The organism is Amycolatopsis dongchuanensis (assembly GCF_039542405.1).
GTDB lineage: Bacteria > Actinomycetota > Actinomycetes > Mycobacteriales > Pseudonocardiaceae > Amycolatopsis_E > Amycolatopsis_E sacchari.
The window spans coordinates 1-54,374 of the sequence record NZ_BAABIB010000002.1 but is presented as its reverse complement, the minus strand read 5'-3'; the positions used below and the strand labels follow the sequence as shown (position 1 = coordinate 54,374).

At 70.8% G+C, this 54,374-nt stretch carries 47 protein-coding genes, 2 pseudogenes and 1 riboswitch; of the genes and pseudogenes, 34 read left to right on the top strand and 15 right to left on the bottom strand.

What is annotated here, in order from left to right:
- Window positions 1-62: 62 nt before the first annotated feature.
- The 3 genes from ABFX51_RS00260 to ABFX51_RS00250 form a co-directional block, all read right to left on the bottom strand.
- On the bottom strand, window positions 63-1,211 hold the full coding sequence (locus tag ABFX51_RS00260; protein WP_091513683.1) for a Fic family protein: 1,149 nt from the start codon (window positions 1,209-1,211) through the stop codon (window positions 63-65).
- Window positions 1,212-1,769: 558 nt separating this feature from the next.
- Complete coding sequence (locus ABFX51_RS00255; RefSeq protein WP_346051273.1) at window positions 1,770-2,003, bottom strand: hypothetical protein; 234 nt, start codon at window positions 2,001-2,003, stop codon at window positions 1,770-1,772.
- A gap of 63 nt (window positions 2,004-2,066) precedes the next feature.
- Entirely contained in the window at window positions 2,067-2,357 is a 291-nt protein-coding gene (locus ABFX51_RS00250; protein WP_091513687.1) for a 4a-hydroxytetrahydrobiopterin dehydratase, read from the bottom strand.
- 32 nt (window positions 2,358-2,389) lie between these two features.
- Window positions 2,390-2,503: riboswitch (TPP riboswitch) on the top strand.
- A gap of 22 nt (window positions 2,504-2,525) precedes the next feature.
- On the opposite strand from ABFX51_RS00250, the gene ABFX51_RS00245 reads away from it, so the two are divergent.
- The 4 genes from ABFX51_RS00245 to ABFX51_RS00230 are packed head-to-tail and all read left to right on the top strand — an operon-like array spanning window position 2,526 to window position 7,001.
- Entirely contained in the window at window positions 2,526-3,575 is a 1,050-nt protein-coding gene (locus ABFX51_RS00245) for a thiamine ABC transporter substrate-binding protein (RefSeq protein WP_346051272.1), read from the top strand.
- Complete coding sequence (locus ABFX51_RS00240; protein ID WP_346051271.1) at window positions 3,572-5,167, top strand: ABC transporter permease; 1,596 nt, start codon at window positions 3,572-3,574, stop codon at window positions 5,165-5,167. Before ABFX51_RS00245 ends, ABFX51_RS00240 begins: the two co-directional genes overlap by 4 nt.
- The gene (locus ABFX51_RS00235) at window positions 5,167-6,186 is read left to right on the top strand and encodes an ABC transporter ATP-binding protein (RefSeq protein ID WP_346051269.1); all 1,020 of its coding nucleotides are present in this window, start codon (window positions 5,167-5,169) and stop codon (window positions 6,184-6,186) included. Before ABFX51_RS00240 ends, ABFX51_RS00235 begins: the two co-directional genes overlap by 1 nt.
- Window positions 6,183-7,001 (top strand): inositol monophosphatase family protein, encoded by an 819-nt coding sequence (locus ABFX51_RS00230; protein WP_091513696.1) that lies wholly within the window; start codon window positions 6,183-6,185, stop codon window positions 6,999-7,001. The genes ABFX51_RS00235 and ABFX51_RS00230 overlap by 4 nt, the downstream gene beginning before the upstream one ends.
- Here ABFX51_RS00230 and ABFX51_RS00225 read toward each other — a convergent pair.
- The 3 genes from ABFX51_RS00225 to ABFX51_RS00215 are packed head-to-tail and all read right to left on the bottom strand — an operon-like array spanning window position 6,982 to window position 9,877.
- Window positions 6,982-7,836, bottom strand: coding sequence for an ABC transporter permease subunit (locus ABFX51_RS00225; RefSeq protein ID WP_091513698.1), 855 nt, complete (start codon window positions 7,834-7,836; stop codon window positions 6,982-6,984). The genes ABFX51_RS00230 and ABFX51_RS00225 overlap by 20 nt on opposite strands.
- On the bottom strand, window positions 7,833-8,843 hold the full coding sequence (locus ABFX51_RS00220; RefSeq protein WP_091513700.1) for an ABC transporter ATP-binding protein: 1,011 nt from the start codon (window positions 8,841-8,843) through the stop codon (window positions 7,833-7,835). Before ABFX51_RS00220 ends, ABFX51_RS00225 begins: the two co-directional genes overlap by 4 nt.
- Window positions 8,840-9,877, bottom strand: a complete 1,038-nt coding sequence (locus ABFX51_RS00215; protein ID WP_091513703.1) for a LolA family protein — start codon at window positions 9,875-9,877, stop codon at window positions 8,840-8,842. The genes ABFX51_RS00220 and ABFX51_RS00215 overlap by 4 nt, the downstream gene beginning before the upstream one ends.
- A gap of 146 nt (window positions 9,878-10,023) precedes the next feature.
- Here ABFX51_RS00215 and ABFX51_RS00210 point away from each other — a divergent pair, with 146 nt between their 5' ends.
- The 3 genes from ABFX51_RS00210 to ABFX51_RS00200 are packed head-to-tail and all read left to right on the top strand — an operon-like array spanning window position 10,024 to window position 12,433.
- Window positions 10,024-10,728, top strand: coding sequence for a response regulator transcription factor (locus ABFX51_RS00210; protein WP_177228904.1), 705 nt, complete (start codon window positions 10,024-10,026; stop codon window positions 10,726-10,728).
- Window positions 10,729-10,742: 14 nt separating this feature from the next.
- Window positions 10,743-12,041 carry an ATP-binding protein gene (locus ABFX51_RS00205; RefSeq protein WP_346051277.1) on the top strand — a complete coding sequence of 433 codons (1,299 nt, stop codon included), beginning with the start codon at window positions 10,743-10,745 and terminating at the stop codon, window positions 12,039-12,041.
- Window positions 12,038-12,433, top strand: a complete 396-nt coding sequence (locus ABFX51_RS00200; protein ID WP_091513709.1) for a (deoxy)nucleoside triphosphate pyrophosphohydrolase — start codon at window positions 12,038-12,040, stop codon at window positions 12,431-12,433. The genes ABFX51_RS00205 and ABFX51_RS00200 overlap by 4 nt, the downstream gene beginning before the upstream one ends.
- A gap of 21 nt (window positions 12,434-12,454) precedes the next feature.
- Here the strand turns inward: ABFX51_RS00200 and trpS are convergent, their stop codons facing one another.
- On the bottom strand, window positions 12,455-13,417 hold the full coding sequence (gene trpS, locus ABFX51_RS00195; protein ID WP_091513712.1) for a tryptophan--tRNA ligase: 963 nt from the start codon (window positions 13,415-13,417) through the stop codon (window positions 12,455-12,457).
- 258 nt (window positions 13,418-13,675) lie between these two features.
- Between trpS and ABFX51_RS00190 the strand changes: the two genes are divergently transcribed.
- Complete coding sequence (locus ABFX51_RS00190) at window positions 13,676-13,975, top strand: YciI family protein (RefSeq protein WP_091513714.1); 300 nt, start codon at window positions 13,676-13,678, stop codon at window positions 13,973-13,975.
- Here the strand turns inward: ABFX51_RS00190 and ABFX51_RS00185 are convergent.
- A complete protein-coding gene (locus tag ABFX51_RS00185; RefSeq protein ID WP_177228905.1) occupies window positions 13,972-14,115 on the bottom strand; it encodes a hypothetical protein in 144 nt (47 codons plus the stop codon). The genes ABFX51_RS00190 and ABFX51_RS00185 overlap by 4 nt on opposite strands.
- A 148-nt stretch (window positions 14,116-14,263) precedes the next feature.
- Here ABFX51_RS00185 and typA point away from each other — a divergent pair, with 148 nt between their 5' ends.
- From typA to ABFX51_RS00160, 5 genes are all read left to right on the top strand, one after another.
- Complete coding sequence (gene typA, locus ABFX51_RS00180) at window positions 14,264-16,162, top strand: translational GTPase TypA (RefSeq protein WP_091513716.1); 1,899 nt, start codon at window positions 14,264-14,266, stop codon at window positions 16,160-16,162.
- Window positions 16,163-16,312: 150 nt separating this feature from the next.
- Window positions 16,313-18,040, top strand: coding sequence for an ABC transporter family substrate-binding protein (locus ABFX51_RS00175; RefSeq protein WP_177228906.1), 1,728 nt, complete (start codon window positions 16,313-16,315; stop codon window positions 18,038-18,040).
- Between the two features lie 192 nt (window positions 18,041-18,232).
- Complete coding sequence (locus ABFX51_RS00170) at window positions 18,233-20,023, top strand: ABC transporter family substrate-binding protein (RefSeq protein WP_091513719.1); 1,791 nt, start codon at window positions 18,233-18,235, stop codon at window positions 20,021-20,023.
- A gap of 169 nt (window positions 20,024-20,192) precedes the next feature.
- On the top strand, window positions 20,193-21,209 hold the full coding sequence (locus ABFX51_RS00165) for an ABC transporter permease (protein ID WP_091513720.1): 1,017 nt from the start codon (window positions 20,193-20,195) through the stop codon (window positions 21,207-21,209).
- A gap of 1 nt (window position 21,210) precedes the next feature.
- Window positions 21,211-22,140 (top strand): ABC transporter permease, encoded by a 930-nt coding sequence (locus tag ABFX51_RS00160; RefSeq protein ID WP_346051263.1) that lies wholly within the window; start codon window positions 21,211-21,213, stop codon window positions 22,138-22,140.
- Window positions 22,141-22,842: 702 nt separating this feature from the next.
- On the opposite strand, the gene ABFX51_RS00155 is transcribed toward ABFX51_RS00160, so the two are convergent.
- On the bottom strand, window positions 22,843-24,603 hold the full coding sequence (locus ABFX51_RS00155; RefSeq protein WP_091513723.1) for an ABC transporter ATP-binding protein: 1,761 nt from the start codon (window positions 24,601-24,603) through the stop codon (window positions 22,843-22,845).
- Window positions 24,604-24,713: 110 nt separating this feature from the next.
- On the opposite strand from ABFX51_RS00155, the gene mshB reads away from it, so the two are divergent.
- The 3 genes from mshB to ABFX51_RS00140 are packed head-to-tail and all read left to right on the top strand — an operon-like array spanning window position 24,714 to window position 26,519.
- Complete coding sequence (gene mshB, locus ABFX51_RS00150; protein WP_091513725.1) at window positions 24,714-25,463, top strand: N-acetyl-1-D-myo-inositol-2-amino-2-deoxy-alpha-D-glucopyranoside deacetylase; 750 nt, start codon at window positions 24,714-24,716, stop codon at window positions 25,461-25,463.
- On the top strand, window positions 25,460-25,822 hold the full coding sequence (locus tag ABFX51_RS00145; protein ID WP_091513727.1) for a hypothetical protein: 363 nt from the start codon (window positions 25,460-25,462) through the stop codon (window positions 25,820-25,822). Before mshB ends, ABFX51_RS00145 begins: the two co-directional genes overlap by 4 nt.
- 1 nt (window position 25,823) lies before the next feature.
- Window positions 25,824-26,519, top strand: a complete 696-nt coding sequence (locus ABFX51_RS00140; RefSeq protein WP_091513728.1) for a hypothetical protein — start codon at window positions 25,824-25,826, stop codon at window positions 26,517-26,519.
- Here the strand turns inward: ABFX51_RS00140 and ABFX51_RS00135 are convergent.
- Entirely contained in the window at window positions 26,500-27,279 is a 780-nt protein-coding gene (locus ABFX51_RS00135) for a site-2 protease family protein (RefSeq protein WP_091513824.1), read from the bottom strand. The two genes, ABFX51_RS00140 and ABFX51_RS00135, sit on opposite strands and share 20 nt — an antisense overlap.
- Before the next feature lie 248 nt (window positions 27,280-27,527).
- Here ABFX51_RS00135 and ABFX51_RS00130 point away from each other — a divergent pair, with 248 nt between their 5' ends.
- The 3 genes and pseudogenes from ABFX51_RS00130 (at window position 27,528) to ABFX51_RS00120 (ending at window position 30,417) form a co-directional block, all read left to right on the top strand.
- Complete coding sequence (locus tag ABFX51_RS00130; protein ID WP_428832423.1) at window positions 27,528-27,812, top strand: WhiB family transcriptional regulator; 285 nt, start codon at window positions 27,528-27,530, stop codon at window positions 27,810-27,812.
- 189 nt (window positions 27,813-28,001) lie between these two features.
- Window positions 28,002-29,882 (top strand): annotated as a pseudogene (locus ABFX51_RS00125) (glycosyl transferase); the annotation flags it as partial.
- Between the two features lie 16 nt (window positions 29,883-29,898).
- Window positions 29,899-30,417 carry a P-loop nucleotide/nucleoside kinase family protein gene (locus ABFX51_RS00120; protein ID WP_091513827.1) on the top strand — a complete coding sequence of 173 codons (519 nt, stop codon included), beginning with the start codon at window positions 29,899-29,901 and terminating at the stop codon, window positions 30,415-30,417.
- A 5-nt stretch (window positions 30,418-30,422) separates the two neighbouring features.
- Here ABFX51_RS00120 and ABFX51_RS00115 read toward each other — a convergent pair whose 3' ends face one another.
- Complete coding sequence (locus ABFX51_RS00115) at window positions 30,423-30,887, bottom strand: metallopeptidase family protein (protein WP_091513736.1); 465 nt, start codon at window positions 30,885-30,887, stop codon at window positions 30,423-30,425.
- A gap of 73 nt (window positions 30,888-30,960) precedes the next feature.
- On the opposite strand from ABFX51_RS00115, the gene ABFX51_RS00110 reads away from it, so the two are divergent.
- From ABFX51_RS00110 to manA, 5 genes are read left to right on the top strand one after another with little or no spacing between them, the layout of a single operon-like run.
- On the top strand, window positions 30,961-31,320 hold the full coding sequence (locus ABFX51_RS00110; RefSeq protein WP_091513828.1) for a DUF3499 domain-containing protein: 360 nt from the start codon (window positions 30,961-30,963) through the stop codon (window positions 31,318-31,320).
- A 56-nt stretch (window positions 31,321-31,376) separates the two neighbouring features.
- The gene (locus ABFX51_RS00105; protein WP_091513738.1) at window positions 31,377-32,732 is read left to right on the top strand and encodes a phosphomannomutase/phosphoglucomutase; all 1,356 of its coding nucleotides are present in this window, start codon (window positions 31,377-31,379) and stop codon (window positions 32,730-32,732) included.
- A gap of 28 nt (window positions 32,733-32,760) precedes the next feature.
- Window positions 32,761-32,967, top strand: coding sequence for a Trm112 family protein (locus tag ABFX51_RS00100; protein WP_091513741.1), 207 nt, complete (start codon window positions 32,761-32,763; stop codon window positions 32,965-32,967).
- Window positions 32,957-34,045: an SIS domain-containing protein gene (locus tag ABFX51_RS00095; RefSeq protein WP_177228907.1), complete on the top strand. Its 1,089-nt coding sequence runs from the start codon at window positions 32,957-32,959 to the stop codon at window positions 34,043-34,045. The genes ABFX51_RS00100 and ABFX51_RS00095 overlap by 11 nt, the downstream gene beginning before the upstream one ends.
- A 60-nt stretch (window positions 34,046-34,105) precedes the next feature.
- Window positions 34,106-35,326 (top strand): mannose-6-phosphate isomerase, class I, encoded by a 1,221-nt coding sequence (gene manA / locus ABFX51_RS00090; protein WP_091513742.1) that lies wholly within the window; start codon window positions 34,106-34,108, stop codon window positions 35,324-35,326.
- Here the strand turns inward: manA and ABFX51_RS00085 are convergent, their stop codons facing one another.
- Entirely contained in the window at window positions 35,327-35,797 is a 471-nt protein-coding gene (locus tag ABFX51_RS00085) for an Lrp/AsnC family transcriptional regulator (RefSeq protein ID WP_177228908.1), read from the bottom strand.
- A 71-nt stretch (window positions 35,798-35,868) separates the two neighbouring features.
- Between ABFX51_RS00085 and ABFX51_RS00080 the strand changes: the two genes are divergently transcribed.
- The 3 genes from ABFX51_RS00080 to ABFX51_RS00070 all read left to right on the top strand — a co-directional run bounded on the left by ABFX51_RS00080 (window position 35,869) and on the right by ABFX51_RS00070 (window position 39,403).
- Window positions 35,869-36,549: a DUF2000 domain-containing protein gene (locus tag ABFX51_RS00080; protein WP_245783301.1), complete on the top strand. Its 681-nt coding sequence runs from the start codon at window positions 35,869-35,871 to the stop codon at window positions 36,547-36,549.
- Window positions 36,550-36,814: 265 nt separating this feature from the next.
- Entirely contained in the window at window positions 36,815-37,729 is a 915-nt protein-coding gene (locus tag ABFX51_RS00075) for a cation diffusion facilitator family transporter (protein ID WP_091513745.1), read from the top strand.
- A gap of 168 nt (window positions 37,730-37,897) precedes the next feature.
- Window positions 37,898-39,403 (top strand): amino acid permease, encoded by a 1,506-nt coding sequence (locus tag ABFX51_RS00070; RefSeq protein ID WP_346051256.1) that lies wholly within the window; start codon window positions 37,898-37,900, stop codon window positions 39,401-39,403.
- Here ABFX51_RS00070 and ABFX51_RS00065 read toward each other — a convergent pair.
- Both ABFX51_RS00065 and ABFX51_RS00060 read right to left on the bottom strand, forming a co-directional pair.
- On the bottom strand, window positions 39,383-40,252 hold the full coding sequence (locus tag ABFX51_RS00065; RefSeq protein WP_143249960.1) for an LLM class flavin-dependent oxidoreductase: 870 nt from the start codon (window positions 40,250-40,252) through the stop codon (window positions 39,383-39,385). The two genes, ABFX51_RS00070 and ABFX51_RS00065, sit on opposite strands and share 21 nt — an antisense overlap.
- Window positions 40,253-40,265: 13 nt before the next feature.
- On the bottom strand, window positions 40,266-42,560 hold the full coding sequence (locus tag ABFX51_RS00060; RefSeq protein ID WP_346051275.1) for a hypothetical protein: 2,295 nt from the start codon (window positions 42,558-42,560) through the stop codon (window positions 40,266-40,268).
- Between the two features lie 92 nt (window positions 42,561-42,652).
- On the opposite strand from ABFX51_RS00060, the gene ahcY reads away from it, so the two are divergent.
- The 5 genes and pseudogenes from ahcY to ABFX51_RS00035 all read left to right on the top strand — a co-directional run bounded on the left by ahcY (window position 42,653) and on the right by ABFX51_RS00035 (window position 49,001).
- On the top strand, window positions 42,653-44,125 hold the full coding sequence (ahcY, locus tag ABFX51_RS00055) for an adenosylhomocysteinase (protein WP_091513753.1): 1,473 nt from the start codon (window positions 42,653-42,655) through the stop codon (window positions 44,123-44,125).
- 34 nt (window positions 44,126-44,159) lie between these two features.
- Window positions 44,160-44,807, top strand: a complete 648-nt coding sequence (locus tag ABFX51_RS00050; RefSeq protein WP_346051253.1) for a dTMP kinase — start codon at window positions 44,160-44,162, stop codon at window positions 44,805-44,807.
- A 72-nt stretch (window positions 44,808-44,879) separates the two neighbouring features.
- Entirely contained in the window at window positions 44,880-45,557 is a 678-nt protein-coding gene (gene mtrA / locus ABFX51_RS00045; protein WP_145935852.1) for an MtrAB system response regulator MtrA, read from the top strand.
- A 7-nt stretch (window positions 45,558-45,564) separates the two neighbouring features.
- Window positions 45,565-47,259 (top strand): annotated as a pseudogene (gene mtrB, locus ABFX51_RS00040) (MtrAB system histidine kinase MtrB).
- Window positions 47,256-49,001, top strand: coding sequence for an LpqB family beta-propeller domain-containing protein (locus tag ABFX51_RS00035; RefSeq protein ID WP_346051251.1), 1,746 nt, complete (start codon window positions 47,256-47,258; stop codon window positions 48,999-49,001). Before mtrB ends, ABFX51_RS00035 begins: the two are co-directional and overlap by 4 nt.
- A gap of 688 nt (window positions 49,002-49,689) precedes the next feature.
- On the opposite strand, the gene ABFX51_RS00030 is transcribed toward ABFX51_RS00035, so the two are convergent.
- The gene (locus ABFX51_RS00030) at window positions 49,690-50,379 is read right to left on the bottom strand and encodes a ComF family protein (protein WP_346051249.1); all 690 of its coding nucleotides are present in this window, start codon (window positions 50,377-50,379) and stop codon (window positions 49,690-49,692) included.
- Between the two features lie 489 nt (window positions 50,380-50,868).
- Between ABFX51_RS00030 and hpf the strand changes: the two genes are divergently transcribed.
- Window positions 50,869-51,546 (top strand): ribosome hibernation-promoting factor, HPF/YfiA family, encoded by a 678-nt coding sequence (gene hpf, locus ABFX51_RS00025; protein ID WP_091513764.1) that lies wholly within the window; start codon window positions 50,869-50,871, stop codon window positions 51,544-51,546.
- Between the two features lie 170 nt (window positions 51,547-51,716).
- Window positions 51,717-54,374 (top strand): preprotein translocase subunit SecA (secA, locus tag ABFX51_RS00020; protein WP_346051247.1); only part of this gene is annotated, 2,658 nt, incomplete at its 3' end.

The following is a 54,374-nucleotide window of genomic DNA, read 5'->3' as shown; positions in this document are numbered from 1 at the left end:
TGCGCAGCCGCGCGTGGATTCCAACGATGCCGGGCGGATCGTTGGAGGTTGCGCACGATGGCTTAGCCGACGATCTGATATATGTCTTCGGCAAGCCAGAAAATTCGACCACCTCGGCCGACGCTACCTATTTTTCTGAGAATACCCTTTTCCTCTATTGAGGTCAGTAGATTTCTTGCCCCTTGATTTGTGATGCCTAGATTGGTCTCAACCCGTTTCACGGTGACGAACGGGTTCGAGAACAAGAGATCGACCACCTCGACTGCTCGGCTTTTGGTCCCCGCGAGCATCGATCGGTACGATTCTCGAAGCTCAACCAGTCTCCCTGCTCGCTCTTCGGCGTCAGTTGCTTGACGATATACCGCAGTCAGGAAGAACTGAATCCATTCCTGGACTTCCCCTCGCTCGCGAACGGCTTGCAATCGGTCGTAGTACTCCTGCCTGTTGGTCTCCATGTATGCGCTGACATACAGTAGAGGTAGCTCAAGAACTTTCTTCTCGATAAGGAGAAGTGTTATTAGGAGCCTTCCAATGCGCCCATTTCCATCCAAAAAGGGGTGAATCGTCTCAAATTGGTAGTGCATCAAAGCGCATTTGATCAGAATTGGGAGCTTGTCGTCTTCATGTACGAAGTTTTCCCAGTCCTTCAGGTGATCTCCGAGTAGTTCTGGCAGTGGTGGCACAAAGACCGCCGTGTCGGGCGAGTCTGTGGGGGACCCGATCCAAACTGGGCTGGTTCGCAGTTCGCCCGGCCGCTTTTCTTGGCCTCGAACGCCAGACAGTAGAATGGCGTGAATTTCCCGAATCAATCGAGTGGATATCGGCAGCGATTCGAGGAGCCTAATGCCCTCGTTCAATGCTCTCTGGTAGTTGAAAACCTCAGCAATGTCATCGCTTTCGGTCGGCTCCACTGCTGCTTCAGCCTGAAGCACGTCTGAAAGCGAAGCTTCTGTTCCCTCGATTCGCGAGCTGGCCACAGCTTCTCGCCTTTGATAGGGCTGTACCAAGATGCCAGGGTTACTCAATAGTCGACCTACGCCAGAGAGTCGTCCAAGTGCCGCGTCGGCCCTCGATAGTGCCAAGACGGTGTCAAGCGACAGATCGAGATAGCGTGGCAGGTCGGCAGGCTCGAAGTACCAGAAGGCCCACTTGTCGCCGGGCTTCTTAACTGGTCGACCGAACTCGGGGGCGACAAAGCGAGCTGGATCCATGGATGCAGGGTACAACGGAAGTGCCCTCTTTGTTGGAGTTGCCCCGGCTGCACCTCCGTGGATGATTGACCCGTTCGTGAGGACGACTCACGAGCGAGGGCAAACCGCCATCGTCGCCGACATGCTCCTGCGAGTCTCGGCCCAAGGCAAAAGTCAGCGACATCACTCGGGCGCGCTCACCCCTGTTCGTCAGCCGTTCGTCAGGACAGCCATCGAGCACGGCAAACGACCACCATCGACGAGCGAGGAACACCCAGGTCAGGCCGCTAACCCGGGCGTTCCCGCAGGTCGCGATTTGTTCCGCTTCAACGTCTGAACCGGGCCGCCCCAAAAAAGAAGCCCTCCCCGCGCGCACGGGGAGGGCTCCGGAGAAGCGCTCAGCCGGCGAGGCCGAGCAGGATGACGGCCAGCAGGGTGACCGTCGTGGCGATCGCGGTGACCCAGGTGCGCTGGGCCGAGGACAGGGTGCGGTTCATGGCGATCCTGAGGGGCTGGTGCGGACGTTCCGCGCGTGGAAGCGCCTTGATCAAGACCACCGTTAACACCCTGTGACGCAAATCACTCCGTAGAGTGTCTGCTGCGGGCGGTGTACCAGAACACCGCACCCGCAGCCCCGAGCATCAACACGAACGCCAGCGACCCGACGACGACCGCGCGCGTCTCGCCCGTCGACTGGACCGGGGCGCTCTCCTGCTGCTGACGGGTGCCGGCCTCGGCCGCCTGCGCGACCCCGCCGAACAGCACCGCGAACACCACCGCCAACCCTGCAACCTTGACAAGGATCTTCGACATCGTGCGTTCCCTCCACTCCGGCAACGCACGAGGTCACTGCGGATGTTGCCGCGGTAGCGAAGATCACAGCGCGTCGACGACCCCGTCGATCTCGGCGGCGAGCGAGACGTCCTTCTCGGTCAGCCCGCCCGCGGAGTGGGTGCTGAGCCGGAACGTCACCGTGCGCCAGCGGATGTCCATGTCGGGGTGGTGGTCGACGCTCTCCGCGATCTCGGCGACCCGGTTGACCACCTGGATCGCCTGCGGGAAGCTGCCGAGCTCGGCCGTGCGCTCGAGCGCGTCCCCCTCCCGCTTCCAGTGCGGCAGCCGCGTCAGCGCGTCGGCGATCTGGTCGTCGGTCAGTAGCTCTGCCATGTCTCCATGGTGGTCCCGCGCCCGGTACGCTGCACGGTTGCCACGGGAGTCCGGGACCAGACCGGGCTGAGAGGCGGGTGCGAACCCGCGACCGTCCGAACTTGATTCCGGATAACGCCGGCGCAAGGAGGCCTGATCCCCTCCTGCCGGTGAGCACAAGGAGGGGCCATGAGAGGCAAGTGGAGCGCGGCGGTCGTGCTCGGCCTGACCGCCGTACTCACCACCGGCTGCACGCTGGTGGGCGGCGGCTCGAACGACGACGCCGGCGCGACCGTCACGCTCGTCACGCACGATTCGTTCGCCGCCCCGCAGCAGGTGCTCGACGCGTTCCAGCAGCAGACCGGCATCAAGATCGCCGTGCTGAAGAAGGGTGACGCCGGCGCGCTCACGAACTCGCTCGTGCTGACGAAGGCGAACCCGATCGGCGACGTCGCGTACGGCATCGACTCGACCTTCGCCTCGCGGGCGCTCAGCGAGGGCATCTTCGAGTCGTACACGAGCCCCGAGGCCGATCGTGGGCCGCAGCGCTACGCGGTCGACAGCGAGCACCGGATGTCGGCCGTGGACCTCGGTGACGTGTGCCTGAACGTCGACACGAACTGGTTCACCGAGCGGAACCTCCCGGCGCCCACGGGCTACGACGACCTCACCGACCCGCGGTACAAGGACCTGCTGGTGGTGGAGAACCCCGCGACGTCCTCGCCGGGCCTGGCGTTCCTGCTGGGCACCATCGCCAAGTACGGCGAGCAGGGCTGGCAGGCCTACTGGCAGAAGCTCAAGGACAACGGCGTGCAGTCGGTCAGCGGCTGGGAGGAGGCCTACGGGCAGGACTTCTCCGGCTCCTCCGGCAAGGGCCCGCGGCCCATCGTCGTCTCCTACGCCTCCTCGCCGGCCGCCGAGATCGGTGACGACGGCAAGCCGCGCACCAAGGCACTGCTCGACACCTGCTACCGGCAGGTCGAGTACGCCGGGGTGCTGGCGGGCACGAAGCAGGCCGACAAGGCGCACAAGGTGATCGACTTCCTGCTGTCGCAGCAGTTCCAGGCGACGGTGGCGGACAGCATGTACGTCTACCCGGCGCGTGACGGCGTGGCGCTGCCGAAGGCGTGGGCGGACGCCGCGCCGCTGCCGCGCGACTCCGCGAGCCTGCCCGCCGACCAGGTGCAGAGCGGGCGTGAGCGGTGGATCGGGCAGTGGCGGTCGTTGCTCGGCCAGTGAGCCGCGCCGGCCTGGGGCTGCTGGCCCTGGTGCCGCTCGGGTTCCTGGTCGTCTTCTTCGCCTGGCCGGTGCTGGCGATCCTGCGCCGCGGGTTCGCCGACGGCGGCGTGGGTGCCGCGCTCGTGGCGGGCGAGACGTGGCGGCTGGCCGGGTTCACCGTCGCGCAGGCGGCCGGCTCGACCGTGCTCGCGGTGGTCGCCGGGATGCCGCTGGCCTTCGTGCTCGCGCGGGTGCGGCTGCCGGGCGTCGGGCTCGTCCGCACGCTCGTGCTGGTGCCGTTCGTGCTGCCGACCGTCGTGGTGGGGCTCGCCTTCCGCGCGCTGTGGCCCGACGGCGGGGTGCTCTCGATCGTGCTCGCCAACGCGTTCTTCAACGTCGCCGTCGTCGCGCGGACGGTGGGCGGGCTGTGGGCGCATCTCGACTCGCGGGCCGAGGACGCGGCACGTTCGCTGGGGGCCTCGCGGGCGAGGGCCTTCCGCTCGGTGACCCTGCCCGCGCTACTGCCCGCGATCACCTCCGCGGCGGCGGTGGTGTTCCTGTTCTGCGCCACCAGTTTCGGCGTGGTGCTCGTGCTCGGCGGCGGCCGGTTCCGCACGCTGGAGACCGAGATCTACCTGCGCACCGAGAACCTGCTCGACCTGACCGGCGCCGCCGCGTTGTCCCTGGTGCAGATCGCAGCGGTGCTCGCCGCGCTGCTGCTCGGGGCCGCGGCCCGGCGCCGCCGGGAGACCGCGCTCAAACTCCGCGCCCGTGGGGAAACCGCGCGGCGCCCGACGGGCGGCGAGTGGTGGGTCGTCGGTGCCGCGGGCGTGGTGCTCGCGTTGCTGCTGACCCCGATCGTCGCGCTGCTGCTGCGTTCGGTGTCCACTGAGGACGGTTGGAGCCTCGCGGGCTACCGCGCGCTGGCCACCACCGGCAACGACGGCACGTTGCAGATCTCCGGCTGGGGTGCGGCGGTGAACTCGCTGCTCACCGCGACCGACGCGACCGTGCTGGCCCTGCTCGTCGGGGTGTCCGCCGCGGTACTGGTCGTGGCGCTGCGCCGGGCGCCCGGTCGCCTCCAGCACGGGCTCGCGGAGGGCATGGACGCGGCGTTGATGCTGCCGCTCGGCGTGTCCGCGGTGACCGTCGGGTTCGGCTACCTCATCACGCTCGACGCGCTGCCGGGCGACCTGCGGACCTCGCCGATCCTCGTGCCGCTCGCGCAGGCGCTCGTGGTGATCCCGCTCGTCGTGCGGATGGTGCTGCCGGTGTTGCGGTCGATCGACGACCGGCTGCGCCAGGCCGCGGCGACCCTCGGCGCGGGCCCGCCGCGGGTTTGGCGGGAGATCGACGTGCCGCTCGCGATCCGGTCCGTGGTCGCGGCGGCGGGCTTCGGGTACGTCGTCGCGCTCGGCGAGTTCGGCGCGACGAGCTTCCTCGCCCGGCCGCAGACACCGACGTTGCCGGTGGCGATCGCGTCGCTCATCGCGCGGCCGGGCGAGCTGAACAACCAGATGGCCTACGCCGCCTGCGCGCTGCTGATGCTCGTGACAGCGGCCGCCGTGGTCGTGATCGACCGGATCGGCTCCGGCCGGGTGGGAGAGTTCTGATGTCGTTGTCGGTGCACGGCCTGACTGTCCGCTACGGCTCGTTCACGGCGGTGCGGAACGCCGAGCTGGACATCGCCGACGGCGAGGTGCTCGCGCTGCTCGGCCCCTCCGGTTCGGGCAAGTCCACGCTGCTGCGCGCCATCACCGGGCTGGAGCCGCTCACCGCGGGCAGCGTCCGGTGGGACGGCGAGGACCTCGCCCGCGTGCCGGTGCACGAGCGCGGGTTCGGGCTGGTGTTCCAGGACGGGCAGCTGTTCCCGCACCGGGACGTCGCGGGCAACATCGCGTTCGGGCTGAGGATGCGCAGGATGCCGGCTAAGGACCGCGAGGACCGCGTCAGGCAGCTGCTGGAACTCGTGGGCTTGAGCGGGTACGAGCGGCGTCGCGTGACGGAGCTGTCCGGCGGTGAAGCGCAACGGGTCGCGCTGGCGCGGGCACTCGCGCCCGAACCCCGCCTGCTGCTGTTGGACGAGCCACTGTCCGGTTTGGACGCCGGTCTGCGCGAGCAGCTCGCCGTTGACCTCGCCGAGGTGCTGCGCAACGCCAAGATCCCCGCGCTGCTCGTCACGCACGACCAGGAGGAGGCGTTCACGCTCGCCGACCGCGTGGCCGTGTTGCGGGCGGGCGAGATCCGGCAGGTGGGCGCGGTCCGCGAGGTGTGGCGACGCCCCGCCGACGACGAGACCGCCGCCTTCCTCGGCGTGACGACGTTCTTCGACGGAACCGCCGAAGACGGCGTGATCCGGTTCCCGCTGGGCGAGTTCACCCGCGACGAGCCGGACGGCCCGGTCCGGATCGGGCTGCGCCCGCACGCCCTGCGCGTCGCGGAGCACGGCATCGCAGGCGAGGTCCTCACGAGGGTGCACCGGCGGGACCACGTGCGCCTGCGGGTCCGGACCGGGCACGGGGTGGTGGACGCCGTCGCCCCGGTGGACGCCGAACTCCACCCGGGTGACGGAATCCGGCTTGAGCTGGATGATCAAGGGGTAGTCCTGCGGCCGACGAAAGGGAACGCATGATCCACTGGCCGGTGCCCGAACCCGAGATCCCCGCCGGGACCCACCCCGCGCTCGCCGCCGTCGCCCGCGCGGCGGTGGCCGCCTTCCGCGACGCCCGCGGCCGGTTCGACCGCACGCAGCTCGCCGAGAAGGTCGACATGGGCGCCGACGGCACTCCCACCACGAGGCTCGACCAGCTGGTCGACACCGCGGTCGCGGAGACGGTGGACGCGCACCGGGTCAACCTGATCAGCGAGGAGATCGGGGTCATCGACAACGGCTCGGCCGTCACGCTCGTGGTCGACCCCGTCGACGGCACGTCGAACGCCGTGGCGGGGGTGCCGTTCTCGGCGTTCGCCGGCGTGGTCGCGGTGGACGGCGAGGCCGTCGAGTCGCTGACCACGTGGCTCGACACCGGGCGCAGCTGGCACGCGAAGGCCGGGGAGACGCTGCCGTACCGGACGACCGGCCGCCGCGAGCTGGACGGCGCCGCGGTGAGCCTGCTGCGGCCGCACCCGAAGAGCGAGGACGCGTGGCTTCGGGTCAGCCGCCGTGCCGGGCGGGTGCGGGTGTTGTCCAGCAGCTGCCTCGAAGCCGCGCTCGTCGCGGAGGGCTCGCTGGACGCTTTCGCCGACCCCGGCTCGGACACCCACCGGATCATGGACATCGCCGCCGCGGCCGTGTTGCTGCCCGCCGCCGGCGGAGCCCTGATCGACGCCTACGGCCGTCCCGTCGAGATCGACCCGGACCTCAGCCGCCGCTGGTCCGGGATCGCCGCGGCGACCCCGGACCTCGCGGAGGAGCTGGCCGAGGAGATCAACCGTCCTTCGTCGTGATCCGGGCGTACGCCAGCGCCAGCCCGACCACGACGTAGGAGGCGGCGCGGAGCGCGCCCTCGCCGAGCGCCGCGGTCGGCATCGGGTCCCGCAGCACGTCGGCCAGCGCGTCCCAGGACTTCGGCAGCAGGAACGGGTGCAGCCAGTCCACAGCGGACAGCAGGAGCAGCACGTTCGACACGATCGTGCCCGCCAGCACCGACACCACGACGAGCATCGGGTGCTCGGTGCACGCCGAGATCGCCAGCGCCACCGCGCCGACCGCCCACAGCTGCAGCGTCACCCAGCCGACGGCGATCGCGATCTTGCCCAGCGCCGCGCCGAAGGACAACGTGGTACCGGACAACGTGAACAGCGAGCCGGTGCCGTTGAGCACCAGCCCCGCGACCACGGCGACCACGGCCATCAGCGCCACCGAGGCGAGGGTGAACGTCGCCACGCCGAGCGCCTTGACCGCCAGCAGACGACCACGGCTGACCGGCGCGAGCAGCCAGCCGCGCAGCGTGCCGTTCGCCAGCTCGCCCGCGATCGCGTCACCCGCCGACATCGCGGTGGTGAGCGGCAGCAACAGGGTGAGCGTCATGGTGAGGATGGCGATCGGCAGCACGAACGCGTTGGCCGCCGCCGTGGTGAACAGGGCCTCGGGCCCGCCGCCACCGTCACCCGACCCGCCGATCCGGAGCGCGATCGCGACGATCACCGGGATCAACGCGAGTAGCCCGAGCACGATGAGCGTGCGTGGCCGCCGGAAGATCCAGCGCAGTTCCGCCAGGTACAGGCGCGGCAGCGGCACCGCCGTGCGCTGCACGGGCGCTGTCAGTGTCGCGGTCGTCATGCGCTCACCTCGTCCACATCGGACAGTCCGTCCGGCTCTGCCTCGTCCTGCGTGAGCCGGGCGAACAGGTCCTCCAGGCCCGTGCGCTCCCGCCGCACCTCGTGCACCGCGACCCCGCCCCGCACGAGCGCCTCGACCACCTGCGGCGCCGCCACGGCCGTGAGGTCCGCCCGGACGCCGTCCGGCACGAGTTTGCCGGGAATCCGGTGCTCCCGCAGGGTTTCCAGCGCGAGGTCACCGTCCGGTGTGGACACCACGAGGCCCGGGCTGCCGGACTCCAGCAGGTCGTCGAGCTCGCCCTGCGCCACCACCGTCCCGTCGTGCAGGACCGCCACGTGCGTGCACGTCGCCTCCACCTCGGCCAGCAGGTGCGACGACACCAGCACGGTCACGCCGTCGGCGTGCAGCTCGCCGATGATCCGCCGGATCTCCCGGGTGCCCGCCGGGTCGAGGCCGTTCGTCGGCTCGTCCAGCACCACCATCCGCCGCGGCACGAGCAGCGCCCCGGCGAGGCCGAGCCGCTGCTTCATGCCCAGCGAGTAGCCGCGGTACCGGCGGTGCGCCGCCGCGGCGAGCCCGACCCGCTCCAGCGCGTTCTCGACGGCCTTCGGGATGTCCGAAGTGGACAGGCGTGGTTCCGCCGCCGCGAGGCGCCGCAGGTTCTCCCTGCCCGACAGGAACGGGTGGAAGCCAGGCCCCTCGACGAGGGCGCCGACGTCCGGCAGCGCGTGCGCCGACTCGTCCGGCATGCGCCTGCCCAGCAGTTCCACCTCGCCCTCGGTCGGGCGGACCAGGCCGAGCAGCATCCGGATCGTGGTGGTCTTGCCGGACCCGTTCGGGCCCAGCATCCCCAGCACCGCCCCCGCGGGCACGTCCAGATCGACCTGGTCCACCGCGACCGTGCTCCGGTACACCTTGCGCAACCCCCTGGTCCGCGCCGCGAGTGCCGGAGCCGGGGCGGACGTGGACACGCCCGCCCCGAGCTCGAGTTCCGGGGACGTCGTCACTTCGCGCTCAGCGCGTCGATCAGCGTCTGCTCGGTGACCGCACCGGCGGCGAACCGCCCGTCGGCCGTGACCAGCGCGCTACCGGCCTTGGTGCTGATCAGCCAGCCGTTGCCGAAGGCGCCGCTGACCGGCTTGCCGAACTGGCTCAGCAGCTTCCGCGGGTCCACCTGCCTGCCGCCGCCCTGCTTCGGCGCGAGCGCCTCGGCCGGGTACGTGCCGGTGACGACGGTGTCCCAGCCGTCGCCCACGACCTTCAGGTCGCCGGCGGCCTCGTGCTGCTCGGGCTTCGCCTGCCGCTCGGTGACCTTCGCCCCCTGCGGCGGGGTGAACTGGAACTCGCTCGCCGGCTGCGGGGTGAACTCGATGTCGCTGAACGCCACCTGCAGCGCCGGGTCGGCCGAGCCGTACGTCATCACGGCGAGCCGGAGCGGCACGCGCTTCTCGGCGTCGACCGCGACGCGGACCTCGCGCAACACCGTGTGCTCAGTCGGCTTCGGCGTCAGCACCAGCTCGTACGCGGCCCGGCCCGCGACGCGCGCGGTGCCCTCCACGGTCACCGTGCTGCTCTCGCGCACCTTCGCCAGCAGCTGCGTGGCCGCGGCCGCCGGATCGCTCTGCACCCCGGGAGGCGCCTCGTGCTCGGTCGCCGTCGTCTTGGTGACGGAGTTGTCCTTCGAGCTGTACTGCCACACCGTCGTGCCGTTGCGGATGATGGTCGTGTCGGCGGTGCCCTGCTCGATCGACAGCTTGCTGTTGCCGTTGCCGTCGTTGTAGACGTGCGCCGCGTCCACGTTCACGCTCACACCCCCGGGCAGCGTGGACGTCGGCAGGCCGAGGTTGTTGTCCACCCGCACGGTGCCGTCCAGCGCGGGCGTCTTCGTCGCCAGCACCGACTGCACCAGCTCCTCGGCACTGATCGACGGCAGCACGGGTGCCTCGCCCGCGCTCGCCGGCATGGCCAGCCAGGCGAGCCCGGCCGCGCCGAGCGCCGAACCGGTGACAGCCGCCGTGATGGCCTTCGTCTTCGGTCGCATCGTGATCTCTCCCTGGTCGTGGCGAGCACCAGTGTGCTCCGTCCCCGCCGCAAACGCTCCCTCCCCGGCACTGAGATCGGGCTGAGACGCTGAGAGAGCGCTGAGAACGGGCGCACGGCCAGCGAAAACGGTGCATTCTGGGCAGCGTGAAGCCTCGGGTGCTGGTGGTGGACGACGAGCCGGGTGTGCGCAAGGCGCTGCACCGCGGCCTGCGTGCGGAGGGGATGGACGTCCTCACGGCGGCCGACGGGCCGTCGGGGCTGCGGCTGGCGCAGACCGGCACCTTCGACGTGCTGCTGCTCGACATCATGCTGCCCGGGTTGTCCGGCTACCGCGTCCTGCAGCAGCTGCGGGCGCAGGGGATCGGCACGCCGGTGCTGATGATCTCGGCGAAGGACGGCGAGGTGGACCAGGCCGACGGGCTCGACCTCGGTGCCGACGGTTACCTCGTCAAGCCGTTCTCGTTCGTGGTGCTGGTCGCGCAGGTCCGGGCCGTGTTGCGGCGCGCGCAGAGCGAGGCCGTCCGCGGTCCGCTGCGGATCGGGGGCCTGGTGGTGGACCGCGCGACGCGTGAGGTGCGCTGGCACGACGAGCCCGTGGCGCTGAGCCCGCGGGAGTTCGGGCTGCTGGAGGTGCTCGTCGGCCGGGCGGGCACGGTGGTGACGAAGGACGAGCTGCTCCGCGCGGTCTGGGGCGACGAACAGGCCGCGACGCGCAACGTGGTCGAGGTGTACGTCGGGTACGTGCGCCGCAAGCTGGACGCCGTCGGCGCGGGCTCGCTCGTGCGCACCGTGCGCGGCCACGGCTACCTCGCCTCGGACGCCCAGCTCGACGAGGTCCTGCCGGGGTGATCGCCCGCTGGCCCATGTGGCTCCGCATCACCCTGCCCGCCGCCGTCGTCACGCTCGCGGTCCTGGTCGGGTTCGCGGTGCTGGCCGGGCGCGGTCTCGGCCCGTTGCGGCTGGCCTCCGCGGACGCCGAACTCGGCGCCGCGCTGGGCCCGGCCGGTGCCGCGGTGTCCGCGGGCCGCCCGCCCGCGCCGGTGGACGGCATGGTCGTGCGGGTGCTCGACACCGCGGGCGCCCCCGTCGACGGCGGTGGTCCCGTCCCTGGGCTCGGGCAGGGCGAGGTCAGGGCGCTCAAGGCCGGCACGTCCGTCCACAGTGGAGCGATGGCGTGGCGCGGGACGGTGGTGCCCACACCCGACGGCTCGCTGCGGCTCGTCGTCGCGGGCACGGGCCTGGTCGGCCTCGACTCCGCCGTGCGGACGGGCTCGACGTGGTTGCTGTGGGCGGCGCTCGTCGGCGCCGTGCTGGCCGCGATCGCGACGTGGTTCGTGGTGCGCATGGCCCTGCGGCCCGTCGAGCGGATGCGCCGGTCGCTGCGGGCGCTGCCGCCCGGCGAACGCCTGCCCGTGCCGCGCGCGCACGACGAACTCCGCGCCCTCGCCGAGGACTTCAACGCCCTGCTCGCCCGGCAGGAGGAGAGCAGCAGGCGGCTGCGCCGGTTCACCGGCGACGCCGCGCACGAACTGCGCTCGCCGGTCGCGTCGATCCGGGTGCAGGCCGAGGTCGCGGTCGCCAACCCCGATCCCGAACTGGCGCAGGAAACGCTCGCCGACGTGCTCGACGAGGCGGAACGCCTGTCCGCGCTGCTCGACCAGCTGCTGGCGCTCGCCCGGTCCGACGCGGGGGAGGTACCGCCCGCGGAACCGGTCGAACTGGTCACCGAGGCCAGGGACGCGGTCGCCAGGATGCCGGCGGGTGCGCCCCCCGCGCGGGTGAACGGCGTCGTCGGCTCGGCCTGGGCGCACGCCGCGCACGCGGAGGTGGAACTCGTGCTGAACAACCTGCTGCGCAACGCCTGCCGGTACGCGCGCTCGCAGATCGTGGTGTCCGTGGTGCCGGGCCGCAGCAGCGTGCGGGTGGTCGTCGACGACGACGGGCCCGGCGTCCCGCCCGAGCACCGGGACCGCGTGTTCGACCGGTTCTACCGCGTCGCCGACGACCGGTCCCGCAGCTCCGGCGGCAGCGGGCTGGGGCTCGCGATGGTCGCCGAAGCCGTGCGGCGGCGGGGCGGGCGGGTGACCGTCGGGGAGTCGCCGGAGGGCGGTGCCCGCTTCCAGGTGACGTGGCGGCGTGCCGGTAACGTCTCCGCTTCGTGAAGGCGCGAGTGATCGTCGGGGCGGCCATCGTGCGGGGTGGTTCCCTGCTCGTCCAGCAGCGGGCGTACCCACCCGAGGTCGCGGGGCGGTGGGAGCTGCCGGGCGGCCGCGTGGAACCGGGCGAGACCGAGCCGGAGGCGCTGCGCCGGGAGTGCGTCGAGGAGCTGGGCGTGGAGATCACCGTCGGCACGCGTGTCGGGGCCGACGTGCCGTTGCGCTCGAACCTCGTGCTGCGGGTGTACTCCGCCGAGCTAACCGACCCGGACGCGCGCCCGAAAGCCTTGGAGCACAAGGGAGTCCGGTGGATCGACGCCACCGCGCTCGACGACCTGCGGTGGCTGCCCGCGGACCTCGAACTGCTCCCCGCGCTGCACGAGCTGCTGGAAGCCTGAGGTCCGCGGGCCACCGGTCCTTCAGCCCGCGCCGATCAGCCGCAGCGCCGAGCTGAGCCGGTGCTCGCCGCGCTCCGCCGCTCGGGCCGCGCCCGCCTTGCGGATCCGGTCCAGCTCCGCCGGATCCGCCAGCAGCGCCAGCGTTCCTTCGCGGACCGGGCGCAGCGTCTCGATCACCGCGTCCGCCACGGCCTCCTTCAACGCGCCGTACGAGCCGTACGCCTCCGCCACGTCACGCGGGCTGGTGCCGGTGCAGGCGGCGAGGATCTCCAGCAGGTTCGACACCCCCGGCCGCCGCTCGGGGTCGTAGGCGGGCACGGACTCGGCGTCGGTGACCGCGCGGCGCACCTTGCGGCGGATCAGGTCCGGCTCGTCGAGCACGAACACCACCCCGGCCGCGTCCCGGCCGGACTTCGACATCTTCCGCGCCGGGTCGGCGAGGTCCCGCACGCGCGCCCCGGTGGGCGGCAGCACCGCCTCCGGCACGGTGAACACCTCGCCGTAGGTGGAGTTGAACCGCTTCGCGAGCGCGCGGGCCAGCTCCACGTGCTGCCGCTGGTCCTCGCCGACGGGCACCTCGTCCGCACCCAGCAGCAGGATGTCGGCGGCCATCAGCACGGGATAGGTCAGCAGGCTGAGCCGCACCCCGCTCTGGCCACCCGCCTTCTCCTTGAACTGGATCATCCGCGCGGCCTCGCCGAAACTGCACGTGCATTCCAGCAACCACGTCAGCGCGCCCAGTTCCCGCGCGAGATCGGATTGGACGAAAACGCGTTCCGGGGCGATTCCGGACGCGATCAGCACGGCGAGCATCTCGCTGGTGCGCGCCCGCAGCCCGGCCGGGTTGTGCGAGGTGGTCATGGCGTGCAGGTCCGACACGAAGTACAGGTCCCGCGCCCCTCCTGCCGCGGCCCAGTGCGAGATCGCGCCCAGGTAGTTGCCGAGCTGGGCGTGCCCGGACGGGGTGATGCCGGAAAACCTCATGTGGTCTGCTCCTCGAAGGTCGGTGCCGCCCGCGCGGACCGCCTCCCCGGACACGGAAAAGGCCGCCCTCGCGGGGCGGCCTGGATGTGTCAGCGCACAGCGTTTCAGCCGCCCGGGGGCGGCCACCACAGTCCGGTGAAGCTGCGCATGGGAGCACTTTAACGCCGGTCCGCGGTTCTTTACCACCGCATGACCGATGTGATCGACCAGTCCCGAATCGAAACCGCCGGTATGCCGTGACGGAGCTACCGTCAATTCATGTATGTGGTTCTGCTGACCTTCACAGCCCCGATGGAAGAAGTCGACTACGCATTGCCCGATCACGCGAAGTGGCTCGAAAAGCACTTCCAGGCGGGCGAGTTCCTCGCCGCCGGGCGCTGCAACCCGCGGGAGGGCGGGGTGATCCTCACGCGCCCCATGTCGCGGGCGAAGCTGGAGGCGATCCTCTGCCTCGACCCGTTCGCGCTCCAGCACCTCGCGACGTACGAGATCGTCGAGTTCGCGGCGACCCGCACCGCGCCGGAGCTGAGCGCCCTCAACGAGGCGGTGCTGGCCTAAGCGGCCGCCTTCGCCTTCTTCAGTGCCAACACGGGGCACTTCTTGCAGCGGCTCGAAGACCGGCAGCACTTCTTCTTCACCTTGCCGGCCTTGATGAGCTTGCGGACGACGGCCTGGGGGTCCGCGTTCTTCTTGCCCATCCAGTTAGGTTAGGCGCACCTAACTGGAGATGCAGCGTGGCGGGGGTCACAAAGGGGCGGAGGGTATCCTGGAGAAGACTGCCCGTTGGCCAAAGCCGGCGCGGGGGTCTTCCCCCTTCAGACCTTTTAGTACTTCAGGAGCCTTCGCGTGCCCGCAGCAACCGCCGAGAAGGTCCGCACGGACCTGCGCAACGTGGCCATCGTGGCACACGTCGACCACGGCAAGACCACCCTGGTCGACGCCATGCTCCGCCAGTCGGGAGCCTTCGCCGAACGCGCCGAGGTCGTCGACCGGGTCATGGACTCCGGCGAGCTCGAGCGCGAGAAGGGCATCACGATCCTGGCCAAGAACACGGCCATCCACCGCCAGACGCCGGACGGCGCGGTCACCATCAACGTGATCGACACCCCCGGCCACGCCGACTTCGGCGGCGAGGTCGAGCGCGGCCTCGCGATGGTCGACGGCGTGGTCCTGCTGGTGGACGCGAGCGAGGGCCCGCTGCCGCAGACCCGGTTCGTGCTGCGCAAGACCCTCGAAGCCGGGCTGCCGGTGGTCCTCGTCGTGAACAAGGTCGACCGCCCCGACGCGCGGATCGCCGAGGTCGTCGAGGAGACCCACGACCTGCTGCTCGACCTCGCGGGCGACATCGAGGACGCCGACCTGGACGCGGTGCTCGACCTGCCCGTCGTCTACGCCTCCGCCCGCGCCGGCCGCGCGAGCCTGGAGCGCCCCGCCGACGGCGACCTGCCCGACAGCGAGAACCTCGACCCGCTGTTCGAGACCCTGCTGCGCCACGTCCCGCCGCCCCAGGCCGACGTCGACGGCCCGCTGCGCGCGCTGGTGACCAACCTCGACGCGTCGAACTTCCTCGGCCGCATCGCGCTCATCCGCATCCACTCCGGCAAGCTGCGCAAGGGCCAGACCGTCGCGTGGCTGCGCGAGGACGGCACGGTGCAGAACGTGCGGATCTCCGAGCTGCTGGTCACCGAAGCCCTGGAGCGCGTGCCCGCGCAGGAGGCCGCCGCGGGCGACCTCGTCGCGATCGCGGGCATCCCGGACATCACGATCGGTGACACCCTCGCCGACGTCGAGAACCCCGAGGCCCTGCCGCGGATCACCGTGGACGAGCCCGCCATCTCGATGACGATCGGCGTCAACACCTCGCCGCTGGCGGGCCGCAACGGCGGGGACAAGCTCACCGCCCGGCTGGTCAAGGCCCGGCTGGACGCCGAGCTCGTCGGCAACGTGAGCATCAAGGTGCTGCCCACCGACCGCCCCGACACGTGGGAGGTCCAGGGCCGTGGCGAGCTGGCGCTGGCGATCCTCGTCGAGCAGATGCGCCGCGAGGGCTTCGAGCTGACCGTCGGCAAGCCGCAGGTGGTCACCAGGACCATCGACGGCAAGCTGCACGAGCCGTTCGAGCGGCTGACGATCGACTCGCCGGAGGAGCACCTCGGCTCGATCACGCAGCTGATGGCGGCGCGCAAGGGCCGCATGGAGCACATGGGCGGCAACGGCACCGGCCGCATCCGGCTGGAGTACGTGCTGCCCGCGCGCGGCCTGATCGGGTTCCGCACCGACTTCCTCACCGAGACGCGCGGCACCGGCATCGCCAACCACGTGTTCGAGGGCTACTTCCCGTGGGCGGGCGAGATCCGCACGCGGCACACCGGTTCGCTCGTCGCCGACCGCTCGGGCCCGGTGACGTCGTACGCGATGATCCAGCTGGCCGACCGCGGGACCTTCTTCGTGGAGCCGGGCGCCGAGGTGTACGAGGGCATGGTCGTCGGGGAGAACCCCCGTGCCGAGGACCTCGACATCAACATCACCAAGGAGAAGAAGCTCACGAACATGCGCTCGTCCACGGGTGACGAGCTCGAGCGCCTCGCCCGCCCGCGCAAGCTGGGCCTGGAGGAGGCGCTGGAGTTCTGCGCCGCCGACGAGTGCGTCGAGGTGGCGCCGGAGGCCGTGCGCGTGCGCAAGGTGACGCTGGACATCAGCCAGCGGGCCAAGGAGCGTTCGCGCGCGAAGAGCCTGCCCAAGTAAGCCCTGATCGGGAACCCGCCGGGGGTGGCGGACGTCCACCTCACGGCGGTACCCGATACGGTGCCGGACGGCTCCGGCACCTTCGGGAATTCCGTACCGGGGTGCGGGGCCTTGTGGCACCATCGTGGGCTCATCGCCTGGGGAGGCAGCGTGCGGACGAGCAGAGCGGCGGCACTGGTCCTGGTGCTCGTTGCCGTGCTGACCGCGTGCACCTCCACGCCGCCGCCCCCGGTCGTCACGTCGCCGGTGGCGCAGTCCACCACGCCGGTGCCCGGCCCGTCGCAGATCGTGGTCGGCGTCGACGACATCGTCGGCGGCTACAACCCGCACAACCTCGCCGACCAGTCGACGATCACCACGGCGCTCTCGCAGCTGCTGCTGCCGTCGGTGTTCCGGCAGTCCGACGACGGGCAGTACCAGCTCGACACCACGCTGATGCGCTCGGCCGAGGTGACGTCGGAGAGCCCGTTCACGGTCACCTACCTCATCCGCCAGGACGCGTCGTGGTCCGACGGCGCCCCGATCGCGGTCGAGGACTTCGTCTACCTCGCCGACGCGATGCGGGACCAGCCCGGCGTCGTGCAGCCCGCGGGCTACCGCCTCATCTCCGCGATCCAGCCCAGCGAGGGCGGCAAGGGCGTTCAGGTGACGTTCTCACAGCCTTATCCCGGCTGGAAGACGTTGTTCTCCAACCTCCTGCCCCAGCACCTGCTGAAGGACGCCCCAGGAGGCTGGCAGGGGGCTTTGCAGGGCAGTTTCCCGGCCTACGGCGGCCCGTTCTCCATCAAGCAGCTCGACACCGCGCGCGGGGAGATCATCCTGGAGCGCAACGAGCGGTACTGGGACAAGCCGGCGGCCGTGGACCAGATCGTCCTGCGCCGGTCGGACGAGGCCGGCCTGGCGGCGGCGCTGCGCAGCGGCAACGAGCAGTTCGTGCTCTCGCGCACGGACGCCACCGGTCTGAAGCTGCTCCAGGACCTCGGGGCGGGTGTGCGGCTGCACACCGTGCCCAGCCCCCGCGTGGCCGACGTGCTGTTGCGCCCGGCGAACGGCGTGCTGGTCAACGACAACGTGCGGGCGGGCGTCGCGGCGCTGCTCGACCGGAACAAGCTGATCGACGAGGGCGCCGCCGGCGGTCCGTCGGCGGGCTTGCGGGCCGACGCGGAGGTGCTCGCACCGGCCATGCCCGGCTACGCCGCGACAATTCCCGCGAACGTGTCAACGCCCGATTCGGGGACAGCCGATCAGTTGTTGCGGAGCGCGGGCTACACCAAGGACGCGGGCACCTGGCGCAAGGACGGCAAGGCGCTCTCGCTCGTCGTCGCCTCGCCGGGGCAGCAGGAGCCGTACGCGAGCGTCGCGAAGGAGCTGGCACGCCAGCTCACGGCGGCGGGTGTGCAGGTCACGACCATCAACCCGGAGCCGAGGGACCTGTTCTCGAACCTGCTGGCCATGCCGGTATCGAGGGCGGGTCAGCCGGGCTCGGACGGCTCCGGGAACGTCGGCGTGGACATCGCGGTCGTCCCGCTGCCGACCGGCGGTGACCCGGCCACCGTGCTCGCCTCGACCTTCGGCTGCCGCCCCGGGCAGACCGGCGGCAGCACGTCGGGCAGCACCGCCGTCGTGCCGGCCAACCCGGCCGCGGTGTGCGACTCCGAGCTGCAGTCGACCATCGAGGAGGCGCTCACCGGCACGAAGACGATGGCCGAGGCCCTCACCGAGCTCGAACCGAAGCTGTGGGCGCAACACACGGTGATCCCCCTGTTCCAGCTCGCAGACACGCTGGGGCTCGGAAACGGCATTTCCGGCGTGACGCCGGGGCCGCCGATGGCTGGGCCGTTCGGGTCAGCCGTGAACTGGACACGTGGCGGCAAGTAACCAACGTGTGTCCTCGTGTTAGCGGGAAGTCACCCTTTGGTCACAATCGTTCCCGGAGTGGTGACTCCTCGTGTTGAGGTTCCTAGCGTTCTCCGGCAGTGCGCCGACGCGTGCATTCGGTGTGACATAAGCTCCCGCCTAACGCGCAGGAGCGGTGTGGGCGCGAGCCCAGTGCTAGGAGGGCACACATAAATGAGGAGATGGAAAGCAGCTTCGGCCGTCACAGTGGCCGCGGCTGCCGCGCTCGTGCTGAGCGCCTGCAGCGGCGGCAGCGACGGCGGGTCGGACCAGAACGGTTCGAGCACCGACGTCAAGAGCATGGCCGTCGGCAAGGCGGAAAACGCCAACGCCGGCACGTACAAGCTGGGTGACGTGCCGAGCTGGCCCGGGCCGGTCACCATCGGTATCGACGACGCGTACTCGGCGTACAACAACCAGACGCCGGACAGCAACACGTCGTACAACACCTACATCCTGACTGCCGTCCTCGCCGGCTCCGACGTGCTGGACGGCAACAACAAGGTGTTGCTGAACAACGACGTCCTCGACTCCTGGGACGTGACCTCCACCAACCCGTACACGGTCACCTACAAGATCAAGCCGGGTGTCAAGTGGTCCGACGGCGTTGCCTGGAACTGCAAGGACTTCTACCTCGCGTGGCTGTCCGGCAGCGGCAAGGTCAAGGCGTTCAACGCCGCGTCGACGACGGGTTACGACCTGATCAACGACGCGAAGTGCGTTGACGACCAGACCTTCGTCACCACCTACTCGCAGCCCTACGTCGACTACAAGGGCCTGTTCGACAGCGCCCAGATGCTGCCGGCGCACATCCTCGAGAAGCAGACCGGCATCGCGGACATCACCAAGCTCACGCCGAGCAGCGACCCGGCCGAGCTGACAAAGGCCGGCGACTTCTGGACCAACGGCTGGAAGGGCTTCAAGGCCGACATCATGCCGGCGTCGGGCCCGTACATGATCTCCGCGTTCGACGAGAACCAGGGTGTCGTCACCCTGAAGAAGAACCCGCAGTGGATCGGCGCCAAGGGCGGTCCGGAGACGGTCATCGTCAAGAAGTTCTCGGACACGAAGGCGATGGCCACCGCGCTCCAGAACGGTGAGATCAACGTCGTCGCGTCGACGCAGCCGGACGCCACCGCCGCCGACACCCTCAAGGGCCTCTCGGCGCAGGGCGTGATCTACGGCTCCGCGCCGCAGCTGACGTACGAGCACCTGGACATGAACTACAAGAATGCGATCCTCAAGGACGAGGCAGCGCGCAAGGCGTTCTTCCAGGTCGTGGACCGCAAGGAGATCACCGACAAGCTCCTCAAGGAGGTGCAGTCGGACGTCGCCCCGACCAACAGCCTGATCTGGACCCCGGCCGAGGCCGGCTACAAGGACGCGGGCTACGGCACCACCGCCGGTGTCGGTGCGGCCGAGGCGAAGAAGACGCTGGAGGCCGACGGCTGGACCCTGGGTGCCGACGGCATCTACCAGAAGAACGGCCAGCGCTTCTCGGTGACGATCTCGCACAACAACAACTCGCGTCGTGACCAGACGGTCGAGATCATCCAGTCCCAGGCCAAGGCCGCGGGCATCGAGATCAAGAACGACAACGACCCGACGTTCCTCTCCGGTGGCCGCGTGAGCACCGGTAACTGGGACATCGCGTTGTTCGGCTGGTCGCAGGCGCCGTTCAAGTCGCAGTCGCAGCCGATCTACTCGACCGGCGGCAGCCAGAACTACCAGGCGTACAGCGACCCGAAGGTCGACGACGCGTTCAAGCAGGCCGTCGTGGCCACCGACGAGACCACGGCGAACCAGCACTACGCGGAGGCCGACAAGGGCATCGCGGCGGACTACGCTTCGCTGCCGCTGTTCGCGACGCCTTCCATGTGGGCGTTCCAGGGCGTGGACCGCGTGTACATGCAGTCGTACAACGGTGCGCTGTGGAACGTCGGTGAGTGGGAGCAGCGGAAGTAATCTTCCCGGCTGACCGACATCCCTGGTGGAGTCCGGGGGCGCGGGGTACGAACCCCCGGCCCCCGGACTTCCTCCGGAAGTAGCTGTCGACCGTTGGGCGACCCCCAGTACGGTGGACACCGGGCGCGGCTGCATACTTCCGGCCAGGCCCGGATGAGGAGCTATCTCGTTGAACCTGGTTATTTACATCCTTCGCCGGCTGGCGATTTCGATCCCCGTGTTGTTCGTCGGGACCTTCCTGGTGTTCCTGATGGTCGCCGCGACCGGGGATCCGCTGGCCGAGCTGCGGGGCCGCCCGAACATCAACCCCGAGGCGATCGCGCAGACCGCGCAGCAGCTGGGGCTCGACCTGCCGCTGGTGCCCCGCTACTTCCACTGGCTCGGGAACTTCCTGACCGGTGACTGGGGTGTCTCGGTCGCGCAGGGCAACGCCATGCAGCCCGTGTTCCCCAAGGTGATGAGCGCCTTCGAGGTCACCATCAAGCTGGTGGTCGGTGCCGAGATCCTCGCGCTGGTCGTCGGTGTGGCGGTGGGCGTGCTGGCCGCGGTCAAGCAGTACTCGATCGTCGACTACCTCGCCACGACGCTGGCGTTCTTCCTCTTCTCCATGCCGATCTTCTGCGTCGCGGTCGTCCTCAAGACGTACGCGATCCAGATCAACGGCTGGGTGCGCGATCTGGGCCTGACGGACTGGCTCGGCAACCCGTGGCTGAGAACGACGAGTCCGGAGAACCTCACATCGACCGGGTTCGGGGACTTCCTCGCGAAGTACTCGGGTGCCTACCTGCTGCCCACCCTGTCGATCATGGCGATCAGCTTCGCGGCGTACAGCCGGTTCCAGCGTGCTTCGATGCTGGAGACGCTGAACATGGACTACGTGCGCACGGCGCGGGCCAAGGGCATCTCCGGTTCCCGCGTCATCTTCCGGCACGCGTTCCGCAACGCGCTGATTCCGGTCGCCACCCTGTTCTCGGTGAACTTCGGCCAGGTCCTGACCGGTGCGATCATCACCGAGACCGTGTTCAACTGGCACGGCATGGGGACCCTGCTCGTCGATGCCGTCAACCACAACGATCCGAGTGTGCTGATGGGCTGGCTGGTCGTCGTCGCCGTCATGGTGGTGCTGGCCAACCTGGTCGCGGACCTGTTGTACGGCATCATGGACCCGAGGATTCGCGTTGGCTGACATGAATTCGCTGGTTGCCGGCGAGGCCGCCTCGTCCGCCCAGCGCGAAGGCACCCTTCCCCCCGAAGCGCTTCCGGAACCCGCCAGCCAGGGCAAACTGGTCCTGCGGAAGTTCCTGCGGCACAAGCTCGCCATGATCTCCACGGTGGTGCTGCTCGTCATCGTGCTGATCGCGGTGATCATGCCGATCTTCTGGCCGCACGCCTACGAGGACGCGGGTTTCCCGTCGTTCGCGAAGCCGAGTGGCGACTTCCCGCTCGGTACCACCCAGGTCGGCAAGGACATGGTGTCGCAGATCCTGCGCGGTACCCAGTTCTCGCTGCTGATCGCGGTCGTGGTGTCCGTGCTGGGCACCCTGATCGGCGTGATCTTCGGCTCGCTCGCCGGGTACCTGCGGGGCTTCACGGACTCGGCGCTGTCCCGGCTGACCGATCTGTTCCTGATCGTCCCCCAGATCGCGGCCGCGGCCATCATGGCGAAGATGTTCGGGCACGGCAGCTGGTTCGTGGTGGCGATCGTGCTGGCGCTGTTCGCGTGGATGCCGATCGCCCGCATCACCCGCGCCGAGGCGATGGCCCTCTCCCAGCGCGAGTTCGTCGAAGCGGCGCGCGCGGCGGGCGCGGGCACGGGCCGGATCATCTTCCGGCACCTGGTCCCGAACATGGTCGGCAGCATCACGGTGAACGCGACGCTGGCCGTGGCGCAGGCGGTGCTGGTGGAGGCCGCACTGAGCTTCATCGGCCTCGGTGTGCAGCCGCCGGACACCTCGCTGGGCCGGATCATCCTGGAGAACTACGCGCAGGTCCAGACCCGCCCCTGGCTGTTCTTCGGCCCGTTCGTGGTGCTGGTCCTGATCTCGCTGTCGATCAACTTCATCGGTGACGGTCTGCGAGACGCCTTCGACCCCAGGCAACGACGGATGAAGGCATAAAAAAGCACAGTGGAAAAAAGGCGCCCGCCCCGACAAGGCAGGGCGCCTTTTTCTTTACTACACCCACACCAAAACCACCACCGAGCGACGCGAACGCGAGCGGCCCCAGGCCCCGCTCCTCCCCCGCCTCGATCCCCAGCTGCCTGAGCCAACCGTTAAACACTCAAGGATCGGGGCGGGGGAGGGGCCGCGCGGGCAGGGCGTTCACGCCCGGGGACCCCGGTACCCGGGCAGGCGGCCGGACCAAAGACACAAGATCAAAAGAATGCCTCGCCGGCGGGCAATACCGCTAAGTTAGTACGTTTTACCTGGTCAGGGCGTTACCGGAGGCTCTGTTCAGTCGTTCCCGCCGGTTAGGCGGTTCTCCACTTGAGACAGTCGCCGTTGCGGTTGAGGGGAATCTTCAATTGAGGCAACTGTTCTGTCGGGGTGTGACCGCTCTGTGGGCGACGCCTCCAAACGCCTCTGAGCTGCGGAAACTCGCCTAAACTTAGCGGTATTGGCCGGCGGGCAGGCTCCAGGATGATCGGGGCCCAAAGGGATCTCACCTGGGGTGGGTGGTCGAGTTGAGTGATCATCCCGTCGCCTGCGGTTTGTGCATGGACCACCGGTTTCAGGCGACGGGATGATCACCCAACTCTGGGGTTGCTGCGCGAAGGGCCCCTTCCGCTGGCGCGGAAGGGGCCCTTCGCCGCTCGGCTCTCAGTCGGCCACTGGGGCCAGTTTCCCGGCTTCCCAGGCCGCTCGCCGTTCGGCCTGGAGGACCGGGTCCGCGACCGGGGCGGCCGACAGCAGGCGCCTCGTGTACTCCTGCTGCGGGTTGTGCAGCACCTGGTCCCGCTCGCCGACCTCGACGAGCTTGCCGCGCTGCATCACGGCCACCCGGTCGGCCAGGAGGTCGACGACCGCGAGGTCGTGGCTGATGAACAGGCACGCGAAGCCCAGGGACTGCTGCAGCCCGAGGAACAGGTCCAGCACGCGCGCCTGCACCGACACGTCCAGCGCGGAGGTCGGTTCGTCGGCGATCAGCAGTTGCGGGTCCAGCGCCAGCGCACGGGCGATGGACACGCGCTGCCGCTGCCCGCCCGACAGCTCGTGCGGGTAGCGGTTGCGGTACTGACCAGACAGCTCGACACTGTCCAAAAGCGACACAACACGATCGTTGAGTTGCTTGCCCTGGAACATCTTGTGCAGCACCATCGGCTCGGCGATCGATTCACCGATGGTCATCTTCGGGTCCAGTGTGGACGCCGGGTCCTGGAACACGATGGAGAAGTACCGGCGCAGCGGCCGCAGCTCCTTCGTGGACAGGTTGGTGATGTCACGACCCGCGATCGACACCGTGCCCTGCGTGGGCTTGAGCAGGCGGATCGCGCAGCGGCCGACCGTGGACTTGCCCGAACCGGACTCGCCCACGAGCCCCAGGATTTCGCCCTTGTTGATGTGCAGCGACACCCCGTCGACGGCCCGGTTCTTCGCCTGGCCGCGCTTGCCCGGGTACTCCAGCACCAGGTCCTTGATCTCCAGCGCGGGCGCGTCGGTCTGGATCTGGCCTTCCAGCTCGCTGTCGGACAGGCGGATCTTCTCGTCCACGTCCTCCTGCACCGGCGTCTCGTCCAGCAGGCGACGACCGGCGGGGCGCTGGCCGAGGACCGGCACGGCGGCCAGCAGGCGCCGCGTGTAGTCCTCCTTCGGCGAGGCGAACAGCTCGTGCACCGGGGCCTGCTCGACGATCTCGCCCTGGTACATCACGACGACCCGGTCGGCCAGGTCCGCGACGACACCCATGTCGTGCGTGATCAGCACGATCGCGGTGTTCAGGGTGTCCCGCAGCTTCCGCAGCAGGCCGAGGATCTCCGCCTGCACCGTGACGTCGAGCGCCGTCGTCGGCTCGTCCGCGATGATCACCTTCGGGTCGCACGCGATGGCCATCGCGATGACCACGCGCTGGCGCAGACCACCCGACAGCTGGTGCGGGTACTGCCGGAAACGCTCCTCCGGGCTGGGGATGCCGACCATGTCGAGCAGCTCCACCGCCCGCTTGTCGGCGGCCTCGCGCGAGATGTCCTGGTGCGCGCGCAGCGCCTCCCGGATCTGCCAGCCCACCGTGTACACCGGGTTCAGGGCGCTCATCGGCTCCTGGAAGATCATCGCGATGTCGTTGCCGCGGACCTTCCGCATGTCCTTGTCCTTGAGCCCGACCAGCTCGCGGTCGTCGAGGCGCAGGTCACCGGAGATCTTGCTCGTCTTGGGCAGCAGGCCGAGCACCGACATCGAGGTGACCGACTTGCCCGAACCGGACTCGCCGACGACCGCGACGATCTCGCCGGGCTTGACGTCGAAGCCGATGCCCTTGACCGCCTCGACCACGCCGTCGTCGGTCGCGAAGGAGATCTTGAGGTCCGCGATGGACAGGACGGAACCCGAGGCGGCCAGCCTCGCCGTCGTCGCTTCAGTGCTCACCAAGTGGCCCTTCGTGGGGGAAAACGTTCCACGCTGTACAGCGCAACTTCGCGCGAGGATATCCGAGGATCCCCCGACGAAGGTCGGCAGACTGTAAATATTCTGAATCAGTGCCAAAGCGATTACTGCTGGTCCACGCCCATCCGGACGACGAAACCATCACCACGGGCGGCACCATGGCGCGCTACGTGGCCGAGGGTGCCGAGGTCGTACTGGTGACCTGCACGCTGGGCGAGGAGGGCGAGATCATCCCGCCGGAACTCGCCGGGCTCGGCTCCTGGGCGGCCGACCAGCTGGGCGGCTACCGCTCCGGTGAACTCTCCGCCGCCCTGCGGGAACTCGGCGTGACCGAGCACCGCTACCTCGGCGGCATCGGTGGCTGGCGCGATTCCGGCATGGCGGGCACCCCCGCCGCCGAGCACCCCCGCGCGTTCGCGAGCGGCTCCCTCGAAGACCAGGTGCTCCAGCTGCAGGTGATCGTCGACGAGGTCCGGCCGGACGTGCTCGTGACGTACAACTCCTTCGGCGGCTACGGCCACCCCGACCACATCCGCGCGCACGAAATCACGATGGCCGTGGCCGACTCCGCCCGCCGCGTCTTCCACATCGCCGCCGGCGGGGGTGCCGTCCTGCCGCCCGAGGCGCCGCCGAACGAGATCACCACGACGATCGACATCCGCCCGTACCTGGACCGGAAGATCGCCGCCCTGCGCGCCCACGCGACCCAGGTGACCGTGGACCCGCCCGAGTTCGCGCTGTCCAACGGCGTGCCGCAGCCGATCGGCGAGGAGGAGTACTTCACGCTGGTCAAAGGCCCGCGCGAGGGCGCGGAAACGGACCTGTTCGGAGGCCTGGAATGAGCGTGTTCCAGCGGGTCCTCCTGGTGCTGCTGCTCCTCGACACCGTCCTGCTGGCGACGCTGGAACTGTTCTTCCTGCCGCTGCGCGTCGGCGGCACGGTGCCCCTGCCCATCACGGTGCTGGTCGCGATCGCCACCACGCCGCTGCTGGTCATGCTGGCCGCGCGGCTCGTGCACCCCAAGGCGGCGTTTGCCCCGCTGGCGTTGTGGGTACTGACGATCGTGGTGCTCGGCCTGACGGGACCGGGCGGTGACCTCGTGCTGATCCAGGACTGGCGCGGCCTGCTGCTGATCGCGGGCGGGGCTCTGCCCGCGGCGCTCACGCTCGGCGGCTCGCTCGCCGTGCCGGGAAGGAAGTGACGTGGCCGAAGCCATCTCCGACCGGCAGATCGTCAGGGTGCTGCGCCCGTTCGTCCGCGCGGCGCAACCCGTGCTGCGCGCGATGTGCCGGCCAGGGCGCATCGAAGGCCTAGCCAACGTGAAGCTCCCCGGCTCGGCGGCCTGGGACGCGATGGACCGGCAGCAGCACATCGACTGGTGGATCAACCGCGTGGGCAGGCTCACGTCGCTGGTGACCGCGATCCCCGGCATCGGCGGCGCGCTCGCGGACCGCCTCCCCGTGCAGGACGCGCTCGGCGCGAGCGCGCAGGGGCTGCTGCTGTGCGCGATCGCGGGCGAGCACGGCATCGACGACGTGGGCGAGCGCGTGCGGTTGCTCGCTTGGGTGTTGTTCCAGCGCGACATCGATCCGACGCTCGCCGCGGGCAGGCACGGCGAGGCGGAGGACGCGAAGACCGCCGAGCTCGCCGGGGAGTTCGACGAGCACGACGGCAAGCGGTTCAGCGCGAAAGCGGCGGCGACGACCTTGTGGCGCATGGGACGTTCGCTGTTGGCGGTGTCCGGCGAACTGGAGAAGCGGCCGCGCGGCCGCTTCTACCAGCGTGCGCTCGGGATGCTGCCCGTCGTCGGCATCGCGGGCGACTACCTCGCCGAGCGCTCCGGCCTCAAGCGCGTCGCGAAGCGGGCCGACGCGTGGCTCAGTGGCGCCAGAACATGAACGCGTAGTTGCCCGCGCTGGCGTCGAAGGTGCTGCCGCCGATGGCGCGGAACACGAAGTCCGAGAGGTCCCAGAACACGTTCGCCACGGCGGGCACGGCGAACAGCAACGCGAACAGCGCGAGCGGTGCCCACGGCCGCACCTTCGCGGCGAACTCGCGCGTCTGCGGCGACAGGTACGGCTCGATCGCGCCGAACCCGTCGAGCCCCGGCACGGGCAGGATGTTCAGCACGAACGTCAGGATCTGCAGCAGTGCCAGGTACGACAGGCCGTAGGACAGCCCGTCGGCCATCGGGATGAAGGCCACGGCCAGCGACAGCAGCAGGCCGATCACGAAGTTGCTCAGCGGCCCCGCCAGCGAAACCCAGGACGACGCGGCACGCGAGCGCAGTGCCCACCGGTTGATCCACACCGCGCCACCGGGCAGCGGGATGCCGCCGATCGCGAGCAGGATCAACGGGAGCACGAGCGACAGCACGGGATCGGTGTAGCGCCGGACGTCGAGGTTCAGGTAACCCTTTCCGACTACGGAGTGATCTCCGCCCTTGTACGCCAGGAAGGCGTGCCCGAACTCGTGCAGGGTGAGTGAGGCTGCCCACCCCGCGACTACGAGAACGAAGATCCCGCCGATCACCATCGGGTCTTCGTTCGCCGAGCCGAGGGAGTCCGCGTCACCGAACGCGGCCAGTAGGCCACCCACTACGGTGAGCGCGAGGATGCCGAGGAACACGGGACTGGGTCTGACCGCTGATCGCTGCACGCGCACAGTCTGTCGTATCCGTCCGGGTAGCTGTCGGCGTGTCCCCTTGCGCGAATAGGCATCAGGGTCCCCCGAACTCGCTACTCGGCTTGACCTGGCCGCATTACACGGGTGTAATCACATTGCTGTCATTCGACGCGGCAAGGGGGTGTCGGATGCGGCTTCAACACCGCCAGCCTGGGGAGTGCGTGGAAGCAGAGGAGGCGGAAGTGCGGTTGGAAGCAGACGGAAGGGAATGGGGGCAGGTCGTGGAGTGGGGAGCGAACCCGGACGAGGAACTGGGTGAGCTCATCGACATCTTCGACCCGGCCGAGCCGCCGGAGTGGCAGGACCGCGCGCTCTGCGCGCAGACCGACCCGGAGGCGTTCTTCCCCGAGAAGGGCGGATCGACCCGCGAAGCCAAGCGGATCTGTCAGGGCTGTGAAGTGAAGAGCGAGTGCCTCGAGTACGCGCTGGCCCACGACGAACGCTTCGGCATCTGGGGCGGACTGTCCGAACGGGAGCGTCGCAAGCTCAAGAAACGCGCGGTCTGAAGGAGAAACGAGCTGGGCGGGCTCTGCTCGCGGAGTGCGCTCGCCGCGCTCGTTCCTCGGTGCGCTTCGGGGGTCGAACCCCGAGCCCCCTGGGCCCCGGTGCTTGGTCCTGTTGCGTAGTTTGGTGCGGTGCAGCAGGCGGGAGAGTCGTTGGCAGGGGACCGGGCCGGGCAGTCGTTCAGCCGGAGATTCGCCCCTCCGGCAAGCCTTTTCGTCGTCCTCACCGCGCTCGGGCTGGCCGTCAACGGCGGCAGGCTCGGACTCGATCTCGCCGGCGGGCGGTTGCTGCCCGTCGGTTCGCTGGGCGAAACCTGGTCGACCTACCTCGCGGGCTGGCACCAGACCGGCGGCGGCACGGCCAGTGCCGCGCCCACCTCGCTCGCCATCCTCGGTGCCCTCGGCGCGATCTTCGTACCGCTGGGCGGTCCGCCCGCGCTCGTCGCGGTGCTGCTGATCGGTGACGCACCGCTCGCCGGTTTGTCCGCGTACGCCGCCACTCGACGGCTGCCCGTTTCACGCTGGACGCGTGCCGCTGTGTCCGCCGCGTACGCCTTGCTGCCCGCCGCGACGGCGTCCGTCGCGCAAGGGCGGCTCGACGTCGTGGTCGTGCACATCGTGTTGCCGCTCGTGATCTCCGGAATCGCGGGACTGCTCGCCAACACGGGCGCGCGCTGGCTCTACCGCGCGTCCGCCTGCGCCGTCGGCGTCGCGGTGCTGGGCGCGTTTTCCCCGCTGGCACACGGACTCGCGTTGCTGGGTCTCGTCGCGGGGTTCGTCGTCCTCCCGCCGGGCGAGTCCATCCTGCGCCGCATCGCGTCGGTGGGCATCGTCGTGCTGCTGCCGCTCGCGCTGTTGCTGCCCTGGCCCACGGTGCTGGTCAACCAGCCCGCGTTGCTGCTGCACGGGCTCACCGGTCCCGCACCCGCGCCGCCCGCGGCGGATCTCGTCGGGCTGTACCCGGGTGGTGCCGGAGCGTGGCCGATCGGCGTCGCGTTGCTGGTGGCCGTGATCTTCGCCGTCGCGGTGCGCCCGAGGGCCTTGCTGAGCGCCGGGCTCGCGCTCGTCGTGCTGGGCGCGTGCGGGCTCGCCGTCGTGTTGCTGGTGCCGGTGAAACCGTTGCAGGGCGGGGCGGAAGCGGTCGGTTACACCGGCGTTCCGTTGCTGGTGCTGAGCGCCGGGTTGCTGTGGATCGTGCTCAACGCGTGCGCCGCGGGTACCGCGCTCGCCGTGCTCCCGCGGATCGCCGCGGTCGCGGCGGTCGTCGTCGTGCTCGTACTCGGCACGGGAGCGGTGCTCGCGGGACGCGGCGGGCCCCTGCACTCCGGCGGTGGTGACCGGCTGGTCGCCGCTCAGTCCGACGAACTCGCCCGCACCGGCCGGTCGGTGCTGGTCGTCGGCTCGGGCGAGGAGCCGACGCGCCAGGCGGGCGGGCGGCTGCCGTTGTTCGGAGACGACCAGCTGGCGCTGACCGCCGCCACCCCGGGCCGGCTCACCTCGTGGGAGGCGGCGCTCACGCAACCGTCGACGGGAGCGACCAGAGCGGCCCTGTCCGGGGCGACCGCCGCGGGGGTGCTGTTCGTGGTGCTGCCGCCGGGGCAGACCGCGGCCCCCATCGTCGCGCTCGCCCCGGATCTCGCCGTGGCCGCGCAACCCACCGCCAATGGACGAGCCGTGCTGCGGTTGCTCGCGCCGTCGGGTCAGGTGGTGCTCGTGCCCGCGGCGGTGGCCAAGCAGGCGGTCACGTCCTCGTCGCCGTCGAACACCTCGGGTGTCACGCCCGTCGACGCCGACCTCCCGGACGTGCACGTGCGGGTGTCGGACGGCACCGCGGGGCGGCTGCTGGTGCTGTCGGCCGAGCAGGAGGCCGGCTGGCAGGCGACGGTGAACGGCAAGGCGGAGCCGATCGTCCCGGCGTGGGGCCACCAGGTGGCCGTGTCGGTGCCGCCGGAGCCCTCCGAGGTCACCATCGAACACCCGTCGACGCTGCGTGACGTGCTGCTCCTGGTGCAGGTGGCGGCGGTGCTGTTCGCCGCGCTGACCGCGATCCCCGGCCCGGCCCGCCTTCGATGACGCGACCCTCGTGGTGGTGAGCGGGCCGCCCGGCGCGGGCAAGACCACGCTGGCCCACGCGCTCGCCGCGCGGATCGGCTGCCCGGCGATCTGCCGCGACGAGATCAAGGAGGGCATGGCCCACGCCACGCCCGACCCCGCCCCCGGCCCGCGCGACGAGCTGAGCGTCCGCACCCTGCCGGTCTTCTTCGGCGTGCTGGACCTGCTGCTGCGCGCGGGCGTGACCACCGTGGCGGAGGCGGCGTTCCAGGACCGGTTGTGGCGTCCGGGGCTGGAGCCGCTGCGGGAACTGGCGCGGCTGCGCGTCGTCCACTGCACCGTCGACGCCGAGGTGGCCGCCATGCGCATCCGCCGCCGCCGCGAGCAGGACGCGCGGCGCGCGGTCCACGAGGCGTCCGACCCGCTCGACGCCGCGCAGCAGGCACTGCTCCACGACGCCTTCCAGCGGGTCGCCGTCGACGCGCCGTGGCTGGAGGTCGACACGACCGATGGCTACCGGCCCGGGCTCGACGAGATCGCGGCCTTCGTCCGCTGAGGTGGCTACTCGCCTTCGATGACGTCCGGCTCCACGTTCAGGTAGCCCGCGACCTGCTCGACCAGCACGTCGTGCACCAGCTCGGCCAGCTCGTTCGGGTCCTTCGCGCGGGCCTCCAGCGGCCGCCGGTACAGCACGATGCGGGCCCGCGTGGGCATGCCCGTGCGGTCCACCCCCGCCGGGACCAGCCGCGACAGGGGCACCGACCCGTCGTGCAGCACGCCGTCGGCCTGCGCCTGGCCGTTGCCGCGGACCTCGGGCACGTCGTCCACCGCGACGTCGAGCTTCGTCAGCTGGTCACGCCAGCGGGCCTCGATGGGCTCCAGCGCGTCCAGGACCAGCTGGTCGAACTTCTCCGCCCGGCTCGCCGCCGCGGGCAGGGACGCCGGGTACAGCGGACCGCGCAGGCCGCGACCGTGGCGGTCTCGGCGGACGCGCCGCTGTTGCCGGGAACTGCGAGCGGTGGACACACGAGGAAGGTTACCGCCCCCATCCGGTGTGCCTGCGCACACTTGTCGGTGGGAGGCAGTATCGTCCGTGTTCGTGTCGAGCGTACGAAAGTGTTCGCGGACGGGGTGCCTCCAGCCCGCTGTCGCCACGCTGACCTACGCCTACAGCGATTCGACCGCGGTGGTCGGTCCCCTCGCGACGGCGTCGGAGCCGCATTCCTACGACCTGTGTGAAGAGCACGCGCTCCGGCTGACCGCGCCCAAGGGCTGGGAAGTCGTGCGGCACGAGGGCTCCTTCGCCGAACCGGACCGGTCGGACGACGAGCTGACCGCGCTCGCCGAAGCCGTCCGCGAGGCGGGCCGTTCCGACCGCCCCGCGCCGCCGCCCGCCGAGCCGGACGGCACCTCCGGTCGTCGCGGGCACCTCCGTGTCCTCCCGGACCCGATCTCGTAGCTTCCCCCGGTACGCTTTCCGGCATCCGAACCTGTCGAACTGTCGGGGAGAAGCGCGTGTCAGACCTGTCCGCCATCGTCAAGGCGTACGACATCCGTGGGGTGGTCGGCGAGCAGTTGAACGCCGACCTGGTCCGGGACTTCGGAGCCGCCTTCGCGCTGCTGATCAAGCCCGAGTCCCCGGCCGTCGTCATCGGCCACGACATGCGCGAGTCGTCACCGGAGCTGGCCAGGGCGTTCGCGGACGGGGTCACCTCGCAGGGGCTGGACGTGGTGCTCATCGGTCTCGCCAGCACGGACGAGCTGTACTTCGCCTCCGGCTCGCTCAACCTCCCCGGCGCGCAGTTCACCGCCAGCCACAACCCCGCCCAGTACAACGGCATCAAGATGTGCCGCGCCGGCGCCGCCCCGGTCGGCCAGGACTCCGGCCTCGCCGAGATCCGCGACACCGTCGAGCAGGGCGTCCCGGCCTTCGAGGGGCAGCCCGGCACGGTCACCGAACGCGACGTCCTCGCCGACTACGCTGCCTACCTGCGCGAACTCGTCGACCTTTCGGGCATCCGGCGGCTGAAGGTCGTCGTGGACGCGGGCAACGGCATGGGCGGGCACACCGTGCCCACCGTGTTCGAGGGCCTGCCGATCGACCTCGTGCCGATGTACTTCGAGCTGGACGGCAGCTTCCCCAACCACGAGGCGAACCCGCTCGACCCGAAGAACCTCGTCGACCTGCAGGCCAAGGTGCGCGAGGTCGGGGCCGACGCGGGGCTGGCCTTCGACGGTGACGCCGACCGCTGCTTCGTGGTCGACGAGAACGGCGACCCGGTGTCGCCGAGCGCGATCACCGCGCTGGTCGCCACGCGTGAGCTGGCCAAGGAGCCCGGCTCGACGATCATCCACAACCTGATCACCTCGCACGCGGTGCCCGAGATCGTCACCGAGCACGGCGGCAAGCCGGTCCGCACGCGCGTCGGGCACTCGTTCATCAAGGCGGAGATGGCCCGCACCGGGGCGATCTTCGGCGGCGAGCACTCGGCGCACTACTACTTCCGCGACTTCTGGCGCGCCGACACGGGCATGCTCGCCGCGATGCACGTGCTGGCCGCGCTCGGCGAGCAGGAGCGCCCGCTGTCCGAGCTGACCAGCGAGTACAAGCGCTACGAGGCCTCCGGCGAGATCAACTCCACGGTCGACGACCAGGTCGCCCGGCAGCTGGCGGTCAAGGACGCCTTCGTCGCCCGCGAGGGTGTCATCACGGACGAGGTGGACGGGCTGACCGTGCAGCTGCCCGACGGCTCGTGGTTCAACCTCCGCCCGTCCAACACCGAGCCGCTGCTCCGGCTCAACGTCGAGGCGCCGACGAAGGAAGCCGTGCAGGCGCTCACCGACGAAGTCCTCGCGATCGTCCGTGGTTGACCACCCGATCGCGTGGTAAGGAGAAGATATGGCTCTCGCGCTTGACCCGCAGCTGCTGGAGATCCTGGCGTGCCCGTCGCCGGACCACGCCCCGCTGCGCCCCGGCACGCCCGACGATGCCGACGCGGACGCGCTGACCTGCACGTCGTGCGGGCGCGTCTACCCGGTGCGCGACGGCATCCCCGTCCTCCTGCTCGACGAAGCGACCCAGCCCACCAGCGCCGATGGTGCTTGACGACGCGCTCCTGGACGACCCCGCGCGGCTGGCGGAGGCGGACACCACGGGGCTGCTGCGGGCCGCGGCGATGGCGGGCGCCCAGGTGCGCTCCACGACGGAGCTGGCTGCGGACATCGAGCTGGCCGACCGGCTCGACGTCGGCAGGCCGCGGGCGCTCGTGCTGGTGGTCCGGCCCGGTGTCGGCCGGGCGCTGACGAAGCTGCTCGCCGCGTTGCTCGCGCCGTCGTGCCCCGTGCCGGTGGTGATCTCCGACGCCGTGCCCAGCTGGATCGGGGCGCTGGACGTCGTGTTCGCCCACACCGACGACCCGGCCGACCGCGAGCTGGCGGCAGGGGTCGAACGGGCCGCCCGGTTCGGCGCGGGCGTCGTGGTGTCCGGCCCGCAGGAGGGGCCGGTAGCGGCGGCCATCGCGGGCAAGGGTGCGCTGCTCACCCCGCGGATCCCGGTGCCGCCGGAGCTGACCTTCTCCCGCGGCCTGGCCGCCGGGTTGCTCACCGCCAACGCGCTCGGCCTGCTCGTCGCCGACGTCGAGGCGCTCGCCGACCAGCTCGACGCCGAGGCCGAACGCGGGCACCTCGGCCGCGACTCGTTCGCGAACCCGGCCAAGGCGCTGGCGCTGCGGCTGGCCGACCGCGTGCCGATGCTGTGGGGGCTGGATCCCGCCGCCGTCGCGGTGGCCGAGCACGCCGCCTACGAGCTCGGTGCCTACGCGGGCATGGTGTGCGACGCCGCCCACTACCGGCAGGCGCTGGCCCGGCCGGCGCTGCACCGCGCCGCCGTCGTGAACTCCGGTGAGCAGGACATCTTCGCCGACCCCGACTTCGACGACGTGGGCCCGAAACCGCGCGTGCTGCTGCTCGCCGTGCACGGCGGACCGACCGCGGACGCGGCCCGGTACGAGGCCTCACATACCCTTCCCGGGGCCGGAACCATCGCTCCCGGGGACGAGATCCCCGGGGACGAGCCTGTGCGCGCGGGCGTGCTCGCGCTACGGTTCGAGCTGGCCGCCGTCTACCTCGGGCTCGCGGCGGGAAGCTTGGGCGGAGCCGGTCACTACGCGCCGGCCACGGCGTGACCCCGAGCCTCTGGACGAAGAACAGCGCCCCCGACGGGGCGCCGAGGAGTTGAGAACACAGTGGAGCTGCTCCGCAATGCCGTGCGGCCCTACGCGTGGGGTTCGCGGACGACGATCCCGGAGCTGCTGGGCCGCGAGGTGCCCGCGCCGCACCCGGAAGCCGAGCTGTGGATGGGCGCGCACCCGGGAGACCCGTCGCACGTGGTCGGGCCGGACGGGAGCGAGCGCAGCCTGCTGGAGCTCATCGAGGCCGATCCGCACGCCCACCTGGGGCCGGAGTGCTCGCAGCGCTGGAACAACCGGCTGCCGTTCCTGCTGAAGATCCTCGCGGTCGAGGAGCCGCTGTCGATGCAGGCGCACCCGTCGGCCGAGCAGTCGGCCGAGGGCCACGCGCGCGAGGAGGCGGCGGGAATCCCGCGCGACGCGCCGAACCGCAACTACCCGGATCCCACGGCGAAACCCGAGCTCGTGTGCGCGCTGACGGAGTTCCACGCGCTCGCCGGGTTCCGCGAGCCGGAGCGGACGATCAAGCTGCTGCGCGCGATCGAGACGCCGGGGCTGGCGAAGTACACTGAACTGCTGGCCGCGCAGCCCGACCCCGACGGCATGCGGGCGCTGTTCACCACGTGGATCACGCTGCCGCAGGCGATCCTCGACGAGCTGCTGCCCGAGGTGCTCGACGCGTGCGTGCTGCACGTCAAGGACCACGGCGAGTTCGACACCGAGTGCCGCACGATCCTGGAGCTGGGCGAGGCGCACCCGCGTGACGCCGGCGTGCTGGCGGCGCTGCTGCTCAACCGGCTCACGCTGAGCGCGGGCGAGGCGATCTACCTGCCAGCCGGGAACCTGCACCTGTACCTGCACGGCACCGCCGTGGAGATCCTGGCCAACTCGGACAACATCCTGCGCTGCGGGCTCACGCCCAAGCACGTGGACGTGCCGGAGCTGCTGCGCGTCGTGGACTTCACCTGCTGCGACATGCCGGTCCTGTCCGGCGAGCCCAGCGACTGCGGCGCCGTCTACCACACGGACGCGCCGGAGTTCGAGCTTTCGCGCTGCGACTGGGCCGCGGGCGAGCGGGGCGACCTGCGCGTCACGACCGGAGTGCCGCAGATCCTGCTGTGCACCGCGGGCCGCGTCCTCGTCACCGCGGACGACGGCAAGGAGCTGGAGCTGGGCCGCGGCCAGTCGATGTGGCTGCCCGCGTCCGATCCCGCCGTGCGTGTCCGGCCGGTCGGCGAGGGCCGCACGCAGCTGTTCCGCGCCACGTCCGGGCGGTAGTCACTTCTTCTTGACCGGCGTGATCACGCGCGGCCGGATGTGCTCGTAGACGACGCTCGTGCGCACGTCGGCGACCTCCGGCCGCTGCGTGAGCCGGTCGATGACGAACGCGTACAGCGCGTCGTTGTCCGGCACCGCGACGTGCACCAGGAAGTCCTCGCCGCCGGAGACCACGAACACGCCCACCGTCTCGGGTAGCAGCGTGACCCACTCGCGGAACGCCTCGATCACCCGGCGCGACGGCGGCCGCACGCGCAACGCGATGAGCGCCTGCACCGGTCGGCCGATCTCCGCGAGGTCCACGTCGAGCAGGAAGCCGCGGATGATGCCCCGCTCGCGCATCGACCGCACGCGCTCCAGCGACGTGGAAGGGGAAACCCCGGTCGCGGCGGCGAGTTCGCGGTTGGTCCGCCGTGCGTCGCGCTGCAGTTCCCGCAGAAGTGCCTGATCTAGTTCGTCCAACTCGGCCATGCCCGCTCCTTCGTCGAATTAAGTTTGGCGCTGGTGGATCTCTGCTACATCTTTACCTAGCTTCTGCGGACGTGAGCACAGAACATCAGGAACTACAGGCGTTGATCGAGGCTGACGTTCGGCGGGGCGCGGGCACGCGCACGGCGAAGGTGAAGTGGGTGATCGTCGCCGACCAGTCGCTCGGGCCGGGGCTGGTCGCCAACGCCACCGCGTGCCTGGGCGCGTCCGTGGCGGCGGTGTTCCCCGGCCTCGTCGGCGAGCCGGTCGAGGACGGCTCGGGGCAGGCGCACCCGGGGCTGCCGTGGAGCGGGTGCTCGATCCTCGGCGGCGATGCGGCGAAGGTGCGGGAGATCCGGACGAAGGCGATGAGCAAGGAGGGGCTGTTCGTCGCGGACATGTCGAAGCACGCGCAGGCGAGCCGGAACTACGAGGAGTACCGCGCCGCGGTGGGCGGCGGCGAGGAGGCGGACCTCAGCTACTACGCGGTGAGCCTCGTCGGGCCCCGCAACAGGTCGACAAGCTGGTCGGAGGCCTCCCACTGCTGCGGTGATCCCCGGGGGTGGTTGGGGGTTGTCTGGGGGTCGGCCGGTGCGCCACGGTTTGGCTGTGGTGGCTCGGCTTCGGGGTGGCGTGGGAAGCGGCCGCGCCTGCCGGATCGGGGCCTACCGGCCGCGCCGATAGGGTCTGGGCGCTTCCTGGCCGATTCTCCTGCCTGTCGTGGCCTGTGGGGAGGCCTCGCATCGCTGCGGTGATCCCCATGCTGCGCCGGGATGCTTGCCGCGACGGCGGCCCGTCCTGGCGAGGCCGTGGCGGCTCGGCTCCGGGATCGGGTGGGAACCAGCCGAACCCCGCCGATCCGGGCCTACTCGCCGCGCCGTCGATCGGGCCCGGGCCGCCTCCTGGCCGATTCTCCGGTCCCTCGCGGCCTGGTCGGAGGGCCTCGCGCTGCCGCGGTGATCTCCGGCCCCGTAGGCTGCATCCCGGACATTTCGGGAGATCGGACCTCAGGGAGTCAGCGTGTCGGCAGGCGGGGGAACCAAGGCGATTCTCGCGGCGCTGGGCGCCAACGCCGGGATCGCGGTGGCCAAGTTCGTCGGGTTCCTGTTCACCGGGTCGTCGTCCATGCTCGCCGAGTCGGTGCACTCGCTCGCCGACACGTCCAACCAGGGGCTGCTGCTGCTCGGCCAGCGCACGTCCCGCCGGCGGGCGACGCGCGAGCACCCGTTCGGCTTCGGCCGGGACCGGTACTTCTACTCGTTCATCGTGGCGCTGATGCTGTTCACGCTCGGCTCGGCGTTCGCGCTCTACGAGGGCATCCACAAGGTCGAGCACCCCGAACCGCTGACGTCGCCGCTGGTCGCCGTGGTCATCCTGGTCGTCGCGATCTGCCTGGAGGGCTACAGCTTCTTCACCGCGATGGGTGAGTCGCGCAAGATCAAGGGTGACGTTTCGTGGTGGGGCTTCATCCGGCAGTCCCGTACGCCGGAGCTGCCGGTCGTGCTGCTGGAGGACACCGGCGCGCTGCTCGGTCTGGTGTTCGCGCTGGCGGGCGTCGGGCTGGCGGAGCTGACCGGCGACCCGGTGTGGGACGGTATCGGCACCATCGCGATCGGCTCGCTGCTCGGGGTGATCGCGATCATCCTCATCGTCGAGATGAAGAGCCTCCTGATCGGCGAAGGCGCCACGGAGCAGCAGCTCGACACGATCTGCACCGAGCTGGCGGCGGGCAAGGTCGAGCGGGTGATCCACATCCGCACGCAGTACCTCGGCCCGGAGGAGCTCCTCGTGGCGGCCAAGCTGGCCCTCGCCCCGAACCTGACGGTCGCCGAGGTGGCCCAGGCCATCGACGACGCGGAGGCCCGAGTGCGGGCGAAGGTGCCGATCGCGCGGCTGATCTACCTGGAGCCCGACCTGGACCGGCAGCCCGCCTGATCGCCTCGGGGGTGCGGCGGTCTGATCCGCGCGAGGCGGGCCGCAGCGGCTCAAGAGCCGAACCCGACCCCCGCCGCGGACCGGCCCCCGCCTGATTCGCCGCTTTCACCCTGCCGGGTTAAGGTGACCAACCAGACCTGAGATCCAGGCGACCGGGAGGAGCGTACCTTGCCAGGCAACGGGTTGTGGCGGACCAAGTCCATCGAACAGTCCATAAAGGACACCGATGAGCCGGAAACCAGACTGCGTCGCAACCTCTCCGCGTGGGACCTGACGGTCTTCGGCGTCGCGGTCGTGATCGGGGCGGGGATCTTCACCCTGACCGCGCGCACCGCGGGCGACTACGCGGGGCCGTCGGTGTCGCTCGCGTTCGTCTTCGCCGCGATCGCGTGCGGGCTCGCCGCGCTGTGCTACGCCGAGTTCGCCTCGACGGTCCCCGTCGCGGGCAGCGCGTACACCTTCTCCTACGCCACGTTCGGCGAGTTCATGGCGTGGGTCATCGGCTGGGACCTGGTGCTCGAACTGGCCGTCGGCGCGGCGGCCGTCGCCAAGGGCTGGTCGGTCTACCTCGAGACCGTGCTCGGCTACCTCTTCGGCGACGGCGCGAAGACCACGTTCTCGATCGGCGGCCTCGACGTCGACTGGGGTGCGTTGCTGCTGGTCGTCGTGCTGGCGACCGTGCTGGCGGTGGGCACGAAGCTGTCCTCGCGGGTGTCGATGGTGATCACCGCCGTCAAGGTGCTGATCGTGCTGTTCGTCATCGTGCTCGGGATCTTCTACATCAAGGGCGCCAACTACTCCCCGTTCATCCCGCCCGCCGCCGACAGCGGGTCCGGTGAGTCCGGCGTCAACCAGTCGCTGTTCTCGCTGATCGCGGGCGGCGCCAACAGCTCGTTCGGCGCGTTCGGCCTGCTCGCCGGTGCCTCGCTGGTGTTCTTCGCGTTCATCGGCTTCGACATCGTGGCCACGACGGCCGAGGAGACGAAGAACCCGCAGCGCGCCGTGCCGCGCGGCATCTTCGGCTCGCTCGCCATCGTCACCGTGCTCTACGTCGCCGTGTCGCTCGTGGTGGTCGGCATGGTGCCCTACACCGACCTCGCCACCAAGGCGGGCGACGGCAGCCACAAGACGCTGGCCACGGCGTTCTCCGCGAACGGCGTCGACTGGGCCGCCAACGTGATCTCCGTCGGCGCGCTCGCCGGCCTCACCACGGTCGTCATGGTGCTGATGCTGGGCCAGGTCCGGGTGCTGTTCGCGATGTCGCGCGACGGCCTGCTGCCGCGCAAGCTCGCCCGCACCGGCCGCAACGGCACCCCGGCCCGCGCGACGCTGCTCGTCGGCGCGCTCGTGGCCGTCGCCGCGACCTTCTTCCCCGCCGACAAGCTGGAGGAGATGGTCAACGTCGGCACGCTGTTCGCGTTCGTGCTGGTCTCGGCGGGCGTGCTCGTGCTGCGGCGGACGCACCCCGACCTGCCGCGTGCCTTCCGCGTGCCGTGGGTGCCGGTGATCCCCGTGCTCGCGATCCTCGCCTGCCTGTGGCTGATGCTGAACCTCACCGTGCTCACCTGGCTGCGGTTCGCCGCCTGGATGGTGCTCGGCGTGGTGATCTACTTCGCCTACGGACGCCGCCATTCCCTGCTGGGACAGCGGATGTCACAGGACCAGGTCGGCTAGACGGTCCACTTCGGACACATCGGCGAGCGTCGGGGTGAACGTCAGCTCGTTGCACCCCACCGACTCGAAGTCCCGCAGGATCCCCCTGATCGCCGAGGGCGTGCGCACCGCGCCCTCGGCGATCGTGTTCGCGTGGTCCCCGGCGTAGGCGTAGTAGGAGCGCAGGTAGCGGTCGGAGTCGTCGGCCCTGCTGTCGTCGGCGGAGAAGTACGCCAACCCCAGCAACCGCGGCTCGCCCTCGCGGCCCGCGTCCTGCCACGCCTGCCGGATCTCCTTGATCGTCGGCTCCGCGCGGCGCGGACCACCGCCGGCACCCGTCCACCCGGCGCCCCACCGCGCGGTCCGCCGCACGGCCCGCTTGCCGTGCCCGCCGATCAACACCGGGACGTCCTCACCGGGAGGCGCCACCGGCCGCTGCTCGCCGGGGAAATCGCCCGTGGCCACCGGTTCGCCGCGCCAGGCCCGGTGCAGGAACTCCAGCTGCCGGTCGAAGGCCGCGCCCCGGCTCGCGAAATCACGCTCGGCCGGCAGGTAGTCGGACTCGCGGGCACCGACACCGAGACCGAGGGTGAGCCTGCCGCCGGACAGCTGCGCGACCGTCATGGTGATCTTTGCCAGCACCGCGTCCGGGTACGTCGGGCCCAGCACGGCGTTGGTCATCAGGCCGAGCCGGGTGGTCGCGCCCGCGACCGCGGCGAGCGCGGTCAGCGAGTCGTACGACGGGTAGCCGACCCGGCCGATCGTGGACACGAACGCGAAGCCACGCTCCTCCGCGCGCCGCGCCCAGTCGAGGATCAGCGGGCCGGTGACGCCGGGGACGGTGTTGGGGATGCCGATACCGATGCGCATGATCCGACTGTCGTCACCGCGCGACACCGAGGTTGAACCGGGGTAGGTCGGGGAACAGCGGCACCTGCTCGCCGAACGGGCGCGACGCGGGCCGGCCGGGGAACTCCAGCCCCGCCGCCATCGCCACCGCGCGGTCCCACTCCGGGTCGACCTCGTAGTCCGCGTGCCCCAGCACCCCGGCCGCGTAACGCCGGGTGCCCGCCGGGTTCGCGATCGGGTCCGGCAGCCAGTGGTCGCCGCCGAGCACGAGCGCGCCGGTGGGGCCGGACAGCGCGGGGGCGAGGTCACCGACCCCGCCCTCGGGCAGGTAGCCCACGCCGCGCAGCTCGCCGTCCACGACCTCCTGCCGCCACGTGGTGACGCCGCCGCCGAGGATGTCCGTGCCGCGCGCGAGCCCGCGCCAGCGCCCCTCCAGCTCACCGAAGAGCCGGGCCAGCGAGTCGCGGGACAGCACCGCGGGGAACGCCCGCTGGTAACCCCACTGCAGCGGCGAGCCCGCTGTGAGCAGCCCGACCCGGGTGCGTTCGCCTTCGGGCAGCGCGTGCACGAGCCGCGCCGCCGCCAGCACCGCGAGCAGGCTGCCGATCTGGTGCCCGGCCAGCACGACCCGCGTGTTCGGCTCGGCGAGGTGCTCCTTCGCCCGGGCCGCCAGCTCGGGCACGACCTTGAGCGCGTAACACGGCGGCACGACCGGGTGGGCGGCACGCGGCCAGAAGCACACGAGGTCCGCCAGCGCGCCGAGGTGCCTGTTCCGCCCCGGCTTGCGCGCCGCCGTGTACACCACCCGCAGCAGCCCGACCGCCAGCGCGCCCAGCGCGAACACCCCCAGCGCGGACAGTGGTTCGAACCAGCCGGGCCGGACCCGCAGGACGAACCGGACGACCAGCAGCGCCGCGGCACCGGCCGACATGCCGAACACCACCCCGAACGCGAGGTGGTGCAGATGCCGCCGCTCCCACGCCGAACGCGCCCACGCCGCCGCGGCGCGGGGCTGGTCCGCGGGCTCCTGCAACAGTTTCACGGCCTCCGGCACCCCGCGCCGACGCCGCCGCAACGGCACCGCCACGGCGAATCCGAGCACGCCCAGCACCGCGGCGAGCGCGAGCCCGCCGCCCCACAACACGGTCACCGGCGTGTAGCTGTCGGGCAGCCGAAGCCAGGACGCGCCGGTCAGCCTGCGCACGCCGATGGCGAGCCCGGCACCGAAACCGCCGCCCAGCAACACCGCGAGCGCGAGGACCGGCGCCGCGGCCCAGCCGCCCAGCCACGGGCGCAGGCGCTTCGGCTGCTCCCGCCACGTGCGGCGCGCCACGAGCGCAGCCGGGACCAGCAGGACCGCGAACAGCACCGACACGAGCAGCAACGCGGCCCCGAGCGCCTGCACGGTGGCGTCGGAACCCGCCGGCAGCGCGGGCCGGAACGCGGCCACCGCAGCGAAAACCAGCACCGCGAACGTGAGCAGCCCGCCGCGTGCCCAGCGCGGCAGGGAACTCCCCGTGCCCGCGAGGACCAGCGCCACCAGCACCACGGCGAGCGCGCAGCACCAGACGACCAGCTCGCCGACAGCGTGCGGCACGCGCAGCGGCCCGCCCAGCGCCAGCAGCACCACGGTGGCCAGCGCGGCCGCGGTGTGCAGGCTGCGCAACGTCGGCGAATCGAGCCCGTCGCGCACCGCGTCACCGGGCAGGGGACCACGCCGGGCGGGCGGGTCCTCGCACGTCACGGTCCACCGGGTGCACGAGATCCGGTACAACACGAAGATCACCACGGCCGCGGGCACGAGCCCGGCGACCGTCCGCGCGACCTGACCGCGCAGCCCCTCCGGCACCGAGGGCAGGCAGGCCGAGCCCGGCGACAGGCACTGCGTGGCGAACAGGTCCAGCGACAGCACCGCGAGCTGCCCGACGAGCAGCATCGTCAGCAGCAGCCCGGCCACCCGCAGCAGGCTGCGGCACAACCCGCCCAGCGCGGCGGCGCTCCGGCTGCCCTCCGGTACCGGCGGCAGCATCCAGAAGGCCACGTTCGAGAGTGAGAAAGGGAACAACAGCGCCCACGCCGCCTTCGCCGCGCCGCCCGACGTCATGCGGCCCCACAGGTATCCCTCCAGCGTGCGGGGCACCGACCGGCCCAGCGCCTGCAACACCGGCCCCGGCGCGGGGCGGCGCAGCCGGTCGGACGGGCGGATCAGCGTGCCGACCCCGTCGCCCGCGACCTCGACCGTGCTCACCACGTCCAGCAGCGCCTCCCCGCCCGTACCCGACAGACCGGGCACGCGCAGCTCGACGACGCGGGTTTCCGGGCCGGGGATGGGCACGTGGACGCCTCCTTCTTCGAGGGTGTTCGCGGCTGAACGGACAACGGTACTGTTCAGGGGTCGCCGATTCTTGGAGGAAGTGCCTTATGACCCCCGAAAGCGTTGCCAAGCGGCACGACACCCGCAACGGGGTGGAGTTCGCGGTGGCGGATCTGGAGCTGGCCGAGTTCGGCCGGAAGGAGATCCGGCTGGCTGAGCACGAGATGCCGGGGTTGATGGCGTTGCGCCGCGAGTACGCGGAGGTCTTCCCGTTGCGGGGGGCGCGGGTGTCGGGGTCGCTGCACATGACGGTGCAGACGGCGGTGCTGATCGAGACGCTGGTGGCGCTGGGCGCGGAGGTGCGCTGGGCGTCGTGCAACATCTTCTCCACGCAGGACCACGCGGCGGCGGCGGTGGTGGTGGGCCCGCACGGCAGCGTCGAGGCGCCGCAGGGGGTGCCGGTGTTCGCCTGGAAGGGCGAGTCGCTGGAGGAGTACTGGTGGTGCACCGAGCGGATGCTCACCTGGGACGGTGAGGGTCCGAACATGATCCTCGACGACGGCGGGGACGCCACGATGCTGGTGCACCGGGGCACCGAGTACGAGGCCGCGGGCGTGGTGCCGCCGGCGGAGGAGGACGACCCCGAGGAGTGGCAGGTCTTCCTGAACCTGCTGCGGGAGTCGCTGGCCGCGGACGGGCAGAAGTGGACCCGGATCGGGCAGGGTGTCCGCGGGGTGACGGAGGAGACCACGACGGGTGTGCTGCGGCTGTACCAGCTGGCGGCGCAGGGCAAGTTGTTGTTCCCGGCGATCAACGTCAACGACTCGGTGACGAAGTCGAAGTTCGACAACCGCTACGGGATCCGGCACTCGCTGATCGACGGCATCAACCGGGGCACGGACGTGCTGATCGGCGGCAAGGTCGCGGTGGTGTGCGGCTACGGCGATGTGGGCAAGGGCGCGGCGGAGTCGTTGTCCGGGCAGGGCGCGCGGGTGATCGTGACCGAGATCGACCCGATCTGCGCGTTGCAGGCGGCGATGGACGGCTACCAGGTCACCACGCTGGAGAAGGCGCTGCCGGTGGCCGACATCGTGATCACCACGACCGGGAACAAGGACGTGGTGATGGCCGAGCACATGGCCAAGATGAAGCACCAGACCATCGTGGGCAACATCGGTCACTTCGACAACGAGATCGACATGGCCGGCCTCGCCCGCTACCCCGGCATCCGGCGGATCAACATCAAGCCGCAGGTCGACGAGTGGGTCTTCCCCGACGGTCACAGCATTCTCGTGCTGTCGGAAGGCCGCCTGCTGAACCTGGGCAACGCCACCGGGCACCCGAGCTTCGTGATGTCCAATTCCTTCTCCAACCAGGTGATCGCGCAGATCGAGCTGTTCACCAAACACGAGGAGTACGACAACGAGGTTTACCGGCTGCCCAAGAAACTCGACGAAAAGGTCGCCCGCATCCACCTGCAGGCACTCGGCGGCGAGCTGACCAAGCTCACCAAGGAGCAGGCCGAGTACATCGACGTGGACGTCGAAGGCCCCTACAAGTCCGAGCACTACCGCTACTGAGGTCCCCCGGCCCACGCCCCGTACCCTGCGGGGCGTGGGCCGACTGGTAGTCATCGAAGGGCTGGACGGGGCGGGCAAGCGCACCCTGACCGAGGGGCTGACGAAGGCGCTGCACGACCTCGGCAAGACCGTCTCGACGCTCGCTTTCCCGCGCTACGGCGAAAGCGTGCACGCCGACCTCGTCCGCGAGGGACTGCACCGCGAGCACGGCGACCTCGGCGACTCCGTCTACGGCATGGCCCTGCTCTACGCGCTCGACCGGCGCGGCGCCGCCGCCGACATCCAGCGCGGCCTGGCCACCTCCGACGTCGTCCTGCTCGACCGGTACGTCGCCTCCAACGCCGCCTACGGTGCCGCCCGGCTGCACCAGGACGCGGACGGCGAGTTCGTGCGCTGGGTGCGTGAGATCGAGATCGGCCGCTTCGGCCTGCCCTCGCCCGACACCCAGCTCCTGCTGCGCGTCAGCCCCGAGGTCGCGGCGGAACGCGCGGAACGCCGCGCTCGCACCGAAGCGGACCGCCCGAAGGACTCCTTCGAAGCCGACGACGACCTCCAGGTCCGCTGCGCCCGTGTCTACGACCAGCTCGCCGAGCGGTCGTGGCTCTCGCCGTGGCACGTCGTCGACGGAACGACCGGCACCGATACGGCCGCTCTCGCCCTGTCACTCGTCCATCCGGAGTAAGCTGCCGCGATCTTGGCAGCCAGATGCCGGGTCGGACGTTCCATCCGGTGTCCGTAGTGCGAACATGTGCACATGAAGGCACGTGTCCTGGTGGTCGACGACGACCCTGCGCTCGCAGAGATGCTCACCATCGTGCTCCGTGGCGAGGGATTCGACACCGCCGTCGTCGCCGACGGTTCCCGAGCGCTGCCCGCGCTCAGAGAGCTCAAACCGGATCTGGTCCTGCTCGACCTGATGCTGCCCGGGATGAACGGCATCGACGTCTGCAAGGCGATCCGCGCCGAGTCGGGCGTGCCGATCGTCATGCTCACCGCCAAGAGCGACACCGTCGACATCGTGCTGGGGCTCGAGTCCGGTGCCGACGACTACGTGGTCAAGCCGTTCAAGCCGAAGGAGCTGGTCGCCCGCGTCCGCGCGCGGCTGCGCCGCACCGAGGCCGAGCCCGCCGAGTCGCTGTCCATCGGCGACCTGACCATCGACGTGCCGGGGCACGAGGTCACCCGCGAGGGCAAGGCCATCCCGCTCACCCCGCTCGAGTTCGACCTGCTGGTCGCGCTGGCCCGCAAGCCGCGCCAGGTGTTCACGCGCGAGGTCCTGCTCGAACAGGTCTGGGGTTACCGGCACGCCGCCGACACCCGCCTGGTCAACGTGCACGTCCAGCGCCTGCGGTCGAAGGTCGAGAAGGACCCCGAGCACCCCGAGGTCGTGCTGACGGTCCGCGGTGTCGGCTACAAGGCCGGCCCGCCGTAAAACCCCGATGAAGCAACAGATCCTCGCCTTCGCGTTGCGGGTGCTGCGGCTCGCCCGCCGCGCCGGGGCTTACGGCAGGAGCCGGGTCGTGGCGTTCGGCACGCTGTGGCGGCGGTCCCTGCAGTTCCGGGTCACGGCGTCCACGCTCGCGCTGTCGTCCGCGGTGGTCTTCGTGCTGGGCATGGTGCTGCAGAACCAGATCATCACGCGCCTCACGGAGACCAAGCGGCAGGCGGCGATCGCGCAGACGCTCCAGGTGGTCTCGACCGCGGAGAGCGAGCTGGTCGGCATCAGCGACCAGGACGCGCTGCCCGACCGGCTGCAGAACGTGCTGAAGAAGATCACCAGCACGTCCTCGGACGACCAGGGCTCCGGCGCGTCCGCCGCGGGTGCCTTCGAACCCGTGCTCACCGCCGGCGGCACCAGCTCGACGGACTCCGCGGGCCCGATCTGGAAGGTGCCCGATGGCCTGCAGCGGTTCGCCGAGGCCAACCAGGTGGCGTACCAGACGCACACGGTGGACGACGCCGGCACGCGCACGACCTACCTGATCGTGGGCGCGCCCGTCACGAGCACCGGCAGGCCCATCCAGCTGTACCTGCTGTTCCCGATGACCGCGGAGCAGAACACGGTGCAGACGGTGCAGAACACGCTGCTCGTCGGCGGGCTCGTGCTGCTCGTCCTGCTCACGGGGATCAGCAACATCGTGACGCGGCAGGTCGTGCGGCCCGTGCGCTCGGCCGCGGCCGCCGCCGCCCGGTTCGCCGGCGGGGAGCTGGACGAGCGCCTGCCCGTCACGGGCGAGGACGACCTGTCCCGGCTCGCCGTGTCCTACAACGAAATGGCGGCCAGCATCCAGCACCAGATCCGCCAGCTCGAGGAGTTCGGCACGCTGTAGCGCCGGTTCACCTCCGACGTGTCGCACGAGCTGCGCACCCCGCTGACCACGGTCCGCATGGCGGCCGACGTCCTGCACGCCTCCCGCGAACAGTTCCCGGCCGGGCTGGCCCGTTCCACCGAGCTGCTCGTCGACGAGCTGGACCGGTTCGAGGCGCTGCTGGGCGACCTGCTGGAGATCAGCCGCCTCGACGCGGGTGTGGAGGAACTGGCGGCCGAGCTGATCGACGTGGCCCCGATCGCGCGGCGCGCGGTCGAGCAGGTGCGGGCGATCGCGCGCAACGCCGGTACCGACGTCGAGCTGGAGCTGCCGGAGGGCGAGACGGCCGCCGAGATCGACGCGCGGCGCGTCGAACGGATCCTGCGCAACCTGCTGGCGAACGCCGTCGACCACAGCGAAGGCCGCCCGGTGCGGCTCACGCTCGGCGCGAACGACACCGCCGTCGCGATCACGGTCCGCGACTACGGCGTGGGGCTGCGGCCCGGCGAGGCGGACCTGGTGTTCAACCGGTTCTGGCGCGCGGACCCGTCGCGCAACCGGCGCACCGGCGGCACGGGGCTGGGGCTCGCGATCAGCCACGAGGACGCCCGGTTGCACGGCGGCCTGCTGGAGGCGTGGGGCGCGCCGGGGCACGGCGCGTGCTTCCGGCTGACGCTGCCGCGGCGGCAGGACCAGCCGGTGGCGGAGTCGCCGCTGCCGCTGGTGCCCCCCGACGGCGAGGCCGTCAACGGGCAGGCCAGCATCGGTTCCGGCGCCGACTACAGCGTCGTCGTGCCGGAGCTGCGCAAGGAGGACGTCGGATGAGGACCTTCCGCCGCCTGCTCGCCGCGCTCGCCGGGGTGGTGCTCGTCGCGGGCTGCGCGACCGTGCCGGAGGAATCGCAGCCGGTCGCGGTGCAGCAGCAGGAACTCGGCGAGATCGCCAACCCGGACGTGCAGCAGCCCGCCCGCGACCTCGACCCGCTGACCGTGGCCCGCGACTTCGTGCGGGCCAGTGCCCAGCCCGTCAGCAACAACGCCGCCGCGCGGATGTACCTCGACGACGGGGCGGCGAAGGCGTGGCAGCCGGGCAAGGTCATGAACGTCATCGACGACCAGTTCAACACCGTGTACGCCACGGGCGTCGACCTGCCCGCCAACCCGAACGAGCGCGTCGTCGTGGTGCGGGGCACGAACCTCGGGATGCTCGGCGGGGACAGTTCGTTCATCCCGTCGAAGAGCCCGTACGAGCTGCGGTTGCTGGTGCGCAAGCAGTCCGACGGGCAGTGGCGGGTGACGAACCCGCCCGCGAACATCGTGGTGCCGTACAGCGATTTCACGGCGAACTACGTGCGCGTGCCGGTGTACTTCTTCGCGCAGGACTCGAACACGATCGTCCCGGACCTGCGGTACGTGGCGGGGAAGCCGCAGCTGGGCTTGCCGGCGCGGGTGGTTTCGCTGCTGCTGTCGGGGCCGTCGGACCAGCTGGTGGGCGCGGTGCGCACCCCGCTGCCGGAGGACGCGAACATCGAGGGCAACGTGACGGTGACGCCGGACGGGGCGCTGATGGTGCCGCTGACCGGGGTCGCCGACCAGACGCCCGAGGTCAAGAAGCTGATCGCGGCGCAGATCGTGTTGTCGTTGCAGGCGGTGACGACGAACCGGGTGCGGTTGCTGTCCGACGGGAACGCGCTGGTGGACGGCCACGAGGACTGGCTGCCGAGCGACGTGCCGTCGTACACGTCGATGGCGTCGCCGGGGGCGGACCTGCCGGGGTTGATGACGGTCAACGGGCGGATCCGGTCGCTCGCGGACGGTGGGCTGATCCAGGGGCCGGCGGGGCAGGGCGCGTACCAGGTGGTGAGCGCGGCGCAGTCGATCGACGGCAGGCAGCTGGCGATCGTCGACAACGCCGACGGGCGGCAGCAGCTGCGGATCGGCTCGTTCGGGTCGTCGGCGCAGCTGGTGAACCTGTTCGGCGGCACGCTGACCCGCCCGACGTGGCGCCCGACGGCGACGGCGGACGGGACCGCGGGCGAGGTCTGGACGGTGGTCGACGGTTCGGCGGTCGTGCGGGTGCTGCGCACGTCGGACGGCGGGTGGACCGGGCAGGCCGTGAACGCCGAGGAGGTGCTCGGCGTCGGGCCGATCAGCGTGCTGCGGCTGTCCAGGGACGGTGCGCGCGCGGCGATCGTGGTGAACGGGCAGCTGCTGGTGGCGTCGGTGGTGCGGACGCAGGATTCGGTGACGCTGCGCAGTCCGCGGATCCTGCAGACGGGCACGCTGACGGGCGTCGTGGACGTCGACTGGCTGAGCCAGGACAGCCTCGTCGCCGCGACGACGATGCCGTCCCAGCCGGTGGTCAAGGTGCCGATCGACGGGCTGCGGCTGGACACGTTCAACAGCTCCAACCTGACCCCGCCGGTGTACGCCATCACGGCGGCGCCGGGCAGGCCCATCGTGGTCGCCGACGCGGGCGGCCTGTGGACGGCCTCGGATGTCGGCGAGGTCTGGCGCCCGCACCAGAGCTCCCTCGGCGCCCGCGCAGCGCCCTTCTACCCAGGCTGACCTGCGGCGCTGGGCGGGGCTCGGCCCGGTGGCGGCTGGGACCGGCCGCGGTGGCGGCGCGAGGTCGCGCGGGGCGGTGGCGGCGATCGGCTGGGGTGGCGACGCGGGGTCGCAGTGGCGCCGCAGGCTGGTGCGGCGTGGGGCGGCGACGGCGACAGGCTTGCGGTGGCGACGCGGGGTGGCGTTTCGCGCGGGTGGCGCAGGATGGCTTTCGGGCGCCGCAAGGTGGCGCGACGTAGCAGGGCGCGCGAGTGGCTTAGGGCGCCGCGATGCAGTGCGATGTCGGCGCGGCGCGCGGGTGGCCCGAGGCAGCCCCTCTTGCCGGAGGCAGCCAGGGGCTGCCCGAGGTGAGGGTAGGCGCTGGATGGCCGGTCGGTGGGTGTGGCGGGGCTGGCCTGGGGCTCTGCGCCCTGCACGCCTCACCAGCCGCGCCATTCCCGCCGCCTCGGCGAGTATTTCTGCCCCAGTCCGGTCGGCGCCCGCCACCAGGATTCCGCCTGCGGGCGGCTCGGCCCCCGGGACCGGCGCCCGCAACCGCCACCTGCCCCCCGGCCTTCACCACCTGCTACCGGCCCCGGTTACCCCCGTCACCGGCCCGCCACCTACGCACCGCAACGCAACGCCCCCCAGCAGCCCCACCCTGCACCCGAGGCCAACACCCCACCCCGCCCCCACTCCGGCACCACCCTCACCCCGTCGCCGTCAGGGTGAGGATCGCCGTGACCTTGTGGCCTCCTTCCGTCAACATCCGGGCACAGGCGGCGGCCGTCGCGCCCGTGGTCAGGACGTCGTCGAGCAGCACCACCCTCGTGTGCGGCGGCGGCAGGCCGCGCGGATCCAGCCGTAGGCGGCCCGCCAGGTTCGCCGCGCGCTGGGCGTGCGCCAGGCCCACCGCGTCCCGCGCTCCGGCCGCCAGCCGGAGTGCTGGGGCCACCGCGGCGGATGACCCCGCCTCCGCGAGCGCCGCCGCGCACGCTCTCGCCAGGCGCAGTATGTGCGGCCCGCCCCGGACGCGGGACGCGGTGCGGCGCGAGGGCGCCGGCACGAGCCACCACACGCCTTCGTCGTCCGGGCTCGCCTCCGGCAGGTGCGGCAACGCCGCGGCGAGCACCCGGCCCAGCGGCGCCGCCAGATCACGCCGCCCCCGCTCCTTGTACGACAGCACGAGCCGCCGCGGGATGTCCTCGTACCGGGCCAGCGCGTAGCAGCCCACCCCACCCGTCGGCCCGCGCGCCACCCGCTCCGGCCTGCCGAAACCGGCCTGGCAGCGCGCGCAGCACGCGGCTCCCGGCGCACCGCAGCCCGCGCACGTCGCGGGCAGCACCAGCTCGAGTACTCGTTCCCCCAGTCCCACGTCCAGCAGCCTGCCCGTGCCCACCGACAGTTTCCGGTCCTCCGCCGATCACTCACAAAGGTGCATCTCCGGGAACGGTCCGGGCCCGTGGGCCGTTGTCCGGGTATGAGGCAGCTCGGCGAAGACCCGCCTCCGGCGCAAGCGACCACCCGGGTGGCGTGCGGCGCCCCCGGTGCGGTCACGCTCGGCCCTCGACGTGCGGAAACCCTTGTCCGTCAAGGTGAAACGCGCATCCCCGCACTGCTCCGTCCGAGCTGCGCGATGCCCAGCCCCGCCGGGCCGCGGCCGCGCAGCGTGACGGTTTCCCATCCACCGGCATCCCCCGGCCCGGGGGGTTTTGTGATGCGCGTTACCGGGCTAACGTGCACCGCTATAGCCATTCGGCGGCAGGGAGGTGAACAACCGATGACCCTGGTGCCGACGAAGACCTAAATCCCCGTGCAGGGCAAGGCGTCGGCGCCCTCGTCAATTCCGAAAGAGCAGCGGACTCAGCAGGAGTTAGGGAGGTCGTGTATGGACATCGTCGTTAAAGGTCGCAACGTGGAGGTGCCGGACCACTACCGGGAGCACGTGAGCGCCAAGCTCGCGCGACTGGAGCGGTACGACAAGAAGGTCTTCCGTTACGACGTGGAGCTCTTCCACGAGCCCAACCGCAGGCAGGCGAAGAACTGCCAGCGGGTGGAGATCACCGGCAAGGGCAAGGGCCCCGTCGTCCGCGCCGAGGCGTGCGCCGGCGACTTCTACGCCGCGCTCGACGCCGCCGTGAACAAGCTCGAGAACCGGCTGCGCCGCATGGCCGACCGCCGCCGGGTGCACTACGGGCGCCGCTGCCCGGAGTCCGTCGCCGAGGCGACCGCCCCCATCTCCGCCGGCCCCGCCGACGTGCGCCGGCCCGCTTCGGGCACCGCCGTGCTCGAGGCCCCCGCCCCCGTCGAGACCGTCGAGCTCGACGCCGAGGCGCTCGAACTGCCCCTGCAGCGCTGGGAAGCCGACGCGGTCGACGACCACCAGCCCGGCCGGATCGTGCGCGAAAAGCAGCACTCCGCCGAACCGATGACCCTGGACCAGGCCCTCTACCAGATGGAGCTGGTCGGGCACGACTTCTACCTCTTCAACGACGCCGACGCCGGCACCCCGAGCGTCGTGTACCGCAGGAAGGGCTTCGACTACGGCGTGATCAGACTCCGCTGAGAAACCTGCCCCGGAAGGGCCCGCGCACACCCGTGCGTGGGCCCTTCCGCTACTTAGGTCGCGGCGTGCGTGCACGTCGGGGCCCACCTTCCCTACGATGGAGGAGGCGCACACCTCCGCCCGGGAACAGGCCTGGGCGCATTTCCACAACAGCTAGTGAGGTCGACCGGATGGTTCTCAACCGCCTGCTGCGCGCGGGCGAGGGCAAGATGCTCAAGCGGCTGCGCAACATCGCCGACCACATCAACTCCCTCGAAGACGAGGTTAAGGACCTCACCGACGCCGAGCTGCGGGCGAAGACCGACGAGTTCCGCAAACGGAACGAGGACGGCGAGTCGCTCGACGAGCTGCTCCCGGAGGCGTTCGCGGTCGCCCGCGAGGCGGCGTGGCGGGTGCTCGGCCAGCGGCACTTCGACGTCCAGCTCATGGGTGGTGCCGCGCTGCACCTCGGGCAGGTCGCCGAGATGCGCACCGGTGAGGGCAAGACGCTGACGTCGGTGCTGCCCGCGTACCTCAACGCGATCTCGGGCAAGGGCGTCCACCTGGTCACCACCAACGACTACCTGGCGAAACGCGACGCCGAGTGGATGGGCCGCGTGCACCGCTTCCTCGGCCTGACCGTGGGCGCGATCCTCGCCGAGCTGCCGCCGGACCAGCGCCGCGAGGCGTACAACGCCGACATCACGTACGGCACGAACAACGAGTTCGGCTTCGACTACCTGCGCGACAACATGGCGTGGACGCTCGACGACTGCGTCCAGCGCGGGCACAACTTCGCCATCGTCGACGAGGTGGACTCGATCCTCATCGACGAGGCCCGCACCCCGCTGATCATCTCCGGCCCCGCGGAGCAGTCGGCGCGCTGGTACGTCGAGTTCGCGCGCATGGCGCCGCTGATGAAGAAGGACGTGCACTACGAGGTCGACGAGCGCAAGCGCACCGTCGGCGTCACCGAGAAGGGTGTCGCGTTCGTCGAGGACCAGCTGGGCATCGACAACCTGTACGAGGCCGCGAACACGCCGCTGGTCGGCTACCTGAACAACGCGCTGAAGGCCAAGGAGCTGTACAAGCGCGACAAGGACTACATCGTCCGCAACGGCGAAGTGATCATCGTCGACGAGTTCACCGGCCGCATCCTGGCGGGCCGCCGCTACAACGAGGGCATGCACCAGGCGATCGAGGCCAAGGAAGGCGTCGAGATCAAGGCCGAGAACCAGACGCTGGCCACGATCACGCTGCAGAACTACTTCCGGCTCTACGACAAGCTGTCGGGCATGACCGGTACCGCCGAGACCGAGGCGGCCGAGTTCCACCAGACCTACAAGCTCGGTGTGGTGCCGATCCCGACGAACCGGCCGATGATCCGCAAGGACCAGACGGACCTGATCTACAAGAGCGAGCCCGCGAAGTTCGAGGCGGTCGCGGACGACATCGCCGAGCGGCACGAGAAGGGCCAGCCGGTACTGGTCGGCACGACGAGCGTCGAGAAGTCCGAGTACCTGTCGAAGCTGCTGGTCAAGCGCGGGGTGCCGCACGAGGTGCTGAACGCGAAGTACCACGAGCGCGAGGCGCTGATCGTGGCGCGCGCCGGGCGCAAGGGCGCGGTCACGGTCGCCACCAACATGGCAGGCCGTGGTACCGACATCGTGCTGGGCGGCAACCCGGACATCATCGCCGACGAGCGGCTGCGTGAGCGCGGTCTGGACCCGGTCGAGCACTCCGAGGCCTACGAGACCGCGTGGCCGAAGGTCCTCGAAGAGGTCAAGGCCGAGGTGAAGGCGGAGGCCGAGGAGGTCCGCGAGGCCGGCGGCCTGTACGTGCTGGGCACCGAGCGGCACGAGTCCCGCCGCATCGACAACCAGCTGCGCGGTCGTGCCGGCCGCCAGGGTGACCCGGGCGAGTCGCGGTTCTACCTGTCGCTGGGCGACGACCTGATGCGGCGGTTCAACGCGGTCATGGTCGAGCGCGTCATGACCACCATGCGGCTGCCGGACGACCAGCCGATCGACCACAAGATGGTGTCGCGGGCGATCAAGAGCGCGCAGACGCAGGTCGAGCAGCAGAACATGGAGATCCGCAAGAACGTCCTCAAGTACGACGAGGTCATGAACGAGCAGCGCAAGGTGATCTACGCCGAGCGCCGCCGCGTGCTGGAGGGCGAGGACCTCTCCGAGCAGATGCACCACATGCTCAACGACGTCGTGACCGCGTACGTGCAGGGCGCCACCGCCGACGGCTACGCCGAGGACTGGGACCACGAGCAGCTGTGGACGGCGCTGCGCCAGCTGTACCCGGTGTCGGTGACCTGGGAGGAGCTGACCGAGGAGGACGAGGACCTCACCTCGGAGTACCTGCTCGAGCGGCTGTTGGAGGACGCGCAGGAGGCGTACGCGCGGCGCGAGGCCGAGATCGACGCGAAGGTCGGCGAGGGCGCGATGCGGCAGCTGGAGCGGCAGGTGCTGCTGTCGGTGCTGGACCGCAAGTGGCGTGAGCACCTCTATGAGATGGACTACCTCAAGGAGGGCATCGGCATGCGGGCGCTCGCGCAGCGGGACCCGCTGATCGAGTACCAGCGCGAGGGCTACGACATGTTCAACGCCATGCTGGACTCGCTGAAGGAGGAGGCGGTCGGCTTCCTGTTCAACCTGCAGGTCGAGCAGGCCGAGCCGCCGCAGCCGGCGGCCCAGCCCGCCGCGGCGGCCGTGCCGGCGTCCGGTGCGGGGCGCCACGCGCAGCCGACGCCGCCGCAGCCCCCGGTGGAGCCGCAGCCCGAGCCGGTGCCGACGGCGCTGCGGGGCAAGGGCCTCGGCAGCGACGGCAGCCAGCAG

Bases quoted from the DNA above. Each gene is read 5' to 3' on its own strand.
- ABFX51_RS00260 (WP_091513683.1), bottom strand. From the start codon at position 1,211: ATGGATCCAGCTCGCTTTGTCGCCCCCGAGTTCGGTCGACCAGTTAAG.
- ABFX51_RS00255 (WP_346051273.1), bottom strand. From the start codon at position 2,003: ATGTCGAAGATCCTTGTCAAGGTTGCAGGGTTGGCGGTGGTGTTCGCG.
- ABFX51_RS00250 (WP_091513687.1), bottom strand. From the start codon at position 2,357: ATGGCAGAGCTACTGACCGACGACCAGATCGCCGACGCGCTGACGCGG.
- ABFX51_RS00245 (WP_346051272.1), top strand. From the start codon at position 2,526: ATGAGAGGCAAGTGGAGCGCGGCGGTCGTGCTCGGCCTGACCGCCGTA.
- ABFX51_RS00235 (WP_346051269.1), top strand. From the start codon at position 5,167: ATGTCGTTGTCGGTGCACGGCCTGACTGTCCGCTACGGCTCGTTCACG.
- ABFX51_RS00230 (WP_091513696.1), top strand. From the start codon at position 6,183: ATGATCCACTGGCCGGTGCCCGAACCCGAGATCCCCGCCGGGACCCAC.
- ABFX51_RS00225 (WP_091513698.1), bottom strand. From the start codon at position 7,836: ATGACGACCGCGACACTGACAGCGCCCGTGCAGCGCACGGCGGTGCCG.
- ABFX51_RS00215 (WP_091513703.1), bottom strand. From the start codon at position 9,877: ATGCGACCGAAGACGAAGGCCATCACGGCGGCTGTCACCGGTTCGGCG.
- ABFX51_RS00205 (WP_346051277.1), top strand. From the start codon at position 10,743: ATGTGGCTCCGCATCACCCTGCCCGCCGCCGTCGTCACGCTCGCGGTC.
- trpS (WP_091513712.1), bottom strand. From the start codon at position 13,417: ATGAGGTTTTCCGGCATCACCCCGTCCGGGCACGCCCAGCTCGGCAAC.
- ABFX51_RS00190 (WP_091513714.1), top strand. From the start codon at position 13,676: ATGTATGTGGTTCTGCTGACCTTCACAGCCCCGATGGAAGAAGTCGAC.
- ABFX51_RS00185 (WP_177228905.1), bottom strand. From the start codon at position 14,115: ATGGGCAAGAAGAACGCGGACCCCCAGGCCGTCGTCCGCAAGCTCATC.
- ABFX51_RS00170 (WP_091513719.1), top strand. From the start codon at position 18,233: ATGAGGAGATGGAAAGCAGCTTCGGCCGTCACAGTGGCCGCGGCTGCC.
- ABFX51_RS00160 (WP_346051263.1), top strand. From the start codon at position 21,211: ATGAATTCGCTGGTTGCCGGCGAGGCCGCCTCGTCCGCCCAGCGCGAA.
- ABFX51_RS00145 (WP_091513727.1), top strand. From the start codon at position 25,460: ATGAGCGTGTTCCAGCGGGTCCTCCTGGTGCTGCTGCTCCTCGACACC.
- ABFX51_RS00100 (WP_091513741.1), top strand. From the start codon at position 32,761: ATGGCTCTCGCGCTTGACCCGCAGCTGCTGGAGATCCTGGCGTGCCCG.
- ABFX51_RS00095 (WP_177228907.1), top strand. From the start codon at position 32,957: ATGGTGCTTGACGACGCGCTCCTGGACGACCCCGCGCGGCTGGCGGAG.
- ABFX51_RS00085 (WP_177228908.1), bottom strand. From the start codon at position 35,797: ATGGCCGAGTTGGACGAACTAGATCAGGCACTTCTGCGGGAACTGCAG.
- ABFX51_RS00065 (WP_143249960.1), bottom strand. From the start codon at position 40,252: ATGCGCATCGGTATCGGCATCCCCAACACCGTCCCCGGCGTCACCGGC.
- ahcY (WP_091513753.1), top strand. From the start codon at position 42,653: ATGACCCCCGAAAGCGTTGCCAAGCGGCACGACACCCGCAACGGGGTG.
- mtrA (WP_145935852.1), top strand. From the start codon at position 44,880: ATGAAGGCACGTGTCCTGGTGGTCGACGACGACCCTGCGCTCGCAGAG.
- ABFX51_RS00035 (WP_346051251.1), top strand. From the start codon at position 47,256: ATGAGGACCTTCCGCCGCCTGCTCGCCGCGCTCGCCGGGGTGGTGCTC.
- hpf (WP_091513764.1), top strand. From the start codon at position 50,869: ATGGACATCGTCGTTAAAGGTCGCAACGTGGAGGTGCCGGACCACTAC.